Source organism: Saprospiraceae bacterium (assembly GCA_026129545.1).
Classification (GTDB): Bacteria; Bacteroidota; Bacteroidia; order Chitinophagales; family Saprospiraceae; genus M3007.
Genome location: JAHCHX010000001.1, coordinates 115343 through 173013, shown reverse-complemented (window position 1 = coordinate 173013; position 57671 = coordinate 115343). Strand labels below are relative to the sequence as shown.

Sequence of the window (57671 nt, the reverse complement as noted above, 5' to 3'; positions counted from 1 at the left end):
GTCCGAATCCGTTCGACGCGCACACCCTCATCGGCTTCCAATTGCCCGAGGCCTGCGATGCCACGCTGCGCGTCTTTGATGAGACGGGGCGCTTGCTCCACGCACACTCGGCACATTACCCAAGCGGCTACAACGCCATCCGGCTCGACCGGCATCTCGTCGAGGCTAAGGGAGTGTTGTACTACAAACTGGAAACGCCAACAGAAAGCGCCGTGCGGAAGATGGTGGTGTTGAGATAAATCGCGGCAACATGAGTCGGCGGGCTCAGGGCAAACGCATCAAAATACAACCGACCTCGGAGAGGTTTGATATTGGGTAGAACACAGAGCACCAACATTCGACCCCTCCGGGGTCGTAAACATCGCGAAAACGGGGCGTTTCTACTACCAACATTTGACCTCTCCGAGGTCGGTTGTATTTTGATGCGCTTGCCCTGAGCCCTATTGGGAGAGTGTTTGTTCAGTAATAGCACTCACCGGGGTTCAAGCACCACCGCTACTTCCCCACAATCTCAAATCCCTGTTTTAATTGGTAGCCGTCCTTATCCACCAGCGTCAGTTGATGCGCACCCACTGCTGGTTGCAGCGCCATTTGGTGAAACGTCTTCGTGCTACCGAGATAAACCCCGTCCAAGTGCCAAAACACCTCCGTGTCGGGCTTGCGATGCGCCACCCGGAACACCGTGCTGCCTAATTGTCCATCCAAATCCACCGGAACATAAATTCGGGTGGCACTTTTAGGGTAAATCAATTGCATCGGGCTGTTTTGCTGCGCCGAGTTGGAAGCCAAACAATCCGCCCGAAACGGCGGCGGAGATTGATACCACGGGTTTTTGGTTTTGAAATAATACTCCTCCACAGGCGGCAACACGAACCACGCTCGGTGTTGCATCGAAGCAGGCGACTCGCAATCGCTGTTGACCTGCCAAGCCCCGCTCGCATCCAGATGCAGCCATTGATGGTATGGGCAAACAGCCGCTTTCAAGCCACTTTCTGGAATCCAGACCGTATCCACGTCACAATAATCGCCTGCTCGAAAACCACTTTGGCGACACACTGCCGCTTCTTCCATGTCATCGTAAGGTGGGTAAAACCACTCCGTCGCCCCCCCGCCGGGCAACTGCTCAAAAATCTCGAACAGCACCGGCGCAGCCAATTCCACGCCCAACAGCCCGGGTCGCCCTTCGCCGCTCGCATTGCCGACCCACACGCCCACCGCGTAGCGCGGTGTCGTCCCGGCAGCCCAGGCATCGCGGAAGCCAATGCTCGTCCCTGTCTTCCAAGCAATGGGGCGACTGGCCGAAAAGAGTTCCCATTCGCCCGCGCTGTTGGGGCGCTCCACCTCGCGCATGGCCTCGAAAGTGTGCCAGATGGCGCCGGCGCTAAGCAATTGGGGAGTGGTGAGTTGGGGAGTTGAGGGGTTGAGGGGTTGAGGGGTTGAGAAAAAATTGGGTGGGCGAAAATCGTCGGGCGCGTAGCGGCCGTTGCGGTCATAGAAACTGCCCAATGTGCGAGCCATGCAAGCATACACGTTGGTGATGTCGAGCAAATTGGCTTCCGCGCCACCGAGAATGAGCGAGAGTCCGTAGTGAGCGGAAGGGCGGCTGAGGGTGGAAATGCCGAGGCGCTGAAGGTTGAAGTGGAATTTTTCAAGGCCATACTGCTGAAGCAGCAACACGAAGGGAATGTTGAGCGAGCGGATGAGGGCGCGTTTGGCTGGCACCATGCCGTCGTAGCTTTCATGGAAGTTTTCGGGGCGGTAGTTGCCCAATTGCGTCGGCACGTCGTGGAGCAGGCTCTTGGGGAGGATGTCGCCACTTTCGAGCGCGAGGGCATAGAGGTAAGGTTTCAAAATGCTGCCCGTGCTGCGTGGCGCGGCGATGATGTCCACCGATTCGCCGTGTTCCTTGCCCGCGTCCGAGATGTTGCCGACGTAGGCCAACACATCGCCGGTTTGCACATCCAGCACCACAGCGGCCATGTTGTGCACCCCATTTCCCCGGCAAATCGCGTGTCGCCGTTGCAGGATTTCGATGACGCGGCGTTGCAAGTGGAGGTCAATCGTGGTGTGGAAGCGGTTGAGGGTGGAGGGCTTTTTTTGGCCTTCTACCCTACCCTCTACCCTCAACCGGTCGAGCAGATGGGGCGCGAGTTGCGGCAGGGGAACGGGTTCGTCGGGCAGCGGTTCTTCTTTGGAAAGCTCGCACACGACGGCGGTGAGATTGCCCTTGTCGCGCAATTTTTCCAGCAAACGGTTTCTTTTTTTTAACAAAAAATCGCGATTCCTGCCGGGGTGAATGAGCGCGGGAGCGTTGGGCAAAACGGCTAATGTCGCCGCTTCGGCCCAAGTCAGCAATTCAGGTCGTTTGCCGTAATAGCGCCACGAAGCGGCTTCAAGCCCCACCACGTTGCCGCCAAAAGGGGCATGGGCTGCATAGAGGCCAAGTATTTCGCGTTTGGAATAAGTCAGTTCGAGCCGGGTGGCCATGAACATTTCCACCATTTTTTGCCAAACGGTGCGCGGCGGGTTGTCGCGCATGAGTCGCGCCACCTGCATGGTGAGGGTGCTGCCGCCGCTGACCACGCGCCGATGTTGCAAGTTGCTCCACAAGGCTCTGCTCAGACTCAAGGGGTCCACGCCGGGATGCCACCAAAAGCGTTTGTCCTCAAATGCCACCACGCAGGCGGCATATTTTTCAGGAACCGAATCAGTCAGGGGAAATCGCCACTGCCCGTCCGCCGCGATGCGGGCGCCCAACAATTCGCCGTCCCGGTCTTCCACAACCACTGAAATGGGTTTGTCGAACAAGGGGCGCGGCAGGCAAACGAGCCAGAGCAGGAAGAGTGCGAGACAGAAAACGCTCGTTTTGGGGCGCCGACGAACGAGGGCCACAAACCTTATACCCGCTTTCCGAAAGCTGTCTTTCGGAAAGCGGGGCATCCTTTTTTTTATGTCCCATTGAAATCGCACGGCCTGTTTTTGGGAGACAAATGTCGTTTAATTCATCGGACGAATGCGCAACTTTGAGCAGCAAGAGGCATGGATATCCAGCATCTCATCCGGCACGGGTGCATTTCAAATTGTCGCAAGTAAATCGGAACGCTGTTCCGATATATGCCGGAACAGCGTTCCGGCGTACATAAGCGACAATTTGAAATGCACCCTCCGGCGCCTACTGTTTCACGACTTTGTTCCTAAAGACTACTTGACCATCGCGGTGCAATACCAGAAAGTAAAGTCCGGGCAGGCAATTGGTCATGTCAAGCATTTCGGGCAGACCTTTCCATTGACGCACGGGGATTCCCGCAATATTAAAAAGCGTCAGGACTCCATCCGAAAATGGCAGTGAATGGCTCAATCGGCAAGTCGTCGCGACGGGGTTCGGCTCGATTCGCACGTTTTCGAGGTAAGCAGGCGCGTGGGTGGAAATGCCACCTTCGCAGTTCAAAGTGTCGGCGGGACGAAAAATTTTGTCGTCTTGTTTGAACGACACCAAATGGGTATTCAGTCCATCAATGAAAAAATCGCAAGAAAGGTTCTGTAAGAAAAAATAGCCGCAAACACACTGTTGCCACTCTGATTGCAGGCTCTTTATGAAGCCAATGCCTTCCGCGATGTAAAAAGTGGAAAAGCCTCTATAAGGGGCACCCACTACATGGGCTTTCTGAACGCGCACTCCGGTGAAATCGCCCAAGTCCACAACTTGAATCGAGTCCACCTGATAGGTGAACAAGCCCACATCAAGGGTCTCGCCTTCTATCATGTCAAAGTCATACACCTTTTGAAACGAGGAGCCGTTTTCGGAGATGAAAACCTTGTCGCTGATTTCATAGGCATATCGAAAATACCCTTTCGTTCCTCTCATTTTTTTGCAAGGCTTGCCAGCAATAACGGTGTCGCCCACTACGGTCAGCGTGTCGCAGCCAAATGAGCCTACCCAGCCGAGTTCCATGCAAAATTCCCATTGTTGGCCCGTTTCGAGCCACTTGATTTGTGCCTCCGTTGCGGTGGCGTAAAGAAGGGAAAGCAAAAGCAAGAATTGTCTCATGGTGAAAAAGTTGAGTGGTTTGTGAAAAGAAAATTCAAAAAGTCACCAATACGCGCTCCGTTTGCAGCGCCCCGCCCCGGCCCTCCAACACCAGCACATAGATGCCGGGGGACAAAGACCGCGTCGGCACTTCCGCTTGGCTGTTCTCCAGCACCTTTTGCTCCGATGCCAGCCGGCCTGCCGCACTAAAAAGCCGCAAGCGGCCTTCGCCGAATCCCTCGCCCAGCCGCACTTCTATTGGCATACCCGGGCGAGGCATATTGGTTCGCAGCAAAAAATAGGGAGGCCTTTCCAACGAGCCGCCGCCCGGTTCTTTTGTGTCGGTCAAATAAAACTCCACATCGCAGTCCGGCATGAGGCAGCCATTGCCGTCCAATTTAAGCAGTATCGCATCATAGTTGCCCCCAGTCCCAGCATGTCTGTAATAACCAGCTATCAGCATCCCGCCATCGGAGGTGCCCATCACCTTTTGAAATCTCATGCGGTCGTTGGGTTTGTCAACGGGCGACCTGAATTTTCTATGCCACAAGTAATGCCCGTCAGCAGAGATGCAGCGCAGCCACTCAAAATAGTCCGGCGTGCCGGTAAACACGATATTCCCGTTGGTCAGCACCGACATATCGTGGCAAAGTTGCGAGTTGATGCCCGGCGGTGAGTAAGTCCACAACGAGTCGCCGTCGGGGGTGAGTTTCTGCACGATGGGGTCAGCACCCCACGGGTAGTTGTTGTAGCCCCCCTCCACATACATCAGGATATTGCCGTCGGAGGCCATGACAAGCTCATAGGAACGTCCCATCACGGTGGCTTCCTTTTGCCATTTCAATTTCAGGTTGGAGTCCAAGCGATTCAGAATTGGGTGGTAGCGCGTGTTCCAGCGCGCAAAAAAGCAGAAGAATATGTCCCCGTCGGGCAGGATGACCGGATTGCCGCTGTCGCCGCCTTCGTAGCCAGCATAAAGCACAGGCGGGTAGTTGATCTTGATATCGTCCAACAAGTCCCCTTCGGCGTTGCATTTCAGCAAAAACATGGAATTGGGTGTATCATCATATCTATAATACACTCCTGTCACCACAAAGTCCCCATTCGGCCAAGTGGCTATTTGCTCGGTCCAATAATACTCATAGTAGCGGTAAGATTCTTTGTAGAGTTTGTTCCAGATGATTTCTCCCTGTTGACTCACCTTGATAACAAAAACGGCGGCGGTTGTGTCGCTGGTGGCTATCCGACCACACACCAAGAGGGTGCTGTCGGGCGCCAAGACACAGCGATGGGGAGTGATGGGGGAATCAGAGAAATAGACTACAGGCTCCGGGGTGCAGGCCCACACCAGCTCGCCCTGTTTGTCCACTTTTATCAATACTGGGGGGATGGGCGCACCTTCCACATATTGGCAAGCCATCATAATGACGTATCCGTCACTCACCTCAACCTGCGACCACGGCCAATCGGTCATGGAGAAATCGTATTTTTTTGTCCAAGTGTTCTGGGCGCCAAGCAACAAGGGAAGCAAAAGAGAGAGGTAAAAAATGAAGTGTTTCATAACGGAGAAAGAAGTGCAGCCGATGGCACTCGCGGGTGCCATCGGCTGTGGGTTAAGGGAAGCAATCAGTATTTTACCAGTTTTTGCGTGGCAATTGATTTGCCATTGCGAGTCAGACGCACCAAATACAAACCTGACGGCAAATTGCCGATGTTCAAATTCGTGAGCGATGAAGTAAGCGTTTGGGTGAAAACTTGGCGCCCAGCCAAATCGGTCACGAGCATGACGGTGACGACATCCTCTTGCCAATCAGCGACAACTACCAAAACTTGTTCGCCAACGGGGTTGGGGCGCATGGTGAAAATGGGCGCATCAGGAAGGAGCAAAGGATTTTTCATGTGGAACTCAACCCATTTAAGCAAGTGAGACACAATCAAAATACACAGCATTCTGATGTCTGTTACAAATTTAACAAGCACCTATCTTAAAATCCAAGTAGCATTTGTTTCGCAAAATCGAAAATTGAGCGCATTATGCGAACCGCAATTGTTGTCCAATCTCCGTTACTTTTGAAAACCCAACCGTTCCTTTCATATTGCACACGATTTGGCCCTGATTTGTACAGAACGAATCTTCGATGTTAATTCATGTAGTTCCGCCAATTCTGGCAAAAACGACATCGTGTCCCTACCCTCAAGAGGCATTTAACCATTCACAATCCAATACGCGAGGCACGCACCACTCAATGCGTCACCACCACTTTCCCGCTCACCACCTCATTTTCAAAAAAGCACCTGAACCAGTAAGCACCCGTCGGCAAGTCACGCGGATGCCAAGCCACGAGGTTGTCTCCCGTGTTCACCGCAATGTTGTTCAGGGTAGTCGTCACGCGGCCATCAGCGCCGAGTAATTCAATACGCACCGTCTGCATCCGCACGGCCTGAATCAAAAACCAAGCGGATTCATTGGCAGGGTTGGGCACGCATAAGACGTTGTTTCGAGTGAAGGAAGAGGCATCGGCGCTGGAGGTCGTCGCCCCATTTTGCGTCACCAACAAGTTTCTGACAATCTGTCCATTGCAGCCCGTAAAATTAAGCGTGACCGTTCGGCCCGCCACGGAATCGTTGGCTGCCGCCGCGACGGTCAGCGTTACCGTGTCCGCCCCACCCGATGGCGGGGTCACCGTCAGCCAGGCAGGCACGTTCGCCGCACTCCAATCGCAATTGGTCGTCAGCACCAGTTCTTGGCTCCCGCCATCGGCAGGGAAATTCACCACGGCGGGCACGAGCGTCATTTCCGGCACCACTTTTTTGATGGTCAGCCTGTAATCCTCCACCTCGCCGAAGTCGAACAAGTCACAGGCGCTCGATGCCTCGTCGCGCCGCATACTCACCCGCATCCGCACGTTGCCCGGGAGAGACACGGCGGGCAGCGTTATGTCGCCCGACACCGGGCCAGCGCTTCCAGAGTGCGCGAAGACCAATTCGTCGTCGCCAAATTGATTGTCCTTGTTGAAATCAATCCAAACGGCCCAAGCCTCGGCGAAGGGCGTATCCGAAAAGCCGGGCTTCAAGTCAATGGCAAACGTCTCGCCTTGAAGCAATTCCGTGGTGAGATGGGTAAAATCATTGTAACCCCAGTCGTTGCCAGAAACCTGTTCGATACTGCCAAACGACACACTTTCAATCCACTCCCGCGGCAAGGTGCCCTGTACGGCAGCGGCGCTACCGTAAGCATTGCAGTATTGGCTGCAACCCGTCGTCTGAAAGGTCTGAATAGCCGAATACCCGCCCGTTTCGCTCCCACAAATCGCCTGCACCCGAAACTCATACTGCGTGCAAGGCTTCAAATAGGCCAAAGTCAGTGAAGTGCCTGCAACGTCTTGCCACAACTGCCACTCCGCTTCGCCCGCCTCGCGCCATTCCACTTCATAGCCAAGCGCCACATTCACCGTGCCCCATTGCAAGGTGGCCACACGCGGCTGGACGTTTGCAGCAGAAAGGTTGCTCACGGGCACACAACTTTGAAGCGGTTCGAGGTCCGATTCCCACAGACCGCGCCCATAAGTGGAAGCCCGGATTTTTCCTGTGCTGTGCCGAATTTCCAATTCCGTGATGATGACGTTGGGCAGCCCCTCGTTGAACAGTTCCCAATCCGTCGCGCCAGCCTCCCGGCGAAAAACGCCCACGTCCATGCCCATATAAAGCACCCCTTTGCTGTGGGGCTGCACCAACACACAATTTGCAGGGATATTGGGCAAGGTGCCGGAGATGTTGGCCCACGTCGTGCCGCCCGTTGTCGTGACAAACACCTTTTGACCCGCCGTGTATCCCCCAAGTGTCACAAACGCAATGTTCGCATCGTGCGGGTCCACGGTCAGGTAAGTGATGCCTTCGTTGGTGGGCAAATTTCCGGTCACGTTGCCCCAAGTGTCGCCGCCATTGGTGGTCAAAAACACTTGGTCGCCATCGCTGACGTATATCACCGCGCTGTTGGAAGGCGCCACTGCGATGTGCTGCAAATCAAACACCAGATTCAGGGAAGAAATACTCGTCCAATCATTCCCCTGATTCGTGCTTTTAAAAACATCCCGATACCCCACATAAATCGTGGAGTTGATGTTGGGGTCCATCACGAAAGGCGTCACCCATGCGCCCTGCGGCTGCCCCGGCACGTTTTGGTGAATGTTCGTCCACGAATTGCCCCCATTCGTGGAGCGGCGAATGTTGCCCGATTGGTATTCGCCGTACATGATATTGGAATTGGTAGGGTGAATAAAACACTCCATGCCATCGCCGCCGATATTGTCCGTCCACCCCCCCGAATTGCTGCGCAGCTTGGTTCCGTTGTCTTGCAAGCCGCAAATCACCTTGTCGTCCGATTGCGACACTCCCAAGCGATACATCTGGCTAATTGCCAAATTGCCGCTGATGTCCTCCCACGACACGCCGTCGTCCGTTGTCTTGTAAATGCCGCCATCGCATCCTTGATACAGCACATTGTCCAACCAAAGCAGGGCGTGTTTGTCGGCGTGGTTCACGGGCACGCCGCTGGGGGCACCGTTGTGCCAAAACGTGGCGAGGCTCCAAGAGACACCGCCGTCGCTCGATTTCCACAAATTCACGCCGCCCACAAAAATCAGGTTGGAATCAGTGGGACTGACAGCCACACACAAGTCGTACCAGCCCTGCCCCCTATCACTGGAACCCGTGGAAGAGCCATCCAGTAAATTGGGCGTGGAAGATTTCAAGGCAAAATTGCTGCCGCTGTTGGTCGAGACATACAACCCGTTGAAAGAACCGTAGGTCGCCGACGCATCGGAACTGCTGGCGGCCACCACCATGTCCTTATGAGCGGGTGTCACTGCCAACACCACCCGCCCTGAATTCGGAATGGTCTGCACATTGGCCCAAGTGGCCCCGCCATTGATGGACTTGCGCACTTGGTTGTTCGTCGCGGCATACATGACCTCCGGCGCGCCGGGTTTGAATCGCACGTCGAAAAAATTGCCGTTCGACACTTTGGCCCAAGTCGCGCCCCCGTTGGTCGTGCGATACATCCCGTCGCTAGTGGCCGCCAGCACCGTAGTCGGCGTGGTCGGATGCACCACGATGTGGCGTATATATCGGTAATTAGTGAGATTCCATGACAGGCCGGTAATGTTCCAAGTGAGGCCGCCATCCGTTGATTTCAAAATCCCAATCGAAGGCTCAAAGTTGCCAAACCCGTCGCCCGTGCCGAGATACATCACCTTCGGATTGAGCGGGTCAATGGCCACGGCCGTCACGCTGAGCACCGTCAGTTGGTCCGTGTGGGTCGTCCATGTCACGCCGCCATTTTCCGTTTTCCACAAGCCACCCGTTGGCGCGCCCACCCAAATCGTGTTGGCATCGTTCGGGTCAAGCGCGATACAATTGACCCGGCCAATACCGTTGTAGCCCGAAGCGGAATAGTTTGGCCCCATGCTCGTCCAGTTAGCTGCCGAAATACCGCCTTTCCCGGGGCGAGCCGCCAAGTAATTGCCCCATTCTATTTCCTTGATATTCGCGGGCGGAAAACTCCCGTCGGGCAAAACACGACTTTGCCAGAACCATTCCCAGCGCTTGAACACGTTGTAACCCTGGCCTTTACCCGGCGTTTTTCCTTCCCAAAAATCATAAAATGCCTGCCGCAAGGAGGGATAATCAGCAGCAGGGTTTTCGGCGGAAGTCCAATTTTGAGCAAAAAGCGGCTGTACAGCCACCCACAGCAAGAACACGAAAGCAAAGCGGTTTTTCATCCAAATAAAAATATAGTGAAACAAAACAATCAGCAAACCTAAGGCATCAAACAGACTTGGCGGTGTCGGGTGTTTGCAATTTTTGAGGAAACTGGCATTTTCGTATTCATACCCCCTCCTCCCCCAACGAAGGCGCCCCGCCCGAATGCTCGGGCGGGGCGCTTGAGTTGTTCCGACGGGAAGCGGCGCCTTTGCGGGGGCGTCGCCCCTGCGGGCGCTTACCTCGCCTGGATCATCTTCCTCGTCTCCGAGTCGGTCGCGGTCTCGAGCCTGTAGTACATCAGGCCGCCGGCGCCCAGCAGGGCGCGGTCGACGGCGATGGCGTTGTGGCCCCTGGCGAACGAGCCTTTCTGGGTGAACAGCAGGCGGCCGCTCTCGTCGAACACCGTCAGCGTGGCGTCCGTTGCCTCCGGCAGGTGGAAGCCGATGAGCGTCTTGTTCACGAACGGGTTGGGCTGGTTCTGGTACAGCTCGAAGCCGACGCCGGCGACGGTGGGGCCGCCCGCGCCGTTGAAGCGCAGCGCCACCCCATGCAGGTCGCCCGACGCGGCGAGTAGGCCTCCGCCCGCGTGATGCGGCTCGACGCCCAGCATCTCGCTCAGGCGGCGGCCTCGCGGCGCGGAACGTCACCGAGAACTCGCCCGCCTCGAATCGCGAGGTCAACAGACGTGGTCAGCGGCGAACACGCCGAAGTTCGGCGCCCTCACCCGCTCGCCCTCCTCGATGGAGGCCACCTCGAGGCCCGACAGGCCAGCGTGAACTGCCAGCCCTGCCTTGGCGGCTCGGCGGCGCGGAACGTCACGGTCGCGGCTCGCCCGCGCGCCAACTCGCGGTCGTCCACGTCGAACAGCAGCGCGCCCGACGACGATTAATCGCCGCACGTGCAACTTGGCTCCGGTATGGCCGTGCCGTTCGTCGCCCACCTTCACCGCCACGAAGTCGTCCGACAGGTGGTGCCCTGCACGTCGGCGGCGGACACCGTCTCGGGGAACTGCGTCTGGAAGGGTTGGGGTTGGGGAACGCGAACGACTTGTCCACGAACCTCCGGGAGGTGTTGTTCGGCAGCTCGTCGTACAGCCCCAGTATCGAAGCTGCGCAGCTCCACGACGTCGAACGTCGTGATGGGCCCGACTTGTTCGCGTCCGCCGCTATCATCCTGTACGGGCTGCTCGGGCTCGAGGCGGGATGTGCCGCGAGATGAGCACCGGGTCGTGCGTCGACACCCGTTGAGCGGGTTGTCGTCCTTCGCGGCGTCACCACCGTGTAGCTTGCCGCCCAGCGGGGCCGCGCCCAGGGAAGGCGTACGCGCCCTGCGCGTCACGCTCGACAGCGCCTGCGACGACGCGCCGGACACCAGGCTGCACCGGGGCGTCCTCCAACCCGGCGCCGGACTCCGTCTTCAGCCGGCGGCCTGCCGTCGCCTTGTCGCCCGGGACTGCCAGTTGCCCGCACGTTGTCCTGCACGTCGAGTACGTCGGCAGAAGTCGGCGTTGCCCGCCAGATCCTGCGCCCACGAAACCACGCCTGCTCGCCCAACTCCGCGCAGGTGAACGTCACCGGCGTGACAGGGTTTGCCCTGCGCGTCGACCGGGAAGCCCGTGCCTGGCCGGCCTTGCGGACCGTACCTCAACAGGCTCGACGGCGGCGCGGTTGTCCTCGCCGTACTGCAAAAGTCGGGCGCCCACAGCGTGAGCATGCCCGTCGGCATGATGTTCGCCGACAGCCCGTGCAGGCACACCACCGTCGGGGAGGCGCCTGCAGTCCCTCACCACAGGCGATGTACTCGCGTCTCCTCGTTGCCGCAGCCGTCGCTCACCGTCCACTTTATCTTGTGCGCGTCCCGTGGGGCGAGCGCGGGACCCACGCCCGGCAGCCCCAGCGGGTTGGCGGCGTCGGCGAAGCACGCCTGCGTCTTCCACTGCACCGGCGCCGTCCGGCTCGTCCCAGACACCGACTGGTGCACCGCCCACGGTATGTCTGCGCGGCGGCACCGGCGGCCGTCGAAACACCCGCGGCGTGCCGCCAGCTGTAGTTCGGCGTGTTCAGGTTGTTGTGGCTCACCGTGCCGGGGCGGCGGGTTGTTGCTCGACACCACCGTCTCCATCGTCCGTCGCCGTCAAGGTCGAGGAACAGCAGGAACGTGACGCTCACGTTCGGGCCGGAGCACAGATCCGTCGCCGTCACGCTCAGCGGCGCGTCGCCCTCGCAAGGTCATTACTGCGACACCCCGTCCCACCAGTACGACTGGTTCCACAGCAGCAGGTCGTTCGCCGACAGGTCGCAGTACTCAACCGGGAGGCGGGCACGAGGCGAAGACGAGGCTTCTGGTTGTCTATTATCTTGATGATCACTTGTACCGGTAGCAGTTCGCCGTCGCGGACCAAGAACGTGCAGAAGTTCGTCGGCGCTGGCCGGGGCGACAGCCACGCTCGTCGGCGCCCACGGGGCGGGCGTGCCGCACGGCGAAACCGTCGGGCCCACGTCAGGTTCTGCGAGTTCGCCGTCGCGTTCGGCTCCGGGTTCGGCACCGTCACGCACCCCCGTTCAGGTTGTGGTGCACCGGTTGATGATGGTCACGTCCGCTCTGTATCTTGAAGCACGCGTCCGGAACCACCGTGAACACCCTGATCCTCGAACGGCTTGCCCAGCGGCTCGCAGTCACGGGCGCCGGCGAACGTCGGCCGCGCCGCTTCGGTGCCAATCCCGTCGCACTGCGTCACGATGGCGTCGTTGAACGCACCCAGTAGTCCTGCTCGTACGTCACCGTCACCCGCTGCGTGCACTGCGCGGAGTTGCCCGCGCAGTCCAGCGCCGGAACGTCGCGTGATCGTCCCCGGTTGCACAGCGTGTCGAACAGCGACAGGTTCCGCGCCTCCATCACGTGTCGGGCAGCAGTTGTCGGCGCCCGTGGCGGCCGTACGCCCATAGGCTCGGGTCGAACGACTCGCACGACACCGTCACGCTCGCGGCGCGTCGCACGGCTTGATCTTCGTCCTCACCAGCACCCGAACCATGCAGTCGTTGTGGTTCTTGTTGCGAAGTCCACGCCCGGAACACCACCGTCACCGTGACCACGGCGTTGAGCAGCAGAACTCCACCGTCGGCGAAGTCGTCCGGCGAGCCGTCGCGCATCACCGCTCATCCGCCTGACCTCGGAAACAGTCCAGGCAGCAGTTGTCCCGTCCCCTGATTGCGAACGTCGAGGCGTTCTGGCGCGACTTGCCCGGCGCCCAGCGCCACCTGCGTGAACTGCGTGCACGCCACCGACGGAGCCACGTCCTCCACGCTCACCGTGATCGTCCCATCCGTGATGTTCCCGCACTGGTCCTCCACGAGTACTTTGTCTTATCTTGCCGCAAAGCCGCGCCATTATCAGATGCCGTCTGCCTTTTACGCCGGCGGTGTGGTGGATCTTAACCTGCAGTCGCGCGTGCCGTCTGGGCGGAGGCAGCGTGCGGACCGTTTGCCGCGTTGTGCTGGCTCGCCGCATTTATCACGTACCACCCGTGCGCCGCGTCGTACGCGAAGTTCGAGAAGTCTATCGTCGGCGGCGTCCAGCACCTTGACGTACTGCGTGCGTCACGCTCTCCAGCGCCCCGCCGTGCACCAGTCCGTTATCTTCCACGTCCTGATTATCTTGTAAGAGCCGGGGCACACCGCCGCCTGCTCGTCGGTGTGGCTCACCGACGGCCCGCAGGCGCCGCTGCCGTCCGTCGTGATCGGCGTGCCGCCGACGCGCGGCCAGCCCGTCACCGCCGGAGGCGGAGGGCTCGACGGAAGGGCGTCACAGGCGTACTCAGCGTCCGCCGGGAACGTCACACAGGATACCTTGCCGCGAAGCTGTCTATGACACGGAGGCACGTCGAGTTCCCCACGCGTCCGTAACCACCCACGTCAGAAGCACCCGTCAGCACCGCGGGGTTCTCGGAGCACGAGTACTGGACGTAGTCGTCTGGCGCGACAGCGCCGCCGAGCAGTCCTACCACGTCGAGCCCCCGTCAGCGACGAGTTGTCCTCGTCTGGGTGCACAGTATCGACACGTCAGCAGGGCACGCCGCCGGCGGGAAGCTGTCCTCCACCTTCACGCTGCCCAGCACACGTTGCCGCCAAGCAGATTGCACCACCCGGTAGGCGTACGTCTTGCCGATGTCGTCGGCGTTCAGCACGGCAGGCACCCACGACGTTGCCGTACGGCGGCACCTTGTCAGGCTCCACGACCTTGTAGTCGTCGTAGCAGAAATGGCTGCCCTCAACGTCGTCCGGGCTCAGCGCCTTGACGCAGTCGGGCCAGCGACACGTGCAGCAGGTCGTTGCACACCACGCTGGCGGCGTGCCCACCACCTGCACGAACTTCATTATCATCTGCTGGCAGCCGGGGTCGGCGAGCGCCGCCAGCTCGCTGCCGCTCACCACGGCCGTTCACCCGGATGAACGGCGTGGCCGTCCACGTCGAACGTCGCCGCCACCTTGTGCGAGCCGATGCCCAGCGACGCGGCGTTGAACGTCCCCGTCGCCACCCCGTTCACCGTGATCAGCGATCACCGTGCCGGAGCGCCGTAGTTCTCGCCCACCTGTATCTGGAACGGCGGCGTGCTCAGGCAGAACGGGTCGTCGGGTTCCAGGAACACCGGCGTCGGGTAGTAGCACTTAACTTAGATATCGTCAGGGACTGGCCCTGCGTTCTTCACCGTGATCAGTGTACCCCACGCCGTCGACGTGAACGCCGCGAAGCGTGTAGTACACCATCTCATCGGCCTCGTCGACCGCCCCGTTGCCGTTGTTGTCGGGCCGTCGGCGCTGCCCATCACAGGACGGTGCCCACCGGAAGGGCACCGGGGAGGCGAGGCGCCGGGCTGTTCGGCGGTACAGCCCTGGTTCGCCGTCAGCGTCGAGGTCTGCCACTCCAGCGCCCATATCTGAACGACCTCCCGGAACTGCCCGTTGTCGAGCGTCGTGGCGTTGTTCAGGCACTCGCACTTCACCGACCTCGCAAGGTCGTACTCCGAGACACGCACTTGCCGATGCCCTCGACAACCGTCACCACGGCCGTGCACGTCCCGCTGTTGCCGCACGGGTCAGTGACGACCAACGTCACGTCGTTCGGCCCCAAGGTCGTGCACCCGAGCGTGCCCGGGACGGCCTGATACGTCAGGTGTTGCGGCGCAGCGCGGTTGTCCCGTCGAGCCGTCGTTGATGCCCGCGCCCGTGACGGTCGCGACCCCGGGCTGTGCGGGCGTCGCCGTGACGTTCTTGCACTTGGCCACGGCGGGAGTGGTGTCGACCACCGTGATGACCTGCGTGTGCACGCGCGTGCCCGCAGCGTCCGTCACCGTCCACGTCCGCGTGATGGAGTAACAGCCAGAAGCAGCACTGCGCGGGGTCGGCGCACTTCGTGCTGGTCTCGGTGAACCCCTATGACCCCGGTCCCCGGGCCGTGCAGTTGTCGCTCACGTCGCCGTTGTCCAGCGGCAGCGCGTATCAGCCCAGGCGTTGCCCATGAACACGCAGGCTCGTCGGGATCGCGTCGCACTCCACCGTGATGTCCGCGGGCATCGTGATGTCCGCGTCGAACTCCGGCTTCTGGGTGTCGACCACCAGCACGGAACGAGCAGGCCGCCGTGTTGCCGTGCACGTCCGTCGCCGTGTACGTCACCGTCAGCGGGGAGGGCGACACCGGAACGTCGGAGCCGTTCGCCGGAGGCCGCCCGTCTGGGCTGGACGATATGCCGCAGTTGTCCGTCGCCACCGGGATGGGCCAGTTGAAGCTCGCCGAGCACTTGTCGGCGTCGTTGCCCACCATCACCATCGAGACCGGGCAGTTGGCGAACTTGGGCGCCTCAGCGTCGGTCACCACGACACGACGATCGAGCAGGGAGGCCGTGTTGCCGGCCTTGTCGTCACCGTCCGGGAGACTTCCCGTGTTGCCGACCGGGAAGGTCGCCCCGGCGAGCGTCCACGGGTTGGGCGCGGTCACGTAACTGATGCGATATCCTCGCGCCGGGGCGGTTGTCAGCGAACGCCGGGTCGAGGATGCCGCTCAAATCGTTCTCGAGCACTGCCCGGGGTCGTTCACGAACGCCGTCGCGCCCGCCGTCGGGCAGGTGATGGTCGACGCATTGCGCGTCCTCGATTTTCCCTTTGCTCCGAGCAGGTCGCGGTGTGTTTGCCGCTCGCGTCGGTCACCGTCCAGATGACGGTGGTCGTGCCGACGGGGAACTCGGCGCCCGGCGAGGCTCGGCGAGCTGTTGTGGCTGTTCTTAATCGTCGCGCCGGGGCGGTTGTCGGAGAACGAGGCCGGGTCGAACTCGATGCCGACGACCGTGTACGGCACTGGTCGGGGGTTGTTCGGGCGGAACCCGGGTTGGCGATGTTCGAGCAGTCGACGATCGGGGCTCCTCGTCGTACACCTCCACGTCGAAGGAGCAAACTGCGGGTGCCCGCTCTCGTCCACCACTGTGTACGTCACCACGGAGGCGCCCTTGTTGAACACCGTGCCCGAGGCGTCGCCGATTGCCGGATTTTGTGGTCGCCCCGGATATCTCGTACGCTATCGTCACCGGGCAGTTGTCGTACGCGTACTGGAGGCCGATGCCGTTGACGATGGCCGTGCAGGCGGCCAGATTCGTCACCGTCTCACCCCCGTTGGGGCAGGTGATGACCGGGGTCAGGTCGAGCACCGCCACCTGCGTCGTGCAGCGGGCGATGTTGCCGTGGTCTCCACTTCCAGTATCACGTCGAGCAGCCCGTTGAGGGCAATATGTCGGCGCAGGAGAAGTAGACAAACTGCCCGAACGCGCCGCCGCGGCTGATCTCCTTGCGCGACGAGGCACCCAGTTGTCCTGGCTGTCGTTGTTCGCCGCCACCGTCAGCAACAGGCCCGTCGCCGTCGAGCACCACGTCTATCTGAAGCCGCGGCACATCGCCACCGGCGGCTCCGAGTCGGTCACCACGTAGGTCACCGAGCAGGGCAGCCATGTTGCCGGCACGTCCGTCGCCTTCCGTGACCGTCGTCGAGCCGACCGGGAGCGGCGTGCCCAGGCGTGTGGTTGCCCGTCAGGCTGTTGGTCAAGGACGACCGGGCGCAGTTGTCGTCGTGGGCGGGCTCCGAGCTCAGGCCGCCACGAAGTAGTGGCAGTACTGCGGCGTGTTGTCCAGCGCGTCGGGATGGCGGAGCAGTCTATCGTCGGGTTTCGTCGTCAGCAGCGTGAAGCTGACCTTGCAGGTCTCGACGTTGCCATAAATGTCGGTGCGACAATCGTCACGAATATCTTGTCGCCGTGCGCCACGCCGAAAAGAAGTGCCGGCCGCCGGACTGGGCGATACTGCGGCGATGCCGCAGTTGTCGGCGGCCACCACCTCCGGGACGAGGTCGGGCACCAAGCCCGTGCAGTCGCCCTCGCCGTTCGACGAGGTCGGCACCGCGCGGTCGGCGGGGCAGGTCGCGATGACGGGCTTCTCCACGTCGAGCACCGTCACAAGTGAAGGAGCACGCCACGGCGTTGCCCGCGTCGTCGCTCACCTCGAACGCCGTCGTGGCGCCGGCGTCGAAGAGATCCCCGCTGTTCGGCCCTCCAGAAGGGTCAGCGAGTAGCCCGGTGATTGTCCCCAAATATGCAGGAACGAGTAGGTCACGTAGGGCGCCGCACAGCCCGGCGTTGTTGTCGACCGTCGTGTTCGACGGGCGAGGTGATGGTCGGCCGACCGGGTCAGCACCGTCACCGTGAACGAGCACGCCGCCGTGTTGCCGCTCGCGTCCGTCACCTTGTACGCCTCAGTGTACACGCCGCCGTACCCGTAGTAGTTCGGCGTGGTAAGGCCGCTGGTCAGAACCGTCAGCGGGTTGGGGCAGTTGTCCGCCCCCGCCGGCGGGGGTGTACCGAAGGGTCACGCCGCAGGAGTTTCGCTGGCGACGAGCGCCGGGCTCGCCGGCGGGGTTGCCGACACCGCCGCTCAGGCTCCCGTCAATCCCGACCACGATGTCCGTCGGGCACGCTATCGTCAGATTCTCACGTCGCTCACCCTCCTCGAACGGGCACTCGGCGAAGCCGTTGCCGCCGCGTCGTAGTACCGCCAGACCACCACCGTCGTCCCCACCGGGAACACCGAGCCGGACTCCAGCCCTGGTTCAGGTACATCTCCATCCGGCAGCCCGCTCGTCGCTGTCGCAGTTGTCGCGGAAACGAACCGTGTAGTGAACCTCCGCCGCATACGCCCGGGTCGCTGTCAGCGCGATGGCGTCGGGGCACAGCCTCACCGTCGGCGGGGCGTCGTCCACCACCACTATCTTCACCACGCACGTCGCCGTGTTGCCGTGATGGTCACGTCGCCGTCCACGTCACCTTCGTTATCCCCAAATCGAACACCGCGTCGTACAGCGTGTTGTCGAGGTAGTGCGTCCGTAAAAGTGCCCCAGCCGGGCTGCGTCGCCCGGCAGTTGTCCGTCGCCGTCGCGTCCGGGTAGTCCCCGAACACCCAGTGCGAGCACCCGTCGTTCGTCCCGACCACCTGAAGACCCAGCGGGCACTCGATGTCCGGCCGCTCCGGTCACCGTATCGTTATCGTCCACGAGCGTCGGACGTTTCCCGCTCGCGTCCGTGGCCTCGGCAGGCTATCAGGTAAGGCTCGTCAACCTCGAGTACGAGCCCGGCGCAGGAAGCGCCCGCACGCCTCACCGTCGCGCCGCAGTCGTCCGTCGCCACCGGCGGCAACCACCACACCGGCAGCCCCGCACTTCCCGGGGTCGCTCGACAGCGTCTCAGACTCCGGGCAGTTCAAAAACACGGCGGCACCGTGTCCAGCACACCTCGTACGTCGCCGCGCAGCGCCCGTCGTGTTCCCGGCGGCGTCAGTGACGCCCACCACACCGTCGTCAGACCCACCGGAAAGGGCCCCGCCCTCCAGCGTGAACAGGTGCGGGCGCCATCAAAAGTCGTGCGGCGCTTCGCCCCACCGCAGTTGTCCGCGAACGACGGGTTCACCGCGTCCCGAGGGGCCTGTGACCGCAAAGCCCGGCGTCGCGTAAAGCGTCGCCGTCAGGCCAGAGCAGTCAACCGACGGCGGCTCGTCGTCCGCGAGCGTCACCTTCGACTGGCGGGAACTGTGTTGTTCCCGGCCGCGTCCGTGATACGAACGTCACCGACTGCTTCGACCCGTGCGACCCGCCGAGGACGCGCCCGGCCAGCGGCGACCTGCGTCACCCAGTCACCCGCAGTTGTCCGTCGCCAAAAGAGGCGCCGTCATGTCCGGGGCCCGCCCCGAGGCAGTCCCCCGACCCGTCGCTCGACGTGGCCGAGACGACCGGCGGCGGGCACTGCCCACGTGAACGGGCGCTCCCGGTCCTCCACCGTCACCGCGAACTCGCACTCCGCCGAGTTGCCCGCGTCGTCCGTCACCCGGAACCGAACCGTCACCGGGCCCCCGACCGGGAACGCCGAGCCGCTGTTCGGCCGCCAGCGCACGTCAGCGAGTACCCCAGGGCAGTTGTCCCCGTGGTACGGGTACGAGTAATTCACCGTCGCGTGGTAAGCGCTTAAGGTCGTCGGCACCGTCACGCTCTCCGAGCAGGTTATCGTCGGCTCGACGGGGTCTCCACCAGTATCGTGAACGAGCACGTCGCCACGTTCCCGCTCGCGTCGTAAACGTTGTACGTCTCCGTGTATATCCCACCGTACGCGTAGTGGCTCGGGGCGCCCCCAAGGCCGCTCTGAAGCACCGTCAGCGCGTTCGGGCAGTTGTTGTCCTCCCCACCGGCGCCTCGTAACGAAGCGTCACCCCGCACAGGCGCTGGCGACCAGCGCCGGGCTCGCCGAGAGGAGCCCCAAGGCTACCGCTCGCACGCTCCCGTCTATCCCAACCACGATGGGCAGTCAGGCACGCTATCGTCGGGTACTCGGCGTCCTCCACCGTCTCGCGAACAGACACTCCCGCGAAGTCGTTGCCCGCCGCGTCGACGTACCGCCACACCACCGTCGTCGTCCCCACCGGGAACAGCGAGCCCAGGGAAGACCCTCTATCAGCGCGCCCGGCCAGACCCGTCCCGTCGCAGTTGTCCGAGAACAGCGCCTCGTAGGCGTGAACCGCCCCGCAATCCCGGCGTCGCTCGGAAGCGTCACGCTCGGCGGGCACGACTGCACCGACAGGTGCTCCTTGTCCACCACCACCAGCGTCACCGTGCGAGCCGACGTGTTCCCGGCGTAGTCGACGCAGCCCACGTCACCTTCGTTATCCCGAGGTCGAACACCGCGTCGTACAGGTTGTCCTCAAGGTAGTGAACGTAACTGTGCTCCAGACGAACCGTCCCGGCGGTTGTCCGTCGCCGTCGCGTTCAGGTCGCTGCCACAGACCCGGTGCCAGCGCCAGCCCCCTCGTTCGTCGGGAGGTACACCGAGCATCCGGGCACTCGATGTCCGGACGCTCCAGTCGGCCACCGTCACCTTCCCTCGCACGGCGTGGCGTCGCCCTCGCCTAGTCTATCGCGTTGTACCTTATCGTGCTAACTGCCCCCTATCAGCAAAAAACTCCCCGGTGCCGGGCTGTACGCGGTTGATGCGCTCGACACCGCAGTTGTCGCCCGCGTGGGGAACGACCCAGCTCACGTACGCCCCGCACTTCCCGGGGTCGTTCGAGACCGTCACGTCCCCGGGGCACGCGTAAAAATACGGCGCCTCGTCGTCAACCACCACAACCTTGAACTCGCACTTCGCCACGCCACCGCTGCCGTCCTCCACCGAGTACCGAACCAGGGACTCCCCAACCTCGAAGTCCCGCGACGCGTACGAGAACATCCCCCCGCTGTATACCTGGTACAGGTCGTAAGGACCGTCGTACGTCCCGTCCGGGTTCTGGTACGACACTAAGTAGGATACGATGGGGCCACAACCGCTCGTTGGGATGGGGTGGTTCCACTCGTATTGACCTTCACAATCGCCTGTACCTCCCGCACTCGTAGTGATGGATACTGACGTTGGGCAGGTAATCATTAGGGCACCACCACTCTCAACCGTAATGCTAAATGTGCATGATACGGAGCATGTGCCATCATTGTAAATATAAGTTACTGTGTTCGTAGTGCCTACTGCAGCAGAGTAACTCGTACCGGTCACGCCATTGCCACTAAACGTGCCGCCAGCAGGCAGCGCGCCCAACGTCGTCAAATCCAAAGGCAGGTTGTCCACGCAAACCGACTGGTTGTCTGGGCAGGTGACATTGGGCAGCGCGTTCACCGTCATCGTGATGGTGTTCGATGTGGCGGTGAGCGGGTTGGCGCAGGGAGCGCTTGAGGTCAGCACCACCGAGATTTGGTCGCCGTTGGCCAGACCTGCGTCGGTGTAGGTATTCGAGTTGGTGCCGACATCAAGGCCGTTTTTCTTCCATTGATATGATGGGGTGGCGCCGCCGTTGGTCGGAATGGCCGTGAACGTCACGCTCGTGCCGGAGCATATCGTGTTGCCGGGATTGGCGGTAATGCTGACCGACGGCGTGACTGTCGCGTTCACCGTCATCGTGATGGTGTTCGATGTGGCGGTGAGCGGGTTGGCGCAAGGGGCGCTTGAGGTCAGCACCACTGAGATTTGGTCGCCGTTGGCCAGACCTGCGTCGGTGTAGGTATTCGAGTTGGTGCCGACATCAAGGCCGTTTTTCTTCCACTGATATGATGGGGTGGCGCCGCCGTTGGTCGGAATGGCCGTGAACGTCACGCTTGTGCCGGAGCATATCGTGTCGTTGGGAGCGACGGTGATGAGCACCGACGGCGTGACGTTGTTAGCCACCGTCATCGTGATGGTGTTCGATGTGGCGGTGAGCGGGTTGGCGCAAGGGGCGCTTGAGGTCAGCACCACCGAGATTTGGTCGCCGTTGGCCAGACCTGCGTCGGTGTAGGTATTCGAGTTGGTGCCGACATCAAGGCCGTTTTTCTTCCACTGATATGATGGGGTGGCACCGCCGTTCGTCGGAATGGCCGTGAACGTCACGCTTGTGCCGGAGCATATCGTGTTGCCGGGATTGGCGGTGATGCTGACCGACGGCGTGACTGTCGCGTTCACCGTCATCGTGATGGTGTTCGATGTGGCGGTGAGCGGGTTGGCGCAAGGGGCGCTTGAGGTCATCGTCACTGAGATTTGGTCGCCGTTGGCCAGACCTGCGTCGGTGTAGGTATTCGAGTTGGTGCCGACATCAAGGCCGTTTTTCTTCCATTGATATGATGGGGTGGCGCCGCCGTTGGTCGGAATGGCCGTGAACGTCACGCTCGTGCCGGAGCATATCGTGTCGTTGGGAGCGACGGTGATGAGCACCGACGGCGTGACTGTCGCGTTCACCGTCATCGTGATGGTGTTCGATGTGGCGGTGAGCGGGTTGGCGCAAGGGGCGCTTGAGGTCAGCACCACTGAGATTTGGTCGCCGTTGGCCAGACCTGCGTCGGTGTAGGTATTCGAGTTGGTGCCGACATCAAGGCGCCGTTTTCTTCCACTGATATGATGGGGTGGCGCCGCCGTTGGTCGGAATGGCCGTGAACGTCACGCTTGTGCCGGAGCATATCGTGTTGGATCGTCGGTGATGAGCACCGACGGCGTGACTGTCGCGTTCACCGTCATCGTGATGGTGTTCGATGTGGCGGTGAGCGGGTTGGCGCAAGGGGCGCTTGAGGTCAGCACCACCGAGATTTGGTCGCCGTTGGCCAGACCTGCGTCGGTGTAGGTATTCGAGTTGGTGCCGACATCAAGGCCGTTTTTCTTCCACTGATATGATGGGGTGGCGCCGCCGTTGGTCGGAATGGCCGTGAACGTCACGCTTGTGCCGGAGCATATCGTGTTGCCGGGATTGGCGGTAATGCTGACCGACGGCGTGACTGTCGCGTTCACCGTCATCGTGATGGTGTTCGATGTGGCGGTGAGCGGGTTGGCGCAAGGGGCGCTTGAGGTCAGCACCACTGGTTTGGTCGCCGTTGACCCAGACCTGCGTCGGTGTAGGTATTCGAGTTGGTGCCGACATCAAGGCCGTTTTTCTTCCACTGATATGATGGGGTGGCGCCGCCGTTGGTCGGAATGGCCGTGAACGTCACGCTTGTGCCGGAGCATATCGTGTCGTTGGGAGCGACGGTGATGAGCACCGACGGCGTGACGTTGTTAGCCACCGTCATCGTGATGGTGTTCGATGTGGCGGTGAGCGGGTTGGCGCAAGGGGCGCTTGAGGTCAGCACCACCGAGATTTGGTCGCCGTTGGCCAGACCTGCGTCGGTGTAGGTATTCGAGTTGGTGCCGACATCAAGGCCGTTTTTCTTCCACTGATATGATGGGGTGGCGCCGCCGTTGGTCGGAATGGCCGTGAACGTCACGCTTGTGCCGGGGCATATCGTGTTGCCGGGATTGGCGGTGATGCTGACCGACGGCGTGACTGTCGCGTTCACCGTCATCGTGATGGTGTTCGATGTGGCGGTGAGCGGGTTGGCGCAAGGGGCGCTTGAGGTCAGCACCACCGAGATTTGGTCGCCGTTGGCCAGACCTGCGTCGGTGTAGGTATTCGAGTTGGTGCCGACATCAATGCCGTTTTTCTTCCACTGATATGATGGGGTGGCGCCGCCGTTGGTCGGAATGGCCGTGAACGTCACGCTCGTGCCGGAGCATATCGTGTTGCCGGGATTGGCGGTGATGCTGACCGACGGCGTGACTGTCGCGTTCACCGTCATCGTGATGGTGTTCGATGTGGCGGTGAGCGGGTTGGCGCAAGGGGCGCTTGAGGTCATCGTCACCGAGATTTGGTCGCCGTTGGCCAGACCTGCGTCGGTGTAGGTATTCGAGTTGGTGCCGACATCAAGGCCGTTTTTCTTCCACTGATATGATGGGGTGGCGCCGCCGTTGGTCGGAATGGCCGTGAACGTCACGCTCGTGCCGGAGCATATCGTGTTGCCCGGGTTGGCGGTGATGCTGACCGACGGCGTGACATTGTTAGCCACCGTCATTGTGATGGTGTTCGATGTGGCGGTGAGCGGGTTGGCGCAAGGGGCGCTTGAGGTCAGCACCACCGAGATTTGGTCGCCATTGGCCAGACCTGCGTCGGTGTAGGTATTCGAGTTGGTGCCGACATCAAGGCCGTTTTTCTTCCACTGATATGATGGGGTGGCGCCGCCGTTGGTCGGAATGGCCGTGAACGTCACGCTTGTGCCGGAGCATATCGTGTTGCCGGGATTGGCGGTAATGCTGACCGACGGCGTGACTGTCGCGTTCACCGTCATCGTGATGGTGTTCGATGTGGCGGTGAGCGGGTTGGCGCAAGGGGCGCTTGAGGTCATCGTCACCGAGATTTGGTCGCCATTGGCCAGACCTGCGTCGGTGTAGGTATTCGAGTTGGTGCCGACATCAAGGCCGTTTTTCTTCCATTGATATGATGGGGTGGCGCCGCCGTTGGTCGGAATGGCCGTGAACGTCACGCTTGTGCCGGAGCATATCGTGTTGCCGGGATTGGCGGTGATGCTGACCGATGTGGCAACGGATTGGTTCACCGTGATGTCGAAGGTGCAGGTGTTGCTACAGCCGTCGCTGTTGGTGTAGGAATAGGTAATCGTGTTCGCGCCGAGATTGGCGGCGGAGGGGTCAAACTCGTTGTTTGTTACCCCGTTGCCACTAAAGTCGCCACCGTCGGGGGTGCCGCCCGAAAGGGCAAAGGGCGCGTCACCGCTGCACACCGTTTGTGGAGCGGGACAGGTGACAGTGATGGGGTTGATGTCTATCTCGGCCTCGTTTTCGACATTTACCGTCAAAAAGCACTGCTGGCTGTTGGTCGCCTCGATGGGTGTGATGACGGTGCCTACGATGTTCACAGGCTCGTCGGTGCCGGAGTTGGCCAATACTTTCAGGGTCAGCGTCAGCACCACCGTCTCGTCGGCCAAGTTTTCGCCTGCGATGCCGGCGGGGTCCACCCAACCGTAGGTCAGTATTCCGTTGTCCACTTCAAACTCGCCCACGGTACCTTCCGCGCCACCAATTTCGGTGGCGGTATAGCTCACATAGTCAAATTTCGCGGGGTCCCATTCCAGCACGAACTGGTAAGATTTGATGTCCACAAAATCATCTACCTCCACGCTGATGACCACGTTTTCGCCGCAAGTGGCGCTTGATGGGGCAACTGCCCGCAGGGTCATGGATGGTGTTAGATTGTAAGTAACCTCCATCTCGTCGGTAGCGGGGCAAGGCCCGTTTGCTGTCAGAGTCAGCGTGATGGGGTTGGCGTTGTTGATTGGAGGGGTGTAGTAAATCGCGAGCGAGTTGGCGTTCGGAGAAAATGTGCCGCCCGCACCGCCATCGTCCCAAGTGCCGCCCATGGCAGAGCCGCCTACCGTACCCACCACATAAACAATCCCGTTCACGCAGGTGGCTTGGTTGGGGCCTGCATCGGCGTTAGCAAGGGCATTCACCGTCATTGTGATGGTATTCGATGTGGCGGTGAGCGGGTTGGCGCAAAGGGCGCTCGAGTTCAACACCACCGAGATTTGGTCGCCATTTGCCAGACCTGCGTCGGTGTAGGTATTCGAGTCGGTACCGACATTCAGGCCGTTTTTCTTCCACTGGTACGATGGGATGGCGCCGCCATTCGTCGGAATGGCCGTGAACGTCACGCTTGTGCCAACACATATTGTATTGCCGGGATTGGCGGTGATGCTTACCGACGGTGTGACTGTCGCGTTCACCGTCATCGTGATGGTGTTAGAGGTGGCGGTAGCGGGGTTGGCGCAGGACTCGCTGGAGGTCAGCGCCACCGAGATTTGGTCGCCGTTGGCCAGACCTGCGTCGGTGTAGGTATTCGAGTTGGTGCCGACATCAAGGCCGTTTTTCTTCCATTGATACGATGGGGTGGCGCCGCCGTTCGTAGGAATGGCCGTGAACGTCACGCTCGTGCCGGAGCATATCGTGTTGCCCGGGTTGGCAGTGATGCTGACCGACGGCGTGACATTGTTAGCCACCGTCATTGTGATGGTGTTCGACGTGGCGGTGAGCGGGTTGGCGCAAGGGGCGTTTGAGGTCAGCACCACCAAGATTTGGTCGCCGTCCACTAAACCTGTGTCGGTGTAGGTGTCTGCGTCCGTGCCGACATCCGCGCCGTTCTTTTTCCACTGATATGATGGCGTGGCGCCGCCGTTGGTCGGAATGGCCGTGAACGTCACGCTTGTGCCGGAGCATATCGTGTTGCCCGGGTTGGCGGTGATGCTGACCGAGGGCGTGAGGGTGGTGGACACCGTCATTGTGATGGTGTTTGATATGGCGGTGGCGGGGTCGGCGCAATCGGCGCTGGAGGTCATTTCACAAGTTATCTCGTCGCCATCGGCCAATCCTGCGTCGGTGTATGTATCTGAGTCCGTGCCGACATCCACGCCGTTTTTCTTCCACTGATATGATGGGGTGGCGCCGCCGTTGGTCGGAATGGCCGTGAACGTCACGCTTGTGCCGGAGCATATCGTGTTGCCGGGATTGGCGGTGATGCTGACCGATGTGGCAACGGATTGGTTCACCGTGATGTCGAAGGTGCAGGTGTTGCTACAGCCGTCGCTGTTGGTGTAGGAATAGGTAATCGTGTTCGCGCCGAGATTGGCGGCGGAGGGGTCAAACTCGTTGTTTGTTACCCCGTTGCCACTAAAGTCGCCACCGTCGGGGGTGCCGCCCGAAAGGGCAAAGGGCGCGTCACCGCTGCACACCGTTTGTGGAGCGGGACAGGTGACAGTGATGGGGTTGATGTCTATCTCGGCCTCGTTTTCGACATTTACCGTCAAAAAGCACTGCTGGCTGTTGGTCGCCTCGATGGGTGTGATGACGGTGCCTACGATGTTCACAGGCTCGTCGGTGCCGGAGTTGGCCAATACTTTCAGGGTCAGCGTCAGCACCACCGTCTCGTCGGCCAAGTTTTCGCCTGCGATGCCGGCGGGGTCCACCCAACCGTAGGTCAGTATTCCGTTGTCCACTTGAAACTCGCCCACGGTACCTTCTACCCCGCCAATGACAGTGGCGCTGTAACTCACATAATCAAATTTGGCAGGGTCCCATTCCACCGCAAACTGGTATGATTTAATGTCCACAAAACCGTCCACTTCTATATTGATGGTCACGTTTTCGCCACAGGTGGCACTTGCCGGGGCTACTGCTCGGAGGGTCATTGGAGGCAATGAGCCGTAGGCGACGCGCACGGTATCGGTGGCTTGTGGTGGGCACGCACCCGTAGTGGTGAGTACCAACGAGATGGTGTCCGTGTTGCCCGCTGGGGGTATGTAAAAAGCATTGAGATTGTTGGCATTGGGCAAAAAAGTGCCACCCAAGCCGCCGTCGCTCCAAGTGCCGCCTGTGGCGGAACCGCCCACTGTGCCTGCCAAACGCACCACGCCATTCACGCAAGTCATGAGGTCCGCACCTGCATTGGCGGTGGGGGCTTCGCAGACGGTGATGTTGTCCACCGCAAAACTGGGACGGGAACCCATACCTGTCATGTCGCGCATGACCCAACGAATCTGCACAACTGGCTGATTATTGCAAGCAGCAGGTAAAGTGATTGTTCTGGTTTGTAAATTTTGGGGGGTGGTCACAGAACCAGTCTGCGTTTCCGTGTTGTTTTGATATTCTATGCCAGTCAGTGTAGTAAAATCACCGGACGTGCCTATCCTGTATTGTAATGTCGTTTCATTGATACGGGTGTTGGTGGTGCCATTGTAAGGGTTTCGAATGGTCATCACGTCGTAAGTAACCCGAATCGTGTTTTTTGAAGTGGTATTGATTGCCAATACTATTGAGGGGTCAATAGAACCGGATGACAATATACCAATTTTCCCATTGTAATTATGAACACCACCCGTAGCGGTCGCAGCCGTAGAGCTGGCTAATAAATTTGCATCTGCGATGGGCGCATTGGTTCTGAATACGCCTGAGGCCGAAACCCCTATTTCCCACCCTTGCCACCCTGCCGGATAAGTGGAAGATGAATGCGCCAAGGCAGTGAAATTCTGTGTATAAGGCAGGCTCTGCGCTGTTGGGTTGGTTTGCGCCCAAGCGACTTTGCCTATCAACAATGCAGCAAAACCAAACAACAACGCCTTCCAAGATATGGCTTGGCTGGATTTATTCGTCAGCGTATTTGCTTGTAATGAAATACTTGAGTAAAGATAATTTTTCATAATCAAGGTGGTGTTTAGCTTTTGAGTGCAAAGACTTTGAGGCGGTTGAAAACAAAAAATCGCCCTTTGGCGCGAGCAGCGCGAAAGGACGATTCGTGTATGACATTGAAAACGGAGATTTTACAAAGGAGCAGGGACGCAAACGAAGCGGCACACACGCCACTTGTTACTTGGGCAATCGCCCAAGACAGCACTCGCACCGACGGGAAAACAGCGCAAGTCAAACCAAGATGTACACACGAGGGTAGCAGTGTCGCCATCCAGTTTAAGTTTAACTTTTTATGAGATAGGGATTAAAAAAATGACTGGTTGGCATTTGACGCTACAAATACCAATCGGAGATGGGTCAAAAAATGAGTGAGGAAATTGCGGAGTCCGGTTTCGAATAAACCAGCGGACGCAACACGGAGGCGTTCAGACACCTAATCTAATGTCACTCATGAGATTACTACGGATTATCGGGTACTTGGATTAAAAATCGAAGCAAACATAACGCCAAATAGGGATTCGGCGAGCTCGTTTCCAATGTTAATTTTTTAATCCATCGAAAGTGAAAAGGTCGGAGTGGTTTAGAAAAACTCAGCAAAAAACTCGGATACTCGAAATTTCGTCGCTAAGTTCTTCTAAACCAATCTTATAGCCTGCTGAACAGCACACTATTGGACATTTTCAAATTTGCCACGAAGTCACAAAGAAGCAAAGCAAAATACGCATTGATTTGCCGCATTTTGTGCCTTTGTAGCACAAAAATAATGTACAGTAGCGTGATTGAGCAGACATAACCAATTCGCCCAGAACTACTCCCTTGTCAGCACCATTTTCTTTGCCAACACACCAAAAGGCGTGGTCAGTTCATAATAAAGAACACCCCTTTCGGTACCAAAATCAAATTCCACTTGGTGGTTTCCCGCAGGATAGGATGCAGAATGCTCACGCACCAAACGCCCGTTCGTGTCGAACACCCGCAGCATGGCATCGCAAGCGTCGGGCAATTCAAAACCTATCACCGTGCGGCCGTGGAAGGGGTTCGGGCGGTTCTGCTGCAACACCAACTTGCCAGTATGCGGCTCGCCGGTGCTCGTCACCACTGCGCCGTACACCAGACTCACCGGGCCGGGTGTGTAATCACCTTTGTACGCCTCGCCCAAAAGCACATCGTTGGTGAGGTGCAACACGTTGCTCAACTTGATGCCCTCGGCCAGTGCCTTGAAACGCAGCCTGAACACGGCGGTGCCGTCTTCCAATGTGATGGGCATACCCAGCGCTAAGGCGGCGCGGATTTCACCCTCCGCCAAGTTGTAGGTGCCAAAATTGCTCTCGTTCATCGGACTGCCTGAAATCGTTTCAATTTCCAGCAATTCAAGTTGAATCGGGTCGAATCGCATCCCAAACTGATATGCCAACAAGTCATAGAGGTTGTCGGCACGGAACTCGGCAACGAATGTTTCACCCTGTTGCAACAGCCTGTCTTGCACCCTCCAAATCAGGTTTGGCGCCAGTTGCCCACCGAAGTTGGCGGGATTGGCCGTGTTGTTCACGTCGCCCATTTTGATGCCGATAAAGTCTTGGTCGGTTTGGTCGCCGCTGATGCCCACCAGCGAGATTTTTTCCGGCGCGCTCCATGGGCTGGCCGGGACGGGAAACACATAATCCTTCGGCACAAAACGCCATGTCTTGTTGATGAAGGCAAGTTGATTGACCGGATTGCCAAGAATGGCCTGTGTAATGAATGATGCGTCCGCCGTCGTGATGGTATTGGTATAATTCACATCCGCAGCAATTAACTTATACGGGTCAGTTAAGAGGAAAATGTTGAGCGCGTGCTGGGTAATACGCGAAGCATCCGCAGTCGTCAAGCCATTGAGCGCATTGGGCAATGGCAGGTTCTTGACGGGGGTGATGTCAAAATCGGAGCCGCCGTTTGCGGCCAGGAGCGCGTAATCGCCATTGGTGTTGGTGATATCGGTGTCTGTATCATCCACGCTCAAGGTAGTCGTCGCATTGTTCACACCCGTCATGGTAGTCAGGCGGTCGCCCTCCCAAATGATGCGACCCGTGAAGTTGATGGCGCAAGGAGGCACATTCAAAATCACGTCGTCAAACGCGCTGCAAGTGCCATTTGTCACTGTCCAGCGGACTGTCGCGCTTGTGCCTGTGACGATGACTGTCGTTGTCGGGTCGCTATCATCGGTGATGGTCGCGGTGCCGCTCTCCAGTGTCCATACTCCTGTTCCCACGCTCGGTGTTGACTGTGTCATTGTGAATGTTCCGTTGTCACACTGTGTCTGGTCGGTCTCATCGGAGACCACTGGCTGCTCGTAAAAGTTCACCGTCACGTCGTCGGCGTCCGTGCAGGTGCCGTTGACCTCCGTCCATGTGAAAGTGTAGGCGCCGTAGGCCGTCACCGTCGCTGTCGCGGCCGGGTCGTTCGCGTCTGGCGCGAAGGTCGCGGTGCCGGGGCCGGCGTACGTCCATGTGCCGGTGCCGACGCTCGGCACGGCGTTCAGCGAGAAGGTCAGGTCGCACTCGTCGCCACCATTGCCAGCGTTCGCTACAGGCTGCTCGTAGAAGTTCACCGTCACGTCGTCGGCGTCCGTGCAGGTGCCGTTGACCTCCGTCCATGTGAAAGTGTAGGCGCCGTAGGCCGTCACCGTCGCTGTCGCGGCTGGGTCGTTCGCGTCAGGCGCGAAGGTCGCGGTGCCAGGGCCGGCGTACGTCCATGTGCCGGTGCCGACGCTCGGCACGGCGTTCAGCGAGAAGGTCAGGTCGCACTCGTCGCCGCCGTTGCCAGCGTTCGCTACAGACTGCTCGTAGAAGTTCACCGTCACATCGTCGGCGTCCGTGCAGGTGCCGTTGACTTCCGTCCATGTGAAAGTGTAGGCGCCGTAGGCCGTCACCGTCGCTGTCGCGGCTGGGTCGTTCGCGTCAGGCGCGAAGGTCGCGGTGCCGGGCGGCGTACGTCCATGTGCCGGTGCCGACGCTCGGCACGGCGTTCAGCGAGAAGGTCAGGTCGCACTCGTCGCCGCCGTTGCCAGCGTTCGCTACAGACTGCTCGTAGAAGTTCACCGTCACATCGTCGGCGTCCGTGCAGGTGCCGTTGACTTCCGTCCATGTGAAAGTGTAGGCGCCGTAGGCCGTCACCGTCGCTGTCGCGTCCGGGTCGTTCGCGTCTGGCGCGAAGGTCGCGGTGCCGGGACCGGCGTACGTCCATGTGCCGGTGCCGACGCTCGGCACGGCGTTCAGCGAGAAGGTCAGGTCGCACTCGTCGCCGCCGTTGCCAGCGTTCGCTACAGGCTGCTCGTAGAAGTTCACCGTCACGTCGTCGGCGTCCGTGCAGATGCCGTTGACCTCCGTCCATGTGAAAGTGTAGGTGCCGTAGGCCGTCACCGTCGCCGTCGCGGCCGGGTCGTTCGCGTCTGGCGCGAAGGTCGCGGTGCCGGGGCCGGCGTACGTCCATGTGCCGGTGCCGACGCTCGGCACGGCGTTCAGCGAGAAGGTCAGGTCGCACTCGTCGCCACCGTTGCCAGCGTTCGCTACAGGCTGCTCGTAGAAGTTCACCGTCACGTCGTCGGCGTCCGTGCAGATGCCGTTGACCTCCGTCCATGTGAAAGTGTAGGCGCCGTAGGCCGTCACCGTCGCCGTCGCGGCCGGGTCGTTCGCGTCTGGCGCGAAGGTCGCGGTGCCAGGGCCGGCGTACGTCCATGTGCCGGTGCCGACGCTCGGCACGGCGTTCAGCGAGAAGGTCAGGTCGCACTCGTCGCCGCCGTTGCCAGCGTTCGCTACAGGCTGCTCGTAGAAGTTCACCGTCACATCGTCGGCGTCCGTGCAGGTGCCGTTGACTTCCGTCCATGTGAAAGTGTAGGTGCCGTAGGCCGTCACCGTCGCTGTCGCGGCCGGGTCGTTCGCGTCTGGCGCGAAGGTCGCGGTGCCGGGGCCGGCGTACGTCCATGTGCCGGTGCCGACGCTCGGCACGGCGTTCAGCGAGAAGGTCAGGTCGCACTCGTCGCCACCGTTGCCAGCGTTCGCTACAGGCTGCTCGTAGAAGTTCACCGTCACGTCGTCGGCGTCCGTGCAGGTGCCGTTGACTTCCGTCCATGTGAAAGTGTAGGTGCCGTAGGCCGTCACCGTCGCTGTCGCGGCCGGGTCGTTCGCGTCTGGCGCGAAGGTCGCGGTGCCGGGGCCGGCGTACGTCCATGTGCCGGTGCCGACGCTCGGCACGGCGTTCAGCGAGAAGGTCAGGTCGCACTCGTCGCCGCCGTTGCCAGCGTTCGCTACAGGCTGCTCGTAGAAGTTCACCGTCACATCGTCGGCGTCCGTGCAGGTGCCGTTGACTTCCGTCCATGTGAAAGTGTAGGTGCCGTAGGCCGTCACCGTCGCTGTCGCGGCCGGGTCGTTCGCGTCTGGCGCGAAGGTCGCGGTGCCGGGGCCGGCGTACGTCCATGTGCCGGTGCCGACGCTCGGCACGGCGTTCAGCGAGAAGGTCAGGTCGCACTCGTCGCCACCGTTGCCAGCGTTCGCTACAGGCTGCTCGTAGAAGTTCACCGTCACGTCGTCGGCGTCCGTGCAGATGCCGTTGACCTCCGTCCATGTGAAAGTGTAGGCGCCGTAGGCCGTCACCGTCGCCGTCGCGGCCGGGTCGTTCGCGTCTGGCGCGAAGGTCGCGGTGCCGGGGCCGGCGTACGTCCATGTGCCGGTGCCGACGCTCGGCACGGCGTTCAGCGAGAAGGTCAGGTCGCACTCGTCGCCGCCGTTGCCAGCGTTCGCTACAGGCTGCTCGTAGAAGTTCACCGTCACATCGTCGGCGTCCGTGCAGGTGCCGTTGACTTCCGTCCATGTGAAAGTGTAGGTGCCGTAGGCCGTCACCGTCGCTGTCGCGTCCGGGTCGTTCGCGTCTGGCGCGAAGGTCGCGGTGCCGGGGCCGGCGTACGTCCATGTGCCGGTGCCGACGCTCGGCACGGCGTTCAGCGAGAAGGTCAGGTCGCACTCGTCGCCACCATTGCCAGCGTTCGCTACAGGCTGCTCGTAGAAGTTCACCGTCACATCGTCGGCGTCCGTGCAGGTGCCGTTGACTTCCGTCCATGTGAAAGTGTAGGCGCCGTAGGCCGTCACCGTCGCTGTCGCGGCCGGGTCGTTCGCGTCTGGCGCAAACGTCGCGGTGCCGGGGCCGGCGTACGTCCATGTGCCGGTGCCGACGCTCGGCACGGCGTTCAGCGAGAAGGTCAGGTCGCACTCGTCGCCGCCGTTGCCAGCGTTCGCAACGGGCTGCTCGTCGTTCGTCAGCGTAACCTCGTCAAACACGCTACAGGTGCCGTTCGTCACCGTCCACCGAACCGTTGCGCTCGTGCCGACCGGAACACCGGTCACCGTCGTCGTCGGGTCGGCGTCGTCGGTAATCGTCGCCGTGCCGCTCTCGACCGTCCAAACGCCCGTGCCCACGCTTGGCGCGGACTGGGTCATGGTGAAGTCGCCGTTGGCACATTGCGCCTGATTCAGCTGGTCGGAGACGATAGGTTGCTCGTAGAAATTGACCGTCACGTCGTCATCATCCGTGCAGGCACCATTGGTCTCTGTCCATGTAAAGGTGTAGGTGCCGTAGTCAGTCACCGTCACTATCGCGGTCGCTGTGTTTACGTCGGGGTCGAACGACGCGGTGCCGGGGCCGGAATACGTCCAAGCGCCCGTGCCGACGCTCGGCACAGCGTTCAGCGAGAAGGTCAGGTCGCACTCGTCGCCGCCATTGCCGGCATCCGCTGTGGGCAATCCATCCTCTACCGTAATATCAAATGTGCATGAGTTGGAACATCCCATCGCATCGGTGTAGGAGTATGTGATGGCGTGTGTGCCCGGGCCAGCCGCCGCCGGGTCGAAAGTGTTGGCACTCACGCCCGGCCCTGTGTATGTGCCGCCCGAAGGCGTGCCTCCAGTAAGCCCGAACGATGCCTCGTCAATACAAACGGTCGTGTTGGATGGGCAGGTGACCGTTATCGGACTCAAGGCGATGCTCGCATCAACCGATGTCACTGTGTTGGAGCAGAAGTTCGCATCCACAACCTCTCTCGGCTCAGGGTTGTCTGTCACCGACACCGCCACGCTGCCCGTGCTGCCAATGACTTTCATGGTCAGGGTCAGTATCACGGTGCCGTCGCTCAGGTCAACCCCGTCGAACTCTGCGTTGGGGTCTGGGTCGAACCATGTGAACGTCAGTTCGCCATTTGTCACGGCATCCAAGTCGCCGACGAACGGGTCGCCGCCTGTGCCGCCGATTTCTGGGGCGACATAACTCTGATACATCAACTTTGCCTCATCCCACTCGACGCTGAACTGCAAGGAGGAGATATTGGTGAAACTGTTGCTCACCTCAATGGTAATGTCCACGATGTCGCCGCAGGTCGCGTTCGCTGGCGCGTCAACCGTAAGGGTCAGTGTAGGTGGGGGAGCCACCGTCACCGTTTTCGTGCAAGTGGAGGTGCAACCGTTGGCATCTGTGATGGTCAAGAGCAACTCATACGAACCCACCGCGCCAGCATCCACCAACACGGTCTCCTCGTCGTCCGGCCCGTCAATCGTGCCGTTGCCCGTGATGCTCCACTGGTAGGAAGTCATGCCTGTGGGTGCCTCGTAGAGGTTGTCTTCCGAGTTGGCGCACACGATGTCCAAACCGGTGATATTGCATGCGGGGTTGGTGTTCACGGTGATGTCGAACGTGCAGGAATTTTCACAATTGCCGTCGTTGTAAGTATAGGTCACAGTGTTGGTCGTGCCTCCCGCAGCATTGTAAGAGGTGCCAGTCACGCCTGTGCCGCTGAACGAACCACCTGCGGGCAAAGCACCGAGGGTCGTCAAATCAAGCGGCAGTTCGTCTTCACAAACTATTTGGTCTAAAGGACAGGTCACAGTAGGTTGTGCATTTACCGTAATGGTGAATTCGCAAGAATTACTACAACCATTGTTGTCTGTGTATGAGTAAGTGATGGTGTTTGCGCCAATATTGGCGGCGGCGGGGTCAAACTCGTTATTCGTCACCCCATTGCCGCTGAAGTCGCCACCATCGGGAGTACCACCAGAAAGCGCAAAAGGCACATCGTAAACACATACGGCAAAATTCGCCGGACATTGCACCGTGATAGGCTCGATGTCAATTTCGGCCTCGTTTTCGACATTTACCGTCAAAAAGCACAGTTGACTGTTTGTTGCCTCTATGGGCGTGACGATGGTGCCGATGATGTTGACAGGCTCGTCTGTCGCGGTGTTTACCAATGCTTTGAGCGTCACGGTTAGCACTACTGTTTCGTCGGCCAAGTTTTCGCCGGGGATGCCAGCAGGATCTACCCAGCCATAAGTCAATATGCCGTTGGCCACGTCAAATTCACCCACTGTCCCTTCGACCCCACCGATGACAGTAGCACTATAGCCTACATAATCAAATATCGCAGGGTCCCACTCCAACGCAAATTGGTAGGACTTGATGTCCACAAAGCCATCCACTTCAATGCTGATGGTCACGTTTTCACCGCAAGTGACACTGGCAGGGGCTACGGCGCGAAGGGTCATTGGAGGCAATGAGCCATAGGCTATGCGCATGGTATCGGTGGCCTGCGGCGGGCATCCACCCGTAGTGGTGAGCACCAACGAGATGGTGTCTGTGTTGCCTGTTGGGGGTATATAGAATGCGTTCAGGTTGTTGGCATTGGGCAAAAAAGTGCCGCCCAAACCGCCGTCGCTCCAAGTGCCGCCCGTGGCGGAACCGCCTACGGAGCCTGCCATGCGCACCACGCCATCCACGCAAGTCAATTGGTCGGGGCCTGCGTTGGCGGTGGGGGCTTCGCAAACGGTGACGTTGTCAATTGCTATCCCAGAACTGGCCCCTGCTTCGGTACCTCTCCAAATCGCCCATCTCAACTGTACAACTGACTGATTATTTGCCCCAGATGGGAGCGTCAGAATAACGTTGGCCTTAACACCAACTGTCCCACCCGATTGAGAATATGGATTGCCCGTTGCGGAAGGAACCGTTGTCCAAGCACCACTCGTACCAACTCTATATTGCATCACAATACCCACCGTTCGAGTTTGAGCGTTGATTATTTCCACGTCGTATTTTACTACAATGTTTGACTTCCCAGTCGTGTTAATTGCCAATGCCAGTTGGTTGACCCCATTGCCATCGTTGCCACTTGTTTGCACATAAGCGCGGCCATTCGAGGAGGTAGCAAAACCATAGACCCCACCTGTAGTCTGCGCAACAACCGCAGCAGTAACAGTGGCATTTCCTGTTGGAACCGATGCTTCCGCTAAAGCCTGTGTAGTGATGCTTCCGCCATTCAGACCATTCCAAGCAGCCCAACCAGTTGGCATCGCCGTGAAGGTTGTAGTCCCAAAGTTCTGCGAATAAGGCAGGCTCTGCGCGGGCGGGTTGGTTTGCGCCCACATCGTATTGCCCCATAAGAGGGCAAAAGCAGACAGTAAAACATAGCGCGTGCTTGTTTTTAAAAAAGAGAGCGTTGGGTAGAGAGATTTTTTCATAGTAAAGGGAAAGTTTAATCTTTGGACATTGCGTTTGCGGTCACAATGGCTTGAGGAAACTGAATTGTTTGAAACTATACCTTGATTCGTCAAGATTTGTCGGATGGCCATGATTGACTTTCTTGATTTTTATGATTGTTGCCACAAAGGCGCAAAGGCTCTAAGTATACCCAGATGAAAATGATTTGCGAGATTTCCTTGATTGATAACAATGATTTTCAAGGATTTAAACGGGCATTTTTTCGCAAACCACCTTTCATTGAGTGTAAGTGATTGATAAAACTTTGAGCCTTCGCGTCTTTGTTTCAAAACGTTATTCACACGGGATATTTGTCCCTAAAATCATTCTCTCGTAAGCACCATTTTTTTCGCTAACACGCCAAAGGGCGTGGTCAAATCGTAGTAGAGTACCCCCGTCTCTCTTTCGGTGCCAAAATCAAACTCCACTTGATGGCTTCCAGCAGGATAGAATGCGGAACGTTCGCGCAGTAAGCGCCCTTTCGTGTCGAACACGCGCAGCGTCGCGTCGCAAGCACCCGGCAACTCAAAACCAATGACCGTACGGCCTTGGAATGGATTCGGGCGGTTTTGCAACAACTCGAGTTTGCCCATTTCCGGCTCTCCTGTGCTGGTTGTGATGCCGCCATACACCAAACTCACCGGGCCGGGCGTGTAATCGCTCCTATATGCCTCTGCCAACAGGACATCGTTGGTGATATGCAGCACGGTGCTGAGTTTGCTCCCGCCTTCCAACACTTTGAATTTCAGGCGGAACACCGCGGTGCCATCTTCCAATGTGATGGCTTGGGCCAATGCCAAAGCAGCGCGAATCTCACCAGCGGCCAAATTGTAGATACCAAAGTTATCTTCGCTCATCGGGCTGCCCGGAATGGTCTCTATCTCCAACAACTCAAGCTTGGTCACGTCGAAAAGCATCCCAAACTGATATGCCAACAAGTCATAGAGGTTGTCGGCACGGAACTCAGCAACGAATGTTTCACCCTGTTGCAACAGCCTGTCTTGCACCCTCCAAATCAGGTTCGGCGCCAATTGACCACCGAAGTTGGCGGGATTGGCCGTGTTGTTCACGTCGCCCATTTTCACCCCAATGAAATCTTGGTCGGTTTGGTCGCCGCTGATGCCTGTGTAAACGATAGACTGCGGGTATCCCCAAGGGCTGGCTGGTATGGGGAACACATAGTCCTTCGGCACAAAACGCCAAGTCTTGTTGATGAAAGCCAACTGGAAGACTGGATTGCCCAACACTGCCTGCGTGATGAAACTGGCATCCGCCGTCGTGATGGAGTTGGACGTGTTGACATCCGCCGCGATGAGTTTGTACGGGTCTGTAATCGGGAGGATGTTGAGCGCGTGTTGAGTGATGCGCGATGCATCTGCCGTCGTCACGCCGTTGAGCGCAAAAGGCATCGGCACGTTCTTGACCGGGGTCAATTCGAAGTCCGAACCTGAATTGGCGACCAACAAGAAATCGCCTGTCGCACCCGTCAAATCGGTATCGGTATCATCACCTGTAAGGTTGGTCGTTACTTCATTTACGCCCGTCATCGTGGTGAGTCGGGTGGCCTCCCAGATAATGCGACCGGAGAAGTTGATGGCGCAGGGAGTTATCGTCACCACAAAACTCTCCTCGTCGGAGCAGTTCGGCGCGGTGCCTGTCTCGTCGTATATCCACACCGTCATGGAACTGGTGATGGGACCGACGATTTCCTGACCGCCGTTCGCTTGGCTGTCGTCGTAGTATTTCGGCGCCACGAGGTTCGACCCAGTGATGGTCGGCAAGGTGTAACTGTCGCACGCCGTCTGCGGGCCGGGGTTCGTGATGGACGGGGTCAGGTTGATGGTCACCGTGAAACTCTCCTCGTCAAAGCAGTTCGGCGCGGTGCCCGTCTCGTCGTATATCCACACCGTCATGGAACTGGTGATGGGGCCGACGATTTCCTGGCCGCCGTTCGCCTGGCTGTCGTCGTAGTACTTCGGGTTGACCAGATTGCTGCCCGTGATGGTCGGCAAGGTGTAACTGTCGCACGCCGTCTGCGGGCCGGGGTTGGTGATGGACGGCGTGTTGTTGATGGTCACCACAAAACTCTCCTCGTCGGAGCAGTTCGGCGCGGTGCCCGTCTCGTCGTATATCCACACCGTCGTGGAACTGGTGATGGGGCCGACGATTTCCTGACCGCCGTTCGCTTGGCTGTCGTCGTAGTATTTCGGGTTGACCAGATTGCTGCCCGTGATGGTCGGCAAGGTGTAACTGTCGCACGCCGTCTGCGGGCCGGGGTTGGTGATGGACGGGGTCAGGTTGATGGTCACCGTGAAACTCTCCTCGTCCGAGCAGTTCGGCACGGTGCCCGTCTCGTCGTATATCCACACCGTCATGGAACTGGTGATGGGGCCGACGATTTCCTGACCGCCGTTCGCTTGGCTGTCGTCGTAGTACTTCGGCGCCACGAGGTTCGACCCAGTGATGGTCGGAAGCGTGTAACTGTCGCACGCCGTCTGCGGGCCGGGGTTCGTGATGGACGGGGTCAGGTTGATGGTCACCGTGAAACTCTCCTCGTCGGAGCAGTTCGGCGCGGTGCCCGTCTCGTCGTATATCCACACCGTCGTGGAACTGGTGATGGGGCCGACGATTTCCTGACCGCCGTTCGCTTGGCTGTCGTCGTAGTATTTCGGGTTGACCAGATTGCTGCCCGTGATGGTCGGCAAGGTGTAACTGTCGCACGCCGTCTGCGGGCCGGGGTTGGTGATGGACGGGGTCAGGTTGATGGTCACCGTGAAACTCTCCTCGTCCGAGCAGTTCGGCACGGTGCCCGTCTCGTCGTATATCCACACCGTCATGGAACTGGTGATGGGGCCGACGATTTCCTGACCGCCGTTCGCTTGGCTGTCGTCGTAGTACTTCGGCGCCACGAGGTTCGACCCAGTGATGGTCGGAAGCGTGTAACTGTCGCACGCCGTCTGCGGGCCGGGGTTCGTGATGGACGGGGTCAGGTTGATGGTCACCGTGAAACTCTCCTCGTCCGAGCAGTTCGGCACGGTGCCCGTCTCGTCGTATATCCACACCGTCGTGGAACTGGTGATGGGGCCGACGATTTCCTGACCGCCGTTCGCTTGGCTGTCGTCGTAGTATTTCGGGTTGACCAGATTGCTGCCCGTGATGGTCGGCAAGGTGTAACTGTCGCACGCCGTCTGCGGGCCGGGGTTCGTGATGGACGGGGTCAGGTTGATGGTCACCGTGAAACTCTCCTCGTCCGAGCAGTTCGGCGCGGTGCCCGTCTCGTCGTATATCCACACCGTCGTGGAACTGGTGATGGGGCCGACGATTTCCTGGCCGCCGTTCGCCTGGCTGTCGTCGTAGTACTTCGGGTTGACCAGATTGCTGCCCGTGATGGTCGGCAAGGTGTAACTGTCGCACGCCGTCTGCGGGCCGGGGTTCGTGATGGACGGGGTCAGGTTGATGGTCACCGTGAAACTCTCCTCGTCCGAGCAGTTCGGCACGGTGCCCGTCTCGTCGTATATCCACACCGTCATGGAACTGGTGATGGGGCCGACGATTTCCTGACCGCCGTTTGCCTGGCTGTCGTCGTAGTACTTCGGCGCCACGAGGTTCGACCCAGTGATGGTCGGAAGCGTGTAACTGTCGCACGCCGTCTGCGGGCCGGGGTTGGTGATGGACGGCGTGTTGTTGATGGTCACCGTGAAACTCTCCTCGTCAAAGCAGTTCGGCACGGTGCCCGTCTCGTCGTATATCCACACCGTCGTCGTGGCCGTGATGGGGCCAAGAATTTCCTGACCGCCGTTCGCTTGGCTGTCGTCGTAGTATTTCGGGTTGACCAGATTGCTGCCCGTGATGGTCGGCAAGGTGTAACTGTCGCACGCCGTCTGCGGGCCGGGGTTGGTGATGGACGGCGTGTTGTTGATGGTCACCACAAAACTCTCCTCGTCCGAGCAGTTCGGCGCGGTGCCCGTCTCGTCGTATATCCACACCGTCGTCGTGGCCGTGATGGGGCCGACGATTTCCTGACCGCCGTTTGCCTGGCTGTCGTCGTAGTATTTCGGGTTGACCAGATTGCTGCCCGTGATGGTCGGCAAGGTGTAACTGTCGCACGCCGTCTGCGGGCCGGGGTTGGTGATGGACGGCGTGTTGTTGATGGTCACCGTGAAACTCTCCTCGTCCGAGCAGTTCGGCGCGGTGCCCGTCTCGTCGTATATCCACACCGTCGTCGTGGCCGTGATGGGGCCAAGAATTTCCTGGCCGCCGTTCGCCTGGCTGTCGTCGTAGTACTTCGGGTTGACCAGATTGCTGCCCGTGATGGTCGGAAGCGTGTAACTGTCGCACGCCGTCTGCGGGCCGGGGTTCGTGATGGACGGGGTCAGGTTGATGGTCACCACAAAACTCTCCTCGTCCGAGCAGTTCGGCACGGTGCCCGTCTCGTCGTATATCCACACCGTCGTCGTGGCCGTGATGGGGCCAAGAATTTCCTGACCGCCGTTTGCCTGGCTGTCGTCGTAGTATTTCGGGTTGACCAGATCGCTGCCCGTGATGGTCGGAAGCGTGTAACTGTCGCACGCCGTCTGCGGGCCGGGGTTCGTGATGGACGGGGTCAGGTTGATGGTCACCACAAAACTCTCCTCGTCCGAGCAGTTCGGCACGGTGCCCGTCTCGTCGTATATCCACACCGTCGTCGTGGCCGTGATGGGGCCAAGAATTTCCTGACCGCCGTTTGCCTGGCTGTCGTCGTAGTATTTCGGGTTGACCAGATCGCTGCCCGTGATGGTCGGAAGCGTGTAACTGTCGCACGCCGTCTGCGGGCCGGGGTTCGTGATGGACGGGGTCAGGTTGATGGTCACCACAAAACTCTCCTCGTCGGAGCAGTTCGGCGCGGTGCCTGTCTCGTCGTATATCCATACCGTCGTCGTGGCCGTGATGGGGCCGACGATTTCCTGACCGCCGTTCGCCTGGCTGTCGTCGTAGTATTTCGGCGCCACGAGGTTCGACCCCGTGATGGTCGGAAGCGTGTAACTGTCGCACGCCGTCTGCGGGCCGGGGTTCGTGATGGACGGGGTCAGGTTGATGGTCACCGTGAAACTCTCCTCGTCAAAGCAGTTCGGCGCGGTGCCTGTCTCGTCGTATATCCACACCGTCGTGGAACTGGTGATGGGGCCGACGATTTCCTGACCGCCGTTCGCCTGGCTGTCGTCGTAGTACTTCGGCGCCACGAGGTTCGACCCAGTGATGGTCGGAAGCGTGTAACTGTCGCATGCCGTCTGGGGGCCGGGGTTCGTGATGGACGGGGTCAGGTTGATGGTCACCACAAAACTCTCCTCGTCAAAGCAGTTCGGCACGGTGCCCGTCTCGTCGTATATCCACACCGTCGTCGTGGCCGTGATGGGGCCAAGAATTTCCTGGCCGCCGTTCGCCTGGCTGTCGTCGTAGTACTTCGGGTTGACCAGATTGCTGCCCGTGATGGTCGGCAAGGTGTAACTGTCGCACGCCGTCTGCGGGCCGGGGTTGGTGATGGACGGGGTCAGGTTGATGGTCACCACAAAACTCTCCTCGTCAAAGCAGTTCGGCGCGGTGCCTGTCTCGTCGTATATCCACACCGTCGTCGTGGCCGTGATGGGGCCGACAATTTCCTGACCGCCGTTCGCCTGGCTGTCGTCGTAGTATTTCGGGTTGACCAGATTGCTGCCCGTGATGGTCGGAAGCGTGTAACTGTCGCACGCCGTCTGCGGGCCGGGGTTCGTGATGGACGGGGTCAGGTTGATGGTCACCGTGAAACTCTCCTCGTCAAAGCAGTTCGGCACGGTGCCCGTCTCGTCGTATATCCACACCGTCGTGGAACTGGTGATGGGGCCGACGATTTCCTGACCGCCGTTCGCCTGGCTGTCGTCGTAGTATTTCGGGTTGACCAGATTGCTGCCCGTGATGGTCGGCAAGGTGTAACTGTCGCATGCCGTCTGCGGGCCGGGGTTCGTGATGGACGGGGTCAGGTTGATGGTCACCACAAAACTCTCCTCGTCAAAGCAGTTCGGCGCGGTGCCCGTCTCGTCGTATATCCACACCGTCGTCGTGGCCGTGATGGGGCCGACGATTTCCTGACCGCCGTTTGCCTGGCTGTCGTCGTAGTACTTCGGGTTGACCAGATTGCTGCCCGTGATGGTCGGCAAGGTGTAACTGTCGCATGCCGTCTGGGGGCCGGGGTTGGTGATGGACGGGGTCAGGTTGATGGTCACCGTGAAACTCTCCTCGTCGGAGCAGTTCGGCGCGGTGCCTGTCTCGTCGTATATCCACACCGTCATGGAACTGGTGATGGGGCCAAGAATTTCCTGGCCGCCGTTCGCCTGGCTGTCGTCGTAGTACTTCGGCGCCACGAGGTTCGACCCCGTGATGGTCGGAAGCGTGTAACTGTCGCACGCCGTCTGCGGGCCGGGGTTGGTGATGGACGGCGTGTTGTTGATGGTCACCGTGAAACTCTCCTCGTCGGAGCAGTTCGGCACGGTGCCCGTCTCGTCGTATATCCACACCGTCATGGAACTGGTGATGGGACCGACGATTTCCTGACCGCCGTTCGCCTGGCTGTCGTCGTAGTATTTCGGGTTGACCAGATTGCTGCCCGTGATGGTCAGCAAGGTGTAACTGTCGCACGCCGTCTGCGGGCCGGGGTTGGTGATGGACGGCGTGTTGTTGATGGTCACCGTGAAACTCTCCTCGTCCGAGCAGTTCGGCGCGGTGCCCGTCTCGTCGTATATCCACACCGTCGTCGTGGCCGTGATGGGGCCAAGAATTTCCTGGCCGCCGTTCGCTTGGCTGTCGTCGTAGTACTTCGGCGCCACGAGGTTCGACCCCGTGATGGTCGGCAAGGTGTAACTGTCGCACGCCGTCTGCGGGCCGGGGTTGGTGATGGACGGGGTCAGGTTGATGGTCACCGTGAAACTCTCCTCGTCAAAGCAGTTCGGCACGGTGCCCGTCTCGTCGTATATCCACACCGTCATGGAACTGGTGATGGGACCGACGATTTCCTGACCGCCGTTCGCCTGGCTGTCGTCGTAGTACTTCGGGTTGACCAGATTGCTGCCCGTGATGGTCGGCAAGGTGTAACTGTCGCACGCCGTCTGCGGGCCGGGGTTCGTGATGGACGGGGTCAGGTTGATGGTCACCACAAAACTCTCCTCGTCAAAGCAGTTCGGCACGGTGCCCGTCTCGTCGTATATCCACACCGTCGTGGAACTGGTGATGGGGCCGACGATTTCCTGACCGCCGTTCGCCTGGCTGTCGTCGTAGTATTTCGGGTTGACCAGATTGCTGCCCGTGATGGTCGGCAAGGTGTAACTGTCGCATGCCGTCTGCGGGCCGGGGTTCGTGATGGACGGGGTCAGGTTGATGGTCACCACAAAACTCTCCTCGTCAAAGCAGTTCGGCGCGGTGCCCGTCTCGTCGTATATCCACACCGTCGTCGTGGCCGTGATGGGGCCGACGATTTCCTGACCGCCGTTTGCCTGGCTGTCGTCGTAGTACTTCGGGTTGACCAGATTGCTGCCCGTGATGGTCGGCAAGGTGTAACTGTCGCATGCCGTCTGGGGGCCGGGGTTGGTGATGGACGGGGTCAGGTTGATGGTCACCGTGAAACTCTCCTCGTCGGAGCAGTTCGGCGCGGTGCCTGTCTCGTCGTATATCCACACCGTCATGGAACTGGTGATGGGGCCAAGAATTTCCTGGCCGCCGTTCGCCTGGCTGTCGTCGTAGTATTTCGGCGCCACGAGGTTCGACCCCGTGATGGTCGGCAAGGTGTAACTGTCGCACGCCGTCTGCGGGCCGGGGTTCGTGATGGACGGGGTCAGGTTGATGGTCACCGTGAAACTCTCCTCGTCCGAGCAGTTCGGCGCGGTGCCCGTCTCGTCGTATATCCACACCGTCGTCGTGGCCGTGATGGGGCCGACGATTTCCTGACCGCCGTTCGCCTGGCTGTCGTCGTAGTACTTCGGCGCCACGAGGTTCGACCCCGTGATGGTCGGAAGCGTGTAACTGTCGCACGCCGTCTGCGGGCCGGGGTTCGTGATGGACGGCGTGTTGTTGATGGTCACCGTGAAACTCTCCTCGTCAAAGCAGTTCGGCACGGTGCCTGTCTCGTCGTATATCCACACCGTCGTCGTGGCCGTGATGGGGCCAGAATTTCCTGGCCGCCGTTCGCCTGGCTGTCGTCGTAGTACTTCGGGTTGACCAGATTGCTGCCCGTGATGGTCGGAAGCGTGTAACTGTCGCACGCCGTCTGCGGGCCGGGGTTCGTGATGGACGGGGTCAGGTTGATGGTCACCGTGAAACTCTCCTCGTCAAAGCAGTTCGGCGCGGTGCCTGTCTCGTCGTATATCCACACCGTCGTCGTGGCCGTGATGGGGCCGACAATTTCCTGACCGCCGTTCGCCTGGCTGTCGTCGTAGTATTTCGGGTTGACCAGATTGCTGCCCGTGATGGTCGGCAAGGTGTAACTGTCGCACGCCGTCTGCGGGCCGGGGTTCGTGATGGACGGGGTCAGGTTGATGGTCACCGTGAAACTCTCCTCGTCGGAGCAGTTCGGCGCGGTGCCTGTCTCGTCGTATATCCACACCGTCGTGGAACTGGTGATGGGGCCGACGATTTCCTGACCGCCGTTCGCCTGGCTGTCGTCGTAGTATTTCGGCGCCACGAGGTTCGACCCAGTGATGGTCGGCAAGGTGTAACTGTCGCACGCCGTCTGCGGGCCGGGGTTGGTGATGGACGGCGTGTTGTTGATGGTCACCGTGAAACTCTCCTCGTCAAAGCAGTTCGGCGCGGTGCCCGTCTCGTCGTATATCCACACCGTCGTGGAACTGGTGATGGGGCCAAGAATTTCCTGACCGCCGTTCGCCTGGCTGTCGTCGTAGTACTTCGGGTTGACCAGATTGCTGCCCGTGATGGTCGGCAAGGTGTAACTGTCGCACGCCGTCTGCGGGCCGGGGTTGGTGATGGACGGGGTCAGGTTGATGGTCACCACAAAACTCTCCTCGTCCGAGCAGTTCGGCACGGTGCCCGTCTCGTCGTATATCCACACCGTCGTCGTGGCCGTGATGGGGCCAAGAATTTCCTGGCCGCCGTTCGCCTGGCTGTCGTCGTAGTACTTCGGGTTGACCAGATTGCTGCCCGTGATGGTCGGAAGCGTGTAACTGTCGCACGCCGTCTGCGGGCCGGGGTTCGTGATGGACGGGGTCAGGTTGATGGTCACCGTGAAACTCTCCTCGTCAAAGCAGTTCGGCACGGTGCCCGTCTCGTCGTATATCCACACCGTCGTCGTGGCCGTGATGGGGCCGAAGATTTCCTGGCCGCCGTTCGCCTGGCTGTCGTCGTAGTACTTCGGCGCCACGAGTTCGACCCGTGATGGTCGGAAGCGTGTAACTGTCGCACGCCGTCTGCGGGCCGGGGTTCGTGATGGACGGCGTGTTGTTGATGGTCACCGTGAAACTCTCCTCGTCAAAGCAGTTCGGCACGGTGCCTGTCTCGTCGTATATCCACACCGTCGTCGTGGCCGTGATGGGGCCAAGAATTTCCTGGCCGCCGTTCGCCTGGCTGTCGTCGTAGTACTTCGTTGACCAGATTGCTGCCCGTGATGGTCGGAAGCGTAACTGTCGCACGCCGTCTGCGGGCGGGGTTCGTGATGGACGGGGTCAGGTTGATGGTCACCGTGAAACTCTCCTCGTCAAAGCAGTTCGGCGCGGTGCCTGTCTCGTCGTATATCCACACCGTCGTCGTGGCCGTGATGGGGGCGACAATTTCCTGACCGCCGTTCGCCTGGCTGTCGTCGTAGTATTTCGGGTTGACCAGATTGCTGCCCGTGATGGTCGGCAAGGTGTAACTGTCGCACGCCGTCTGCGGGCCGGGGTTCGTGATGGACGGGGTCAGGTTGATGGTCACCGTGAAACTCTCCTCGTCGGAGCAGTTCGGCGCGGTGCCTGTCTCGTCGTATATCCACACCGTCGTGGAACTGGTGATGGGGCGACGATTTCCGACCGCCGTTCGCGGCTGTCGTCGTAGTATTTCGGCGCCACGAGGTTCGACCCAGTGATGGTCGGCAAGGTGTAACTGTCGCACGCCGTCTGCGGGCCGGGGTTGGTGATGGACGGCGTGTTGTTGATGGTCACCGTGAAACTCTCCTCGTCAAAGCAGTTCGGCGCGGTGCCCGTCTCGTCGTATATCCACACCGTCGTGGAACTGGTGATGGGGCCAAGAATTTCCTGACCGCCGTTCGCCTGGCTGTCGTCGTAGTACTTCGGGTTGACCAGATTGCTGCCCGTGATGGTCGGCAAGGTGTAACTGTCGCACGCCGTCTGCGGGCCGGGGTTGGTGATGGACGGGGTCAGGTTGATGGTCACCACAAAACTCTCCTCGTCCGAGCAGTTCGGCACGGTGCCCGTCTCGTCGTATATCCACACCGTCGTCGTGGCCGTGATGGGGCCAAGAATTTCCTGGCCGCCGTTCGCCTGGCTGTCGTCGTAGTACTTCGGGTTGACCAGATTGCTGCCCGTGATGGTCGGAAGCGTGTAACTGTCGCACGCCGTCTGCGGGCCGGGGTTCGTGATGGACGGGGTCAGGTTGATGGTCACCACAAAACTCTCCTCGTCAAAGCAGTTCGGCACGGTGCCCGTCTCGTCGTATATCCACACCGTCGTCGTGGCCGTGATGGGGCCGACGATTTCCTGACCGCCGTTCGCCTGGCTGTCGTCGTAGTACTTCGGCGCCACGAGGTTCGACCCCGTGATGGTCGGAAGCGTGTAACTGTCGCACGCCGTCTGCGGGCCGGGGTTCGTGATGGACGGCGTGTTGTTGATGGTCACCGTGAAACTCTCCTCGTCAAAGCAGTTCGGCACGGTGCCTGTCTCGTCGTATATCCACACCGTCGTCGTGGCCGTGATGGGGCCAAGAATTTCCTGGCCGCCGTTCGCCTGGCTGTCGTCGTAGTACTTCGGGTTGACCAGATTGCTGCCCGTGATGGTCGGAAGCGTGTAACTGTCGCACGCCGTCTGCGGGCCGGGGTTCGTGATGGACGGGGTCAGGTTGATGGTCACCGTGAAACTCTCCTCGTCAAAGCAGTTCGGCACGGTGCCCGTCTCGTCGTATATCCACACCGTCATGGAACTGGTGATGGGGCCGACGATTTCCTGACCGCCGTTCGCCTGGCTGTCGTCGTAGTACTTCGGCGCCACGAGGTTCGACCCCGTGATGGTCGGAAGCGTGTAACTGTCGCACGCCGTCTGCGGGCCGGGGTTGGTGATGGCGGGCTGCGCTATCACCGTCACACTCGTTGCCGCATCCACTGTGCATCCATTCACATCTGTCACCACTACGCTGTAATTGGTCGTGATAACAGGAGACACGATATGTGGCCCTGCGCCGGAGAGTGTATTTGGCGTCCAGTCGTAGGTGAAGGGGCCGGTCGAGCCGCCCACCGTTAGGGTGAGGGTGGTACTGCTACCTTCACAAATAGGATTAACATTGGGGTCTAAACTCGCCGTCAAATCCACCCCGTACCCTCTTATCGAAAAAGTAAAGGGATTTTCATCAGGGTCATCGCTTGCGATAATGACCGTCGCATCGCGGACACCCGCTGCCGAGGGGTCGAATTCCACCTCGAATGTGAGTGGGTTTCCGTTGGTCACGGTGGGGCCAGCGGGTTGCACAGTTACCGCGAAATCACCTGCATTGACACCACTAATAACAATATATGGTGTGCCAGTCAGGGTAAGCGGGCAGGAAGTAGTATTTTCAATCGTAAATGTATGCGTCACCGTGCCGCCAGCCACTTCCACACAACCAAAGTTGGTGTCGTCGGCCACGTCGGGGGTGAGGTCGCCGTCGGTGATGGAGACTGAATTACCCGTTACGTTGATGTCGGGGACTTCTACCGTCAAAGTTTGGAGCGCCGAGACCGGAGCGCCACAGCCCGTGCTGATGGTGTAGGTGATGTCGGTCGTGCCAGCGCCCACGGCGGTAACTTCGCCTGTGGAGGCATCCACTGTCGCCACGCCCGTGTTTGTGCTGCTCCAAACGCCGCCCGCGTCGCCCGTGGATGAGTATGTGGTCACGTCGCCGATGCAAAGCGGGGTGGTGCCGCTGACTGTGCCTGCGTTTACGTTCGGGTTGACAGTCAAAGTTTGGAACGCCGAGACCGGAGCGCCACAGCCCGTGCTGATGGTGTAGGTGATGTCGGTCGTGCCAGCGCCCACGGCGGTCACTTCGCCTGTGGAGGCATCCACTGTCGCCACGCCCGTGTTTGTGCTGCTCCAAACGCCGCCCGCGTCGCCCGTGGTCGTGTAGGTGGTCACATCACTGATGCAAAGCGGGGTGGTGCCGCTGACTGTGCCTGCATTTACATTTGGGTTGACAGTCAAAGTTTGGAAAGCCGAGACCGGGGCGCCACAGCCCGTGCTGATGGTGTAGGTGATGTCGGTCGTGCCAGCGCCCACGGCGGTCACTTCGCCTGTGGAGGCATCCACTGTCGCCACGCTTGTGTTCGTGCTGCTCCACACGCCTCCTGCGTCGCCTGTGGTCGTGTAGGTGGTCACACCACTGATGCAAAGTGGGGTGGTGCCGCTGACTGTTCCCGCATTGGCATTTGGGTCAACGGTAGTTGTGTTGGAGGCCGGGCTGGCTCCCGAGCATCCGTTGGCATCTTCATAGTTGACGGTCACCGTTTTGCCGCCAGTCGTCAGCCATTGCAGGGTGACGGTATGGTCGGTGCCGCCGATGCCGCCCGATGTGATATTGTAATCCACACCTGCCGTGCCGGGTACATTCCAAACATAGTTGGATTGACCCGATTGGGTGGTATAGGTTACATCTGTATTTAGGCAAGTATTGGCTCCCGGTTCTGCTGTGAAGGTAGGTGTCGGCAAAGGATTCACCGTCACCACCGCATTGCCAGTCATCGTGGCCGTGCAGAGCGTGGTGGTGTTCGTTGCTACGACGGTGTAAGTACCTGCCGCAGTCTGATTGCCAAAAGAGATGGCATTGCCGTCGCCAGCCACCGGAGTTCCCGTGTCAACGCCGCCGATTTGAAGTTGGTAATCAACGCCTGTTTCCGAGCCGCTGAGACCTACCGGGACACCCGCGCCACCCGCGCAGTACGCGCCGCCGCCAGTCACATTGAAGGTGGTTGGCAAAGGATTTACCGTAATCTCAAACGTGCAAGAGTTGGAACAACCCATTGCATCGGTGTAGGAGTATGTGATTGTGTGCGTTCCCGGGCCAGCCGCCACTGGGTCAAACGTGTTGGCGCTCACACCCGGCCCTGTGTATGTGCCGCCCGAAGGCGTGCCTCCAGTAAGCCCGAACGATGCCTCGTCAATACAAACGGTCGTGTTGGATGGGCAAGTGACCGTTATCGGACTCAAGGCGATGCTCGCATCAACCGATGTCACTGTGTTGGAGCAGAAGTTCGCATCCACAACCTCTCTCGGCTCAGGATTGTCTGTCACCGACACGGCCACGCTGCCCGTGCTGCCAATGACTTTCATGGTCAGGGTCAGTATCACGGTGCCGTCGCTCAGGTCAACCCCGTCGAACTCCGCGTTGGGGTCTGGGTCGAACCATGTGAACGTCAGTTCGCCATTTGTCACGGCATCCAAGTCGCCGACGAACGGGTCGCCGCCCGTGCCGCCGATTTCTGGGGCGACATAACTCTGATACATCAACTTTGCCTCATCCCACTCGACGCTGAACTGCAAGGAGGAGATATTGGTGAAATTGTTGCTCACCTCAATGGTAATGTCCACGATGTCGCCGCAGGTCGCGTTCGCTGGCGCGTCAACCGTAAGGGTAAGTGTGGGTGGGGGAGCCACCGTCACCGTTTTCGTGCAAGTGGAGGTGCAACCGTTAGCACCTGTAATGACCAATGTCAACTCAAAAGTACCCGCCGCACCAGCATCCACCAACACGGTCTCCTCGTCGTCCGGCCCGTCAATCGTGCCGTTGCCAGCCGTGATACTCCACTGATAAGAGGTCATACCTGTGGGTGCCTCGTAGAGGTTATCTTCCGAGTTGGCGCACACGATGTCCAAACCGTTGATATCACAAGTGGGTGCTGCGTTGATAGTTACCACCGCATTGCCTGTCATCGTGGCCGTGCAGAGCGTGGTGGTGTTCGTGGCCACGACGGTGTAGGTTCCCGCCGCTGTTTGGTTGCCAAAACTAATCGCGTTGCCGTCGCCAGCCACCGGGCTGCCCGTGTCAACGCCGCCGATTTGAAGTTGATAGTCAACACCCGTTTCGGAACCGCTGAGACCTACCGGAACACCCGCGCCACCCGCGCAGTACGCGCCGCCGCCAGTCACATTGAAGGTGGTTGGCAAAGGATTCACGGTCACCACCGCGTTGCCAGTCATCGTGGCCGTGCAGAGTGTGGTGGTGTTTGTGGCCACGACGGTGTAGGTTCCCGCCGCAGTTTGATTGCCAAAACTAATCGCGTTGCCGTCGCCTGCCACCGGGCTGCCTGTGTCAACGCCGCCGATTTGAAGTTGGTAGTTGACACCAGTTTCCGAACCGCTGAGACCCACCGGGACACCCGCGCCGCCCGCGCAATACGCGCCGCCGCCAGTTACGTTAAAGGTGGTTGGCAAAGGATTTATCGTCACCACCGCATTGCCAGTCATCGTGGCCGTGCAGAGCGTGGTGGTGTTCGTTGCTACGATGGTGTAAGTACCTGCCGCAGTCTGATTGCCAAAAGAGATGGCATTGCCGTCGCCAGCCACCGGAGTTCCCGTGTCAACGCCGCCGATTTGAAGTTGGTAATCAACGCCTGTTTCCGAGCCGCTGAGACCTACCGGAACACCCGCGCCACCCGCGCAGTACGCGCCGCCGCCTGTCACATTGAAGGTGGCTGGCAAATCGTTCACCGTCATCGTGACGGTGTTCGAGGTGGCTGTGGTGGTGGTGAGGCAAGTGCCGCCCGTGACCGTGATTTCGCAGGTCACCGCTTCACCATTCGCCAGCGCCGAGGTCGTATAAGTATTCGACGCGCCGTTCTGCACGCTCACGTTGTCCACTTGAAAATCGTAGCTCACCGTGCCGCCGCCTGTGTTGTTCGCGGTGGCCGTGAATGTCACACTTTCGCCGTCGCAGATGATGCTGCCGGGATTGGCGACGATGCTGACGGTGGGGGTGACGTTGGGGATGACGGTGACGGTGATTTCGGCGCAAGCCCCGGGTGTCACGCAGCCTCCCTCTCCCCGCACATAATAAGTGGTAGTGATGCTGGGCGATACTATGATGGAAGTACCGCTGCCCGCAGAGGTGCCGCCGCAGGATACGGTGTACCACTGCCAATCGGTGGCATCGTTCAGGTCGCCCGAAGCAATGCTGAGGGTCGTGCTTTCGCCATCACATATTGGGTTGGAAGTGGCGGAGAGGGTGGGAATGTCAGGGTCGGTGCATGGATTGCTGTTGGTCGCCACATTCACGATGCCCGTTGCGTTGGCAAAGAACACGTTGTTGGTGTTTGTGGCAGGAGAGGACGGGTGCCCCCAAGAGCCGTTCACGGTACCCGCGCCACCCAACGTCAGAGTATTAGCGGTATGGGTCAAAGCCGCTCCAAGATTGGCGATTGACCCCGTTGTGATGGAAAAGTCGTTCGTGATATTTCGCGCCGAGTTGAGGGTGACCGCCCCGCCGGTGTTATCGAAGGTGAGGTTGTTCACCGTGGCGGGCAGGCCGTTGCCCGTGTTCTGAGCGGCGGTGCCGTTATAGACGTAGTTGGCGCCGGTGTCGAAGGTGCGGGTCGTTGTCCGAATATTGCCGCATGTGCCTCCCGTGCCACAAGCAGCGGTAGTGATGCCTTGAGGGGAAGTAATGCCGAGCGTTGCTCCCGACGAAAGCGTGAACAATCCTCCACCTGTTACCGTAGTACCCGCCGCAGCCATTTGCAGGAAAGCGCCGCTGTTCACGGTGAAGTTGATGGTGTTGGACACCGTGCCGCCGGAGGTGTAGGTTTGTGTGCCTGAGCCGTTGAAGTTGATGGAGCCACTGCCGGAGGAAGACTCGGTGAGAGTGCCGCCTGTATGGGAGAAGTTGCCGGCCACGTTCAAAACACCAATGGCACCGGCACCGGACATATCATAAGTGCCGGAACTGTGGCTAAAGTTGCCTCCAACGGTTATGATAGACGTTGATGTGGCGTTGGTGCGTTGGTTGAAAGTGCCGCCTGTTTTGGTGAAATCACCTGTGACGTTGAGGGCGGCTGCACCATTGTTTATTTTCATATTGAGCGTGCCGCCAGATATACTAAAATCACCAGTAGTATTGATAGTAGCGGTGCCATTGTTTCCAACCATCGTAAAATTACCGGAAGTCATCGAGAAACTCCCTCCAACATCAATGGTTCTGTTAGCACCAGAGGTCGTCATGCTCAGCACACCACTTCCCGAGTTTGAATGAGTAAGGTTGCCCAAGCAGGTTAGGTCTGCCCCCATTGTGACATCACTATTCGAAGAACGGACAAACGCCACATTCCCAAACGTCTGCCCCATGCCACTGGGATAAATAGTTGTCATCCCGGTGATATTGCAGTTGGAGTTGGCATTCCAAGAAGCGGTGGGGACAGTGCCGCCGTTCAACCCATGAATATATGTGCCGCCACTATTGAAAACCAAGGTACCCGTGGTCGTCACGGTGCCGCCATTGCGCGAGTAAGTGCCATTCACTACCATATTTGCACCACTTTGTATGGTCAAGTCACCGCCGGTACGGTTTAGTGTGCCATCCACCACGAGGTCATCACCTGAGCCATTAGCTATGGTCATGTTGGCAGTTTGAGTCACTGTCGCGCCCGATTCGATGACCACTTGGTCAACCGTGATAGCAGCATTGAAGGTCACCGTATGTGGGCTGCGAATGGTGATGACGCCGCTGGCACTTGTGGGTGTGCCAGTGACCGATACGCTTTGAATGGCGATGGTGTTGGCTGCCCACTGAACAGTAGCACTGACGCTGCCAAAAGTCCCCGGATTTTCTGATGCGGCATTCAACTCACGGCGAGCAGTCACCATTCTCGCATGAGAGGCTCCTGCACCTCCGGTATTGGCTGTTTCTTGGCTTCCATAGCTCGTCGGATTCGTTATTCCACCGCCGTCATCGTTATGCATGTGCAACGATGCTATCCAAAGTGTGTTCGTCGCCCCGAACCCTGAGGTTAGAGATGGCGGGTCAGGAGCATTACTGTTTCCTGTTGCTACTGTACCTGCTACCGGCACCCCCTGATAAGTACCCGCAGCAATACGGTAAGAGTTGTGCGCGCTGCGTTCCGCACCGGCTGTGATATTGATAGTAGTGCCTTCTGTACCATCTGCTACTTTGTACCATGTACGGCGGATACTATTACTATTGGTACTTGTATAAAGCTGCGTCCAGCCAGATGGGGTAGTTGGTTCGGTACCGCTATCATTCGCATCCGACCAGAAAATAAGCAGCAGGTCGCCGCTTTGAATACCCGCAGGAAGGGAGACCGTATGTGTAGTACCTCCGGTTGCATTTTTAGAACTTGATGCAGTACCCGCCACTTCCGGGAAGGGGCATTGCACTACCCAGTTGGTACCGTTGTATCGTTCCCAAGTGCAGCCATCGTTCCAGTTGCCTGATTGGCGGCTGCGGTAATCGCCCGTCGTCTGCCCCCACCCCTGCATCACAAAGACTATGAGGAAGAATAGGGTCGCAAATAATGTTTTGCGGAAGCCATTCAATGTACCAGCGGATGTGGTGGCCGGTTGGCAAGTAACAGCGTACAAGGGTAGATTTAATTTCATAACTAAGATGATTTATCGGACAATGATTTTTTGATTCAACAATTGCGCGGTCATGGGGTGCATGACACGAGTCCCGTGCGCAACCGCAACCTGCTTTTGTGTTTTCCCTCCGGCAAAAACGCTTGCGTTCGGGACATACAAAGAGCGGGTTGGCGTTTGACAACACACGCCAATCGGGAATCGGGGATAAGCATTCTATGTGTGAGGAAAATAAGGCCGGGTAAGTAAAAGATATAGCTCAGGCCGGACACGCGCATCGTTCAGATGCCAACTTCCTCATGAGATTATGGATTAAAATACTTGTGTTAAAAAGTTGGGACAAACATAAAGCCAAAAGCGTTGACAATTAGCCGTTTTTGTATATTAAATGTTTTCTGCTGCGCGGGAGGAGTTTTAAAAGTCCTGCCCCCTGTGCCAATCTTGCCGTTGTCGGCATCCCTGCCATAGCAGAAGGGCTAAACTCAATTTTTTTTTCATCCTGAAAGGAACTGCCCGCACTATGGACTTCCCCTTCGTAGAGCGGACGGTTCCTTACAGGATGACAAACGTAGCGTTTACGATATGTCAAAGCCCAGTCCCCGTGCCATTGATGGTGAACACGAAGGGGTTTTCGGGCAAGTCGTTGTGCGTAATAATCACGATGGCCGAGCGCAGCCCCGGTGCGCTGGGGTCGAACTCGATGGTGAACGATGTGCCGCCGCCACCCAAAATGGGGGTACCGGGTTGGGTGGTCACCGTAAAATCGGAAGCATCGCGGTCGGCGATGGTCACGAGCGGCACACCGTCAAGCACCAATGGCTCGCCGTTCAGGATATTTTCGATGGTGAAAGTGCGGCTCACCGTGCCGCTGCTCACGTTGACGCTGCCAAAATCGGTGTGGTCGGCGAGGCTGACACTGAGCGTGCGATTGGCGATGGACACGCCGTTGCCTTTCACGGTGATGTCGGGCGGCACAGCGGCTGCCGACGAACAGGCGAACTGTATGTCTTGCAGCAAGGGTGTCTCTGCTGGGTCGGTGGTGGAGAGCTCGGCGCGGTACTGGATGTAGCGCGAAGTGCCGCCCACCGTGGAGCCGCTCGAAGGTATGTTGGTGAAAGAAGTCCAAGAGCCGTCGGGCGTGGGGGTATCGCCTTGGCGTTGTGCGATTTGCAGAGTGGCGCCGGCAGGGACGGTGGCCGTCCAAGTGGCTTCCGCCCAGTTTTTTTGCTCACCCGCGTCGTACACCCGTGACTCGAAGGTGCCGGGAGTCAGATAAGGAGTCGCATGAAGCCAATCCACTTGCAGCACGGGGCCGCCATTGTTATAGTCGCTGATGGCAGGTCGCATGGTGCCGCCTATCGCGGTCGCCTCCGAATGTGCCAACGCACCATCCACATAGAAGTCCACGCTGCTGGCGTTCCATTCGATTCGGTATAGGTGCGAGGCCCCAATGAGACTGCTACCCAAGTCGAAATTCACTTCTGTTGGGCCGTTTTTGGTGCGGGCATAGAGGTTGGTCGTCGAAGAAAACGTGCTGAACATCGCCCAGTCCGATTCGCCATTGTAAATGCCGCCCGACCCGGTCGCATCGGTGCCGCCGCCAAAACCGACGTGCTGAAAACCGGCTGCGCCAAAGGTGGCGACAAACTCCAACGTCGCACCGGGAGCGAACGTGAGCGCTTCGGGTTGGGAATTGTAACGCGCACCATCCACGCTCAACACGCCCCCCGACACGTTGGACGTGCCGCCCGTCCACGGGAAACTTTCCCATTCGCTGCTCGGCGGCAGCACGTCGAACTCTGCCGCTGCCGTTGGCCGCAACATGATGCCATCGTAGTACAAAGTCAAATAAGCGTCGGAAAAACTGCCCTGCTCGAAGTCGGCAGCGGTTTCGTCCACAAAACACGGGGGGACAGAGGTCGAAAAACTCAAAGGTGCGGCGGGTGGCTCCGGCTCGGTGGCTGAGTTGGTGGACACATCTTCCGAAGTGACACGGTAATGATAGGTCGTGCCGGGGGTCAGCCCGGTCAGCACGATGCTGTGCGAGGTGACGAATGCGCCATCCGATTCGCTGTCGTTGAGGGTGCCGGGACTGGTGCCGTATTCCACCAGCGAATTGGCTGGTTCGTTGGTCGTCCATGTCACGGTAGCCGAAAGGCCGTCGGGAGCAGACACTGCCGTCACGCTCGTGATGACGGGGGGCGTGACATCTGGCCCCGAGCCGCACTCGACCGTGAGCGCATCCAAAAGGGGAGAATACACCGCATCTGTGGTGGCCAAATCCACCCGGTATTGGAGGTATTGGGCACCGCCGCCCACAGTGCCGCCGTTGGTCGTGGGCAGGAAGGCCGTCCAAGAGCCGTCGGGCGTGGGAGTGTTGCCCGTCCGCACGAACACGTCTATGGAAGTTCCGGTGGGTTCCGTCGTTGTCCAGTTGATGGCGCCCCAGCCGTTGGGCGCCCCTTGGTCGAATACTTGGGAGGTAAAACTGCCCGAAGTGGCGTAGGGTGTGGCGCGAAGCCAATCCACCGAAAGGGTGCCGTCAAAGTTTTGTACGTCGCTGATTTGCAGGTACATATTGGTTCCTACCGTCAGGGTAATGGTCGCGTTGGGGGTAGCACTGCCATCCACGAAAAATTCAAAATTGGTGGCGTTCCGTTTTATTTTGAACAGGTGCGGTGCGCCTAATAACGCGCCGAGGTTGACATTGCTACCGTTGGATGCGCGGGCATACAGATTCCCGTCGGGGCTTGCCCCTTGCCCAATCGTGACCCACGGATTTGTGTTAAAAGGTTGGTCATCAGAAAAACCCACATTTTGAAATGCCGCCGAATTGTAAGTCGCCACAAATTCGATGGAGGTGCCGGGGCCATAGCTGCCATTTGAATAAATATGTGTCCCGTTCACGGTCACTTGGCCGCCGCTGACGGTGGTGCTGCCGGGGTTGAACAAGCCCTCCGTCCAGCCTGCCGGGATGCTGCTCCCGGAAAATTCCTCGTTCAGCGTCGGGTTCAAAATGACCGCGCCACCACCTTGCAACACCACCAAAGTGTTGGCATCCGGGGTGCCGAGGTTAAAATCGGCATCGCTGTCATCTTCCGCGCAAACGGACAGCAAAGCAGGGGCTTTTGCCGGGGCAGCCGAGTACGGTTCGCCTTTTGACAAAAACTGGAAATAATTGGCCGGGTACAAAGCCGGAGCGTTTTTCCAAACGTCATTGTTCGCCACGGCATATTGCCTCTGTGCCGTGATTTGAATGGCGCACAAAAGGATGAGGGAGAAGGATAATGTTGCCAAAACATTACGCCCTTGTTGTCTGATTGGTGTGGAGGTGGACATAGTATTTCAATTTGTTTGTGATAGGTATGTTGAGGCTGATGAGGGCTTGTCCGTCCGC

General features: G+C 59.4%; 24 protein-coding genes (1 of these 24 cut by a window edge). 1 reads left to right on the top strand and 23 read right to left on the bottom strand.

What is annotated here, in order from left to right:
* Window positions 1-239, top strand: the 3' end of a protein-coding gene (locus KIS77_00475) for an HYR domain-containing protein (protein MCW5920794.1). It extends 4288 nt beyond the left edge of the window; the window shows 239 of its 4527 coding nt (coding positions 4289-4527); its start codon lies off the left edge, out of view; it ends in the stop codon at window positions 237-239.
* A gap of 256 nt (window positions 240-495) precedes the next feature.
* On the opposite strand, the gene pbpC is transcribed toward KIS77_00475, so the two are convergent.
* The 23 genes from pbpC to KIS77_00360 all read right to left on the bottom strand — a co-directional run bounded on the left by pbpC (window position 496) and on the right by KIS77_00360 (window position 57571).
* Window positions 496-2940 (bottom strand): penicillin-binding protein 1C, encoded by a 2445-nt coding sequence (gene pbpC / locus KIS77_00470; protein ID MCW5920793.1) that lies wholly within the window; start codon window positions 2938-2940, stop codon window positions 496-498.
* Window positions 2941-3172: 232 nt separating this feature from the next.
* Window positions 3173-4048: a T9SS type A sorting domain-containing protein gene (locus KIS77_00465; protein ID MCW5920792.1), complete on the bottom strand. Its 876-nt coding sequence runs from the start codon at window positions 4046-4048 to the stop codon at window positions 3173-3175.
* Between the two features lie 34 nt (window positions 4049-4082).
* Window positions 4083-5588, bottom strand: coding sequence for a T9SS type A sorting domain-containing protein (locus KIS77_00460; GenBank protein MCW5920791.1), 1506 nt, complete (start codon window positions 5586-5588; stop codon window positions 4083-4085).
* A gap of 65 nt (window positions 5589-5653) precedes the next feature.
* The gene (locus KIS77_00455) at window positions 5654-5926 is read right to left on the bottom strand and encodes a T9SS type A sorting domain-containing protein (GenBank protein MCW5920790.1); all 273 of its coding nucleotides are present in this window, start codon (window positions 5924-5926) and stop codon (window positions 5654-5656) included.
* 344 nt (window positions 5927-6270) lie between these two features.
* A complete protein-coding gene (locus KIS77_00450; protein ID MCW5920789.1) occupies window positions 6271-9807 on the bottom strand; it encodes a fibronectin type III domain-containing protein in 3537 nt (1178 codons plus the stop codon).
* 218 nt (window positions 9808-10025) lie between these two features.
* Window positions 10026-10400: a T9SS type A sorting domain-containing protein gene (locus KIS77_00445; GenBank protein ID MCW5920788.1), complete on the bottom strand. Its 375-nt coding sequence runs from the start codon at window positions 10398-10400 to the stop codon at window positions 10026-10028.
* A 2284-nt stretch (window positions 10401-12684) separates the two neighbouring features.
* The gene (locus KIS77_00440) at window positions 12685-12939 is read right to left on the bottom strand and encodes a hypothetical protein (protein MCW5920787.1); all 255 of its coding nucleotides are present in this window, start codon (window positions 12937-12939) and stop codon (window positions 12685-12687) included.
* A 2194-nt stretch (window positions 12940-15133) separates the two neighbouring features.
* Window positions 15134-15781, bottom strand: coding sequence for an HYR domain-containing protein (locus KIS77_00435; GenBank protein MCW5920786.1), 648 nt, complete (start codon window positions 15779-15781; stop codon window positions 15134-15136).
* Window positions 15782-15876: 95 nt separating this feature from the next.
* On the bottom strand, window positions 15877-16233 hold the full coding sequence (locus tag KIS77_00430) for an HYR domain-containing protein (protein MCW5920785.1): 357 nt from the start codon (window positions 16231-16233) through the stop codon (window positions 15877-15879).
* A gap of 303 nt (window positions 16234-16536) precedes the next feature.
* Entirely contained in the window at window positions 16537-16782 is a 246-nt protein-coding gene (locus KIS77_00425; protein MCW5920784.1) for a hypothetical protein, read from the bottom strand.
* Between the two features lie 135 nt (window positions 16783-16917).
* Window positions 16918-17226, bottom strand: coding sequence for a hypothetical protein (locus KIS77_00420; GenBank protein ID MCW5920783.1), 309 nt, complete (start codon window positions 17224-17226; stop codon window positions 16918-16920).
* 352 nt (window positions 17227-17578) lie between these two features.
* On the bottom strand, window positions 17579-17782 hold the full coding sequence (locus KIS77_00415; protein ID MCW5920782.1) for a hypothetical protein: 204 nt from the start codon (window positions 17780-17782) through the stop codon (window positions 17579-17581).
* 311 nt (window positions 17783-18093) lie between these two features.
* Window positions 18094-18312: a hypothetical protein gene (locus KIS77_00410; GenBank protein ID MCW5920781.1), complete on the bottom strand. Its 219-nt coding sequence runs from the start codon at window positions 18310-18312 to the stop codon at window positions 18094-18096.
* 731 nt (window positions 18313-19043) lie between these two features.
* Window positions 19044-19418, bottom strand: coding sequence for an HYR domain-containing protein (locus KIS77_00405; protein MCW5920780.1), 375 nt, complete (start codon window positions 19416-19418; stop codon window positions 19044-19046).
* Window positions 19419-20291: 873 nt separating this feature from the next.
* Entirely contained in the window at window positions 20292-22190 is a 1899-nt protein-coding gene (locus tag KIS77_00400) for a hypothetical protein (protein MCW5920779.1), read from the bottom strand.
* Between the two features lie 129 nt (window positions 22191-22319).
* Window positions 22320-22733 carry a hypothetical protein gene (locus KIS77_00395; protein MCW5920778.1) on the bottom strand — a complete coding sequence of 138 codons (414 nt, stop codon included), beginning with the start codon at window positions 22731-22733 and terminating at the stop codon, window positions 22320-22322.
* Window positions 22724-27952 carry a hypothetical protein gene (locus KIS77_00390; protein MCW5920777.1) on the bottom strand — a complete coding sequence of 1743 codons (5229 nt, stop codon included), beginning with the start codon at window positions 27950-27952 and terminating at the stop codon, window positions 22724-22726. The genes KIS77_00395 and KIS77_00390 overlap by 10 nt, the downstream gene beginning before the upstream one ends.
* Window positions 27953-28749: 797 nt before the next feature.
* Window positions 28750-30849, bottom strand: coding sequence for a hypothetical protein (locus KIS77_00385; GenBank protein MCW5920776.1), 2100 nt, complete (start codon window positions 30847-30849; stop codon window positions 28750-28752).
* Window positions 30850-30877: 28 nt separating this feature from the next.
* Complete coding sequence (locus tag KIS77_00380; protein MCW5920775.1) at window positions 30878-36475, bottom strand: HYR domain-containing protein; 5598 nt, start codon at window positions 36473-36475, stop codon at window positions 30878-30880.
* A 342-nt stretch (window positions 36476-36817) separates the two neighbouring features.
* Window positions 36818-44758, bottom strand: coding sequence for a hypothetical protein (locus KIS77_00375; protein MCW5920774.1), 7941 nt, complete (start codon window positions 44756-44758; stop codon window positions 36818-36820).
* 1219 nt (window positions 44759-45977) lie between these two features.
* Window positions 45978-46478, bottom strand: coding sequence for a hypothetical protein (locus KIS77_00370; GenBank protein ID MCW5920773.1), 501 nt, complete (start codon window positions 46476-46478; stop codon window positions 45978-45980).
* A complete protein-coding gene (locus KIS77_00365) occupies window positions 46415-54295 on the bottom strand; it encodes an Ig-like domain-containing protein (GenBank protein ID MCW5920772.1) in 7881 nt (2626 codons plus the stop codon). Before KIS77_00365 ends, KIS77_00370 begins: the two co-directional genes overlap by 64 nt.
* A 564-nt stretch (window positions 54296-54859) precedes the next feature.
* Complete coding sequence (locus tag KIS77_00360; protein ID MCW5920771.1) at window positions 54860-57571, bottom strand: choice-of-anchor D domain-containing protein; 2712 nt, start codon at window positions 57569-57571, stop codon at window positions 54860-54862.
* Window positions 57572-57671 lie beyond the last annotated feature (100 nt).

What these genes read in the sequence shown, in the direction of transcription:
- KIS77_00455 (MCW5920790.1), bottom strand. Translation starts at nt 5,926, where the DNA reads ATGAAAAATCCTTTGCTCCTTCCTGATGCGCCCATTTTCACCATGCGC.
- KIS77_00460 (MCW5920791.1), bottom strand. Translation starts at nt 5,588, where the DNA reads ATGAAACACTTCATTTTTTACCTCTCTCTTTTGCTTCCCTTGTTGCTT.
- KIS77_00390 (MCW5920777.1), bottom strand. Translation starts at nt 27,952, where the DNA reads ATGAAAAATTATCTTTACTCAAGTATTTCATTACAAGCAAATACGCTG.
- KIS77_00450 (MCW5920789.1), bottom strand. Translation starts at nt 9,807, where the DNA reads ATGAAAAACCGCTTTGCTTTCGTGTTCTTGCTGTGGGTGGCTGTACAG.
- KIS77_00365 (MCW5920772.1), bottom strand. Translation starts at nt 54,295, where the DNA reads ATGAAATTAAATCTACCCTTGTACGCTGTTACTTGCCAACCGGCCACC.
- pbpC (MCW5920793.1), bottom strand. Translation starts at nt 2,940, where the DNA reads ATGCCCCGCTTTCCGAAAGACAGCTTTCGGAAAGCGGGTATAAGGTTT.
- KIS77_00440 (MCW5920787.1), bottom strand. Translation starts at nt 12,939, where the DNA reads ATGCGCGACGGCTCGCCGGACGACTTCGCCGACGGTGGAGTTCTGCTG.
- KIS77_00425 (MCW5920784.1), bottom strand. Translation starts at nt 16,782, where the DNA reads ATGGCTGCCCTGCTCGGTGACCTACGTGGTGACCGACTCGGAGCCGCC.
- KIS77_00445 (MCW5920788.1), bottom strand. Translation starts at nt 10,400, where the DNA reads ATGCTGGGCGTCGAGCCGCATCACGCGGGCGGAGGCCTACTCGCCGCG.
- KIS77_00465 (MCW5920792.1), bottom strand. Translation starts at nt 4,048, where the DNA reads ATGAGACAATTCTTGCTTTTGCTTTCCCTTCTTTACGCCACCGCAACG.
- KIS77_00380 (MCW5920775.1), bottom strand. Translation starts at nt 36,475, where the DNA reads ATGAAAAAATCTCTCTACCCAACGCTCTCTTTTTTAAAAACAAGCACG.